The following is a 55,601-nucleotide window of genomic DNA, read 5'->3' as shown; positions in this document are numbered from 1 at the left end:
CAGTTCGCCAATCTCTGCATGGCGCTGGCCAACTGACGGCAAGGTTATCGAGAACTTCTCTTCCTCCGAAGGGGGAAATAAAGGGATCGATATCGCAGGGAGTAAAGGACAGGCTATCATCGCGACCGCAGACGGGCGCGTTGTGTATGCCGGTAACGCTCTGCGCGGTTACGGTAATCTTATTATCATCAAACATAACGATGATTACCTGAGTGCCTACGCCCATAACGACACAATGCTGGTCCGGGAACAACAAGAAGTTAAGGCGGGGCAAAAAATCGCTACCATGGGTAGCACCGGAACCAGTTCTACACGCTTGCATTTTGAAATTCGTTACAAGGGGAAATCCGTAAACCCGCTGCAGTACTTGCCGCAGCGATAATTTGACGGGGCATGCCAGCCGGGGTGTCTCGTTCAGGGATCACGGGTAGGAGCCACCTTATGAGTCAGAATACGCTGAAAGTTCATGATTTAAATGAAGACGCGGAATTTGATGAGAACGGAGTAGAGGCTTTTGACGAAAAAGCCTTAGTAGAAGAGGAACCCAGTGATAACGATTTGGCTGAAGAAGAGCTGTTATCGCAGGGCGCCACACAGCGTGTACTGGACGCGACTCAGCTTTACCTTGGGGAGATTGGTTACTCCCCACTGCTAACGGCCGAAGAAGAAGTCTATTTCGCACGTCGTGCTTTGCGTGGTGATGTTGCCTCGCGTCGTCGCATGATTGAAAGTAACCTGCGACTGGTCGTGAAAATTGCCCGCCGTTACGGCAATCGTGGTCTGGCCCTGCTGGACCTGATTGAAGAGGGTAACTTAGGCCTCATCCGCGCAGTTGAGAAGTTTGACCCGGAACGCGGGTTCCGTTTCTCAACCTACGCGACCTGGTGGATTCGTCAGACCATCGAACGGGCTATTATGAACCAGACCCGTACGATCCGCCTGCCGATCCACATCGTCAAAGAGTTGAACGTGTATCTGCGTACCGCGCGCGAGTTGTCCCATAAGCTGGACCACGAGCCAAGCGCAGAAGAAATTGCCGAACAACTCGATAAACCGGTTGATGACGTAAGCCGTATGCTGCGTCTCAACGAGCGCATTACCTCGGTTGACACCCCGCTGGGTGGCGACTCCGAAAAAGCGCTGCTGGACATCCTGGCCGATGAAAAAGACAACGGCCCGGAAGACACCACGCAGGACGATGATATGAAGCAGAGCATCGTCAAATGGCTGTTCGAACTGAACGCCAAACAGCGTGAAGTGCTGGCGCGTCGTTTCGGTTTACTGGGGTATGAAGCTGCGACACTGGAAGACGTCGGCCGTGAAATTGGCCTGACCCGTGAACGTGTTCGTCAGATTCAGGTAGAAGGTCTACGCCGCCTGCGTGAAATCCTGCAGGGGCAAGGTCTGAATATCGAAGCGCTGTTCCGCGAATAAGCAACCTTTCGTCAAAAAAGGCCCGTCGTGAGACGGGCCTTTTTCTTTTGCGTTACGGCTGTGCCGCCGTTTCGTGCAGCAGACGCCAAACTATCCGATCGCCTTCCTGATTGAGCACCGCGGTTGACCAGCGCACGTTGACGGGCAGCTCTGGTCGGGTTTGCGTCTCCCGGTAGTGAAGCACCGCGCCTCCCTCCCAGCGCTGGATTGTGGATAGTTCATCAATGACGATCTTCAGCCCGGGACGGCTTCCGCGCTGGTTTTCCAGAAAGCTGACCAGGCCGCTAAAGTCGATATGAGCACCGCCCGGCGGGATCATTAGAAAATCTGGACTGAAGCGGGCGAGCAGGGCATCGGGGTCGCCTTCCCCTTTGCCTAACCACTCTTCAAGCGCAATGTGGAGGTCGATAATGTCGTGTTCGAAAGGCGTCATGAATTCTCCTGTCGCAGCTGGCTCAGCACCTGCGTATTGTTAAGACGAAAAGCATACAGTACAGGCAGCAAGGTCACGCCTGCGGCAAAAATAAACATCCCGTGCCAGGCGGCGAGCGGCGTTAGCCAGGCCTGCGCCAGGTTCAGCGCCTGCGCCAGCAGCAGGCCTCCGGCAAAAAAGCTCAGCTGACGATTCAGATTCCACAGCGCGCTGGCATCCGGCATCTCTTCCGGGCGCGTCGTCAGAAACGCGCTGCTCTGAGCCGTACTGCTGCACAGGCTTCCCCCCGCGCCCATCAGGGTAAACGCAACGGCAGGGAGCAGCGTAGCTGAACTGACGTTAACCAAAAGCAGAATACCCGTCGCCTGCAGCAGGCAGCCGAAGACGATCAGCGGCCGGGGGCCGATACGGTTAAAATAGCGTCCCGTTGCCGTGATGGCGACAAAAGATGCCACGGACCACGGCAGCATGAGCATCCCCGTCGCGGCCGGACTCATGTGCGCCACCTGCTGAAGATAAAACATCCCCGTAACGTTCACCCCAATAAACATGCCGGGTACGCAGATATAGACCAGCATAGAGAAGCGCAAAAGCGGGTTCGCAAGCAACGGCAGGTTTAGCAGTCTGGCCGTTTTCATCGCGGGCATTTCGTGTTTAAGCCACAGGCAGGCCAGCACAAAGGTCACGACAGCAACCGGTAGCGTGGCGAAAAATATCCACCGCCAGCCTAGCGCCTGCACCAGCAGGCCCCCGATAGCAGGGGAGCAGGCGGGGGCAAGCAACGCGACCAGCATCACCGCCGAGGAGAGCTTGGCGCGCTCGTGAGGCTTAAACTGTTGCCAGGTCAGCGCCTGTCCGACGGGGATCAATAACCCGCCTCCCACGCCCTGGAGTACGCGCCAGGCGATCAGACCTTCAAGCGTAGCAGACAGGCCCGCCGCCGCAGAGGCTGCGCTGAACAGAAAAAGCGAGAGCAGGATGACGCGCTTTGGTCCAATGCGGCGCGTGAGGATGCTGCTGAACGGGATCACCAGCGTCAGGCCGGCAATGTACCCGTTACTGACCCACGCAAGCGCTGAAGGCGTGGTGTTAAAGGCGTGAGCCATTGCCGGGAAGGCGACGCTGGCAATAAACATGTTGATCAAATCAAGAAAAAAGCCCAGCAGATAAACAGCGGCGACTTTGCTGCGATACGTCATGGTGGATCCTCCGGTGAGGTGGCGTATCGTATCGATCCGGGAAGCACGGATAAACCTGACAAAGCGCGATATACTGTCAAAAATATTTTGACAGTTAAAGGCGTAAGATGATTAACCTCCAGCGGGCGCAGATGTTTGTCGCGGTGGCCGATACCGGCAGTTTCACTGCCGCGGCCGAGGCTATGGGGCTGATGAAAGCCGTGGTCAGCTTCAATATTCGCCAGCTTGAAGATGAGCTGGGCGTTACGCTGCTGCTGCGCTCCACCCGTCGCCTGACGTTAACCGAGGCGGGCGCGCTTTTTCATCAGCGCAGCGTGGCGCTACTGAAGGATGCAGAACGGCTGCAGGATGATGTCCGCGCCAACCATGCGGGGCTCACCGGTGAACTGCGGATCACGACCACGCCCGAATATGGCGCACAGGTGGTGGTGCCGCTGCTGGCCGAGTTCAGGCAGCAGCATCCGGATCTTCGCGTGCGGCATGTTTCGTCATCCCTGCACGCGGACCTTATCTCGGAGCGCTTTGACGTGGCCATCCGGCTAGGGACGCTTGCCGATTCGCGCAACCACGCCGCGCTGATTTCGCACTTCTCGATTCTCCCGGTCGCGACGCCCGGGTGGCTCGCTAACCATCCTGTTGAAACGCTTGCGCAGCTGGCCCACGCGGACTGGATTATTCACGAGCGCCTGGCCTCGCCGCTGCGCTGGCAGGTGAAAGATGCCGGCGGTGCGCCTGAAACGCTGGAGATAAAAAAAGCGCCGCGCCTGTTTGCCGACAGCGCTCAGGCCCTGATGGCCTTTGCGATCGGAGGCGGTGGCGTGGCGTTGCTGCCGGAGTGGCTGGCGCGCGATGCGCTTGATGGGGGAAAACTGGTCCCGGTTTTACCGGAATATACCTTTGCGCGGCAGGGCATCTATGCGGTTTATCCCGATGCCCGGCATGTGTCAGCGAAAGTGCGCACCTTTATCGATTTTATGCGCACCAGGGTGAATTAATCGTGCATCATTTTCTTGATGAGCGCAGAGAACAGCTCCCGCTCGGCCTTGCTAAGACGGCCTAAAAACGCCTCATCCACCTCGTTGCCAACCGGTTGACAGCCTGCAAGCAGGGCTTCCCCTTCAGGCGTCAGGAAGACAAACCGGCGGCGCTTGTCGGCGGGATCGTGCTCGCGTTTGACCAGCCCGCGCGCCTCCATCCGGCTGAGCATCTCCGCCAGGGTCGCTTTGGTGCTGACCGCCACTTCGGTCAATGCCACCTGTTCAATGCCCGGATGCTCGGCAATGGAGCGCATAACCGCATACTGCGGCTTGGTCAGTTCCGGTAAGGCATGTTGCCACTGCGCGGTATGCTGTTGAAAAAGCTGACGTAACAGGTGGAACGCCTCTTGTCTTAGTTCCATGAACACTCCGACAGAAAAAATCTCTCCCTATGATAGCCGCTAACGCGCAGGATGATAACGCGGCATTTTTTAGCCATTCGTGTGATCGTGTGCGAACGATCTTGTCAGAAAATCGATCCGGGAGTAGTTTATCTACAATGTTCGTACGCGAACAAATTAATAGAGGTGATGAATGAGATTGATAGTCGGAATGACGGGGGCAACGGGTGCTCCGCTGGGCGTGGCGCTGCTGCAGGCGCTGCGGGAAATGCCGGAGGTGGAGACGCATCTGGTCATGTCGAAGTGGGCAAAAACCACCATCGAGCTGGAAACGCCCTACACCGCGCAGGACGTTGCCGCGCTGGCTGACGTTGTCCACAGCCCGGCCGATCAGGCCGCCACTATCTCCTCCGGCTCGTTTCGCACCGACGGCATGATCGTCATTCCCTGCAGCATGAAAACGCTGGCGGGGATCCGCGCGGGCTACGCCGAAGGGCTGGTGGGCCGTGCGGCGGATGTGATCCTGAAAGAGGGGCGCAAGCTGGTGTTGGTTCCGCGCGAAACGCCGCTCAGCACCATTCATCTGGAGAACATGCTGGCGCTTTCCCGCATGGGCGTGGGGATGGTGCCGCCCATGCCTGCGTATTACAACCACCCGCAAACCGCCGATGACATTACCCAGCATATCGTGACCCGCGTGCTTGACCAGTTCGGTCTGGAGCATAAAAAAGCGCGCCGCTGGAACGGACTGCGGGAAGCGAAACATTTTTCACAGGAGAATAAAGATGGCATTTGATGATTTGAGAAGCTTCCTGCAGGCGCTCGATGAGCAAGGGCAACTGCTGAAAATTGAGGAAGAGGTCAACGCCGAGCCGGATCTGGCGGCGGCAGCCAACGCTACCGGCCGCATTGGCGACGGCGCGCCCGCGCTGTGGTTCGACAATATTCGTGGCTTTACCGATGCCCGCGTGGTGATGAACACCATCGGCTCCTGGCAGAACCACGCCATTTCGATGGGGCTGCCTGCTAATACGCCGGTGAAAAAGCAGATCGACGAATTTATTCGCCGTTGGGATACATTTCCGATTGCACCGGAGCGCCGCGCCAATCCGGCCTGGGCGCAGAATACGGTCGACGGTGACGACATTAACCTGTTCGATATCCTGCCGCTTTTCCGTCTGAACGACGGCGACGGCGGGTTCTATCTTGATAAAGCGTGCGTCGTCTCGCGCGATCCGCTCGATCCGGAGAATTTCGGCAAGCAGAACGTCGGCATCTACCGTATGGAAGTGAAGGGCAAGCGCAAGCTTGGCCTGCAGCCTGTTCCGATGCACGATATCGCCCTGCACCTGCACAAAGCGGAAGAGCGCGGCGAGGATCTGCCGATTGCGATCACCCTCGGCAACGATCCGATCATCACCCTGATGGGCGCCACGCCGCTGAAGTACGATCAGTCCGAGTATGAAATGGCCGGCGCGCTGCGTGAAAGCCCGTACCCGATTGCCACCGCGCCGCTGACGGGTTTCGACGTGCCGTGGGGTTCAGAAGTGATCCTGGAAGGGGTGATTGAAGGCCGCAAGCGTGAAATCGAGGGGCCGTTCGGCGAGTTTACCGGACACTATTCCGGTGGCCGTAACATGACGGTTGTTCGCATCGACAAGGTTTCCTATCGCACCAAACCGATTTTCGAATCCCTTTATCTCGGCATGCCGTGGACCGAGATTGACTATCTGATGGGGCCAGCCACCTGCGTGCCGCTCTACCAGCAGCTGAAAGCGGAATTCCCGGAAGTGCAGGCGGTGAACGCGATGTACACCCACGGTCTGCTGGCAATTATCTCCACCAAAAAACGCTACGGCGGTTTTGCCCGCGCGGTCGGCTTGCGTGCCATGACCACGCCGCACGGTCTGGGCTACGTGAAGATGGTGATCGTAGTGGACGAGGATGTCGACCCGTTCAACCTCCCGCAGGTGATGTGGGCGCTGTCGTCGAAAGTGAACCCGGCAGGGGATCTGGTGCAGTTGCCGAACATGTCGGTGCTTGAACTCGACCCGGGATCCAGCCCGGCGGGCATTACCGACAAGCTGATTATCGATGCCACTACGCCCGTCGCGCCGGATACCCGGGGCCACTACAGCCAGCCGGTACAGGATCTGCCTGAAACCAAAGCCTGGGCTGAAAAGCTGACCGCGATGCTGGCAGCACGTCAATAAGGAGGAAAAGATGATTTGTCCACGTTGTGCCGATGAGCATATTGAAGTGATGGCGACGTCGCCGGTAAAAGGCGTCTGGACGGTTCACCAGTGCCAGCACTGTTTGTATACCTGGCGCGATACCGAACCGCTGCGCCGTACCAGCCGCGAGCATTACCCGGAAGCGTTCCGTATGACGCAGAAGGATATTGACGAGGCGCCGCAGGTGCCGACGATCCCGCCGCTGTTGTAAAAAATGCCCTGTAGATAATATCGTGCGCTTTGTTTTGCCGGGTGGCGGCTTCGCCTTACCCGGCCTACAAAACCCGTAGGCCCGGTAAGCGCAGCGCCACCGGGCAAAAGACCGCAGAGAACTAAACCAGGCTTTTCAACCGATAAATCCACTCCAGCGCCTGACGCGGCGTCAGGGAGTCCGGGTCGAGGTTCTCCAGCGCTTCCACCGCTGGCGACGTCTCTTCCGCAGGCACCAGCAGCGACATCTGCGTGCCATCAATCTGCGTCGCCGCCGCATTCGGTGACAGGCTTTCCAGCTCACGCAGTTTCTGACGCGCGCGCTTGATCACCTCTTTCGGCACACCTGCCAGCGCCGCAACGGCCAGACCATAGCTCTTGCTCGCCGCGCCATCCTGCACCGTATGCATGAAGGCGATGGTATCGCCGTGCTCCAGCGCATCAAGGTGGACGTTTGCTACCCCCTCCATTTTCTCCGGCAGCTGCGTCAGCTCGAAGTAGTGGGTGGCGAACAGCGTCATGGCCTTGATTTTGTTCGCGAGGCTCTCCGCACACGCCCACGCCAGCGACAGGCCGTCGTAGGTTGACGTGCCGCGCCCGACTTCGTCCATCAGCACCAGGCTGTGCTCCGTCGCGTTATGCAGAATGTTAGCCGTTTCGGTCATTTCGACCATGAAGGTTGAGCGACCGCTCGCCAGATCGTCCGCCGCCCCGACGCGGGTAAAGATGCGGTCGATGGGGCCAATCTCCACGTTTTGCGCCGGAACGTAGCTGCCGATATACGCGAGCAGCGCAATCAGCGCCGTCTGTCGCATATAGGTACTCTTACCGCCCATGTTCGGGCCGGTAATGATCAGCATTCTTCTCTGCGGCGACAGGCTCAGCGGGTTGGCGATGAACGGTTCGTTCAGCACCTGCTCGACCACCGGGTGACGACCTTCAGTGATGCGAATGCCAGGCTTGTCGGTAAAGGTCGGGCAGCTGTAGTTCAGGGTTTCCGCGCGCTCTGCCAGGTTCACCAGCACGTCCAGCTCCGCCAGCGCGCTGGCGCTCAGCTGCAGGTCGGCCAGGTGCGGCATCAGCATGTCGAACAGCTCGTCATAAAGCTGTTTTTCCAGCGCCAGCGCTTTGCCTTTCGAGGTAAGAACTTTGTCCTCGTACTCTTTCAGCTCGGGAATAATATAGCGTTCGGCGTTTTTCAGCGTCTGGCGACGCACGTAGTGAATCGGCGCCAGGTGGCTCTGCCCGCGACTTATCTGAATATAGTAACCGTGTACCGCGTTATACCCCACTTTGAGGGTGTCGAGCCCAAGACGCTCGCGCTCGCGGATCTCCAGCTTATCGAGATAGTCCGTTGCGCCGTCGGCCAGCGCGCGCCATTCGTCCAGCTCCTCATTGTAGCCGGGGGCAATCACGCCGCCGTCGCGCACCAGAACCGGAGGCGCATCGATGATGGCGCGCTCCAGCAGTTCGCGAAGCTCGGTAAACTCGCCCATTGTTTCACGGAGTTTCTGTACCGGCGCGCTGTCAACGTCGCTCAGCTGCGCACGCAGCTCCGGCAGCTGCTGGAAAGCATGGCGCATCCGCGCGAGGTCGCGTGGGCGCGCCGTGCGCAGCGCCAGACGGGCAAGGATACGCTCCAGATCGCCCACCTGACGCAGAACCGGCTGCAGTTCGGTATAGCGATCCTGCAACGCCGCAATTGTCTGCTGACGGCAGACCAGCGTACCGGTATCGCGAATCGGCATATGCAGCCAGCGTTTCAGCATGCGGCTGCCCATTGGCGTCACCGTACTGTCGAGGACCGACGCTAGCGTATTTTCGACGCCGCCCGCCAGGTTCTGCGTAATCTCCAGGTTACGGCGCGTGGCGGCATCCATGATGATGCTGTCCTGCTGGCGCTCCATGGTGATAGAGCGGATATGCGGCAGGGCGGTGCGCTGGGTGTCTTTCACGTACTGCAGGAGACAGCCTGCAGCGCACAGCCCGCGCGGCGCATTTTCGACGCCAAAACCGATCAGGTCGCGGGTGCCAAACTGCAGATTCAGCTGCTGGCGCGCGGTATCAATTTCGAATTCCCACAGCGGGCGGCGGCGCAACCCGCGACGGCCTTCAATCAGCGCCATTTCGGCGAAATCTTCGGCATAGAGCAGCTCGGCCGGGTTGGTGCGCTGCAATTCGGCCGCCATCGTTTCCCGGTCAGCCGGTTCACTCAAGCGAAAACGCCCGGAGCTGATGTCCAGCGTGGCGTAGCCAAACCCTTTGCCGTCCTGCCACAGCGCCGCCAGCAGGTTATCCTGGCGCTCCTGAAGCAGGGCTTCATCACTGATGGTGCCCGGCGTGACGATGCGCACGACTTTGCGTTCCACCGGGCCTTTTGAGGTCGCCGGATCGCCGATCTGCTCGCAGATGGCGACGGACTCACCCTGATTCACCAGTTTCGCCAGGTAGTTCTCTACCGCGTGGTGCGGAATACCTGCCATGGGAATGGGTTCCCCTGCCGATGCGCCACGTTTGGTCAGGGAGATGTCGAGCAGCTGCGATGCACGCCTGGCATCGTCATAGAACAGCTCGTAAAAATCGCCCATACGGTAAAACAGCAGGATCTCCGGATGCTGTGCTTTCAGCTTCAGATACTGCTGCATCATGGGCGTATGGCTGGAGAAGTCCTTATCTATGTCTTCATTCATATTGATTTTACTCGTTTTTTTAACCTTTCAGGTATTCATGCGGCCCCATTTAAACCCCTGTTAAACTCACATGAACCCGCAAATTTGTCGCTCACGTGTAGCGGGAGAATGTAAATGCTCTTCTCATCATTCTCGGGCTACAAACAAAGGTGGTTCGTTGAAAATAACTCTCAGAGAGACTTTTATTATCAATGAGTTAAGCGTAAAGGATTACGTCTGTACGCATTAGCTCTGGAAAAGTTGTTTTCGATGACCACAGGGAAGCTCCAGCGGGTTTCGGGGTCAGGTAAGTTTGACGAAAAAAACAGAGGTAATCCAGCGAAGAGTATCTTCCGGTGAGCTTAGCGTGATTGGGGTTCTAAAACAGGGTGATGTAAAAAGCCCCGGCGTTAATCCACGCGGGGTTCCATCAACTCAATCAATAATTTTCCGTGCTCTACGTGCACGCAAACCTGCGAATGTGTGGTAAACCCGGCCTCTTCGAGCCAGTTGCCCTTGAGGCTAAGCGCGGCGTGCAGGCTATAGCGTTTAGGGACCTTGGTGTTGCGAATTTCGTGACGCTTTCTGAAATAGCCAACTTTTAAATAGCGGTGAGTTTTTGCAGTCGTCATAACGGGCCGTTGCTCCTGGTAATCATGTGAGCAACGTTAATCATGTCATTATCAAATGTCACGGGTGCGAATTAAAAACTGGAAGGAGGGCCGCAAGTTTTTTAATACAACAATGCAGAGAGGTGGTGGCGAATAGAATAAATAATGCGATACATTTGTGGCAGGTATCGCATTGGGTACATAAATACATTTCAGCGTGATGTTTTAGATGAATTTATTGATGATCTTCTTTATGTTTAAGAATGTATTATTTGTTTTGACATTTTTTGCGTGGTAGAAATAAATGTTCAGCGCATTGTTCGGGGTTTCCAGAATTTCAACCCCATCTATTTTATATAAACAGGCTAATTTGCGGGTCATTAATGCACTCCCATGACCAATATGAATATTGTAACACAAGGTTGACAGATCAAAATTATGCGGAATAAACGTAATATCACTATTAGGCTTGTTGATAATCTTCAGGAACTTTTTCTTGGTATAATCTAATAGCGAATCATTCCAGATAAACAGTGGAAAAGAAGACGACGCCAGGTCTATTCCTCTAGGGGACAATAAGACAATGTCGTCTCCTCGCCATTTGTCCGTGGAATCCCACATGCTATTGTTTAGCTCACGTAAAGAAAAAATATAGTTGTCACGACTGCTAAGGAGTTTATTCATATCTTCATAGTTAACGATTTTGCGTTGATGAATAATGTTAACCTTCTCAGCGGACAGGCCCATGATGATGGTTCGATAAAGAAGCTCCGGTACGCTAATATCGAATGTTAATGTATGCACGGGAGAGGGATCTTTACACCGAATTTCAGATTCCATATTAATTAATTCATCATAAATATTTTTACATTTGCTGTAGTATTCAAAGGCGAGCTCTGTTGGTTGTAAGGTGCTGTAGGTTCTTTGAAATAATTTCCCACCAAGGCTTTCTTCCAGCTCACAAATAACTTTACTCAGCGGTGAGCGAGTGATGCACAATTTTTCCGCAGCCTTTGTGAAGTTACGTTCTTCCATTGTAACCATAAAGTAATGCATTTTTTTTGCTAAAAACGTCCCCATTTTTATTCCTTGTAGTCATTCAAAATAAGACATAGCTAAAATTTTACGAATCATTGGCATTGTGGATTTATGTTCACCTCAATGGATTGTGTATGAATATCTCGTGATGTTTAACCTCCTGTTATAAAACGTTAAAACGACAACCCGTCAGGTATCTTTTTTAGCTAACCCTGTATCATTTTATGAATAATGTAAACCCCCTCGCTGTGTATGATTTGCGTTCAATAGGTAAGGGTTAATGTGAGAGAGGACATTATGGCAATGCCTGTTACCGAACATACAGAGAAAACGGCAGCATTGCTGATTGCAGGCATTTTGGGGCTCAGCCATCATGAATCTGGAATTATTATTGGGGCATTTGCTGGCAGCCTGATTTTTGCGGTATCAGCGAGTAATAAAGCGATATGGGCGAGGGTGATTTTATTCACAGCATCGATGCTTACCGGGATTACCTCGGCAGAATTCGCCGCGTCGCTGCTTTCCTCTGTACTCAGTAAACTTCTTCAACATTCAGTAATTACGCCAGCACCGGTAGGGGCAACGCTTGCTGCTGCCGCATCTGTCAGATTATTGAAGTATTTGAGCATCTATCCCGCAAGGACATTAACAGCGCTAAATCGATTTAAAAGAGAAGAGAAGGAGTAACTATGGATAATTTTACGTTTAGTTCACGTAGTGAATCAAACCTTGAAGGCGTCCATCCGGACTTAATTCAGGTTGCACGCCGTGCGCTTGAATTAAGTCCAATGGATTTTGGTATTACTGAGGGGCTGAGAAGCTGTACGCGGCAAGTTCAGCTTTTCAAAAGTGGAAAATCTCAGACTATCAACAGCCGTCACTTAACGGGACATGCGATCGATATTATTGCCTATCCTACGTCAGCAGGTTCATGGGACTTCGCCGACTATGAGCTTATTGCGAGTGCATTCAAGCAGGCGGCCAGGGAACTCAATATTGCTGTTGAGTGGGGAGGTGACTGGAAGCAGTTCAAAGACGGTGTTCATTTTCAGCTTCCTTACGATGTGAATCCTGCGTGAAATAAAGGCCGTTTTAGTACGTTAATTATCCCTTCAATATTTAACCACAAAAATAAGTGAGGAAAAAATAGATAACTGTAGTGCCAAAATGGAACAAGCTCTATTCATGTGAACGTTACTATTACCCGCATCATTTTACCTCTGATAATTATCTCAGTGGAGATGATGAATATTATATTAAACCATTAAGGAAAATATCATGGCTAAAAAATTAACTATTATGGGCGCGCGTACATTTAAAGCCTCCGATCCTGTTTTGAGTTATCCTGCACGTATCGTGGCATTCGATGCAGAGACGATGGATCCGGTTGACGCGACCTGGCAATATGCTGACAGCAGCACGAGCGTTCAGGGTAAGGAGTTTCTCGATCTCTATCCTGCACTTCTGTTGAATGTCTCTGCTGAAGGCTATGACCCCGTTATCATTAATTCAAATAACATCAATTTTATTGGCCAGATCGGTGTGGTGGCTATTAAAGATGATAAAACGGTTGCACAGTGGGGAGACGTCCAGTTCACTAATAAATATTTCCTGGATCCCGCTGATAATCATGATGTTCGCCAGGTTACAACGAGTATTAATTGTGCCTTCGCGCTGCGTACGGATGGCACCCTGCGCGCCTGGGGGGAGGAACAATACGGTGGCGTCTTGCCAGCTGATGTGTATTCCCGCACGGATATTCTTCGGAGTTCAGGATTCCCTTATGCTGGTCTTGCGCAAGGTCAATCCGCGCCTTATTTCGCTTCATGGGGAATGAACAGTCAGGGTCAATATGCGATTCCTGAAAACATTCAGGCCATGGATAACATCGTTCAGGTTCTGGGATCAATGTCCCGGGCGGTATTGAACGCCAATGGCCAGGTTTTTGCCTGGGGTGATGCAGAGGAAGGTGGACTGGTTCCTGCGGACATTGCCGCGCTCTCTGATATTACGATGCTGTTTGGTAACGATTATTCCTTCACGGCTCTGCGGAGTAACGGCCAGCTGGTTGCATGGGGTCTGGCTGAAAATGGCGGCGCGCTTCCGGATGATATTGTGGCATTGACCGATATTGTCAGGGTCTTCCCGGGTGCAACCAACTACGTAGCACAACGTGCAAACGGTAACCTTGTGGCATGGGGGTCAGATGCAGAATCCATCGCTATCCCGGCAGATATCGCGGCGATGACAAATATTGTGGATGTTAAATATGTATCGACGCCATTTGGACAATCTGCTTTCGTGGCGCTGCGTGATGATGGCACGGTTGTTTCCTGGGGCAGTGCGAATACCGGCGTTGTGCCTGTTCCTGAAGGCGTTGATAACGTCGCCGTCATCTGCGTGGCTCCTGAGTATTGTCTGGCACTGAAAAAGGACGGTACGGTGATGGGCTGGGGTAGCAACGATGTATTCAATGACCCCATTGTCGGAAAGTTAACGGATGTTAAAGCGATTTATGCCGAAGCGGACGTTGCTGTTGCGCTGAAAGGTGATAATACGATCGTCGTTTGGGGGAACGCTCTTCACGGTGGCAGTATGTTAGAGGTCCCTGACGGTGTTCAGGGCAATATCTCGTATACCGTTGCTTCAGCATAATGCGTGATGGGGATCTGCGGCCCTGGCCGTGGATCCTTTTTTCCTATAGTTGTATTATTTATGCATCTTATGCTTTGAGAAAATGTCATGTCAGGAAAACGGATTGCGCGCGAGAAGGAGACCCTTCGCAAGATGATTGCGCTGTATGAGGCGAAATGTCCGCTGGCGGTCAGCGAAGAGGGGCATTATCAGGCGCTCAACGCCTATGCCGATAAGCGCCTGGATAAATGTGTTTTTGGTGAGGAAAAGCCTGCCTGTAAACAGTGTCCGGTGCACTGCTACCAGCCCGCAAAGCGTGAAGAGATGAAGCAGATCATGCGCTGGGCGGGGCCGCGCATGCTATGGCGTCACCCCATTCTGACCGTTCGCCACCTGATTGACGACCGCCGCCCGGTGCCTCAATTACCGGAAAAATACCGCCCCAAAAAATAGCGACAGCTAAGCCTCCAGGCTCTCTTTATCAATGCCCAGCCGCTTCATGCGCGACAGCAGGGTGGTGCGTTTTAGACCCAGGCGCTGTGCGGCACCCTTCGGCCCGGCGACCACGCCGTTAGTCTCTTTTAGCACGCGCACGATCAGCTGATACTCATCTTCTCCCTCTTTCGCTATCTCGGCCTGCGCTGCCGGGGTATCTGGCGCGATCGTTTCCGGTAAAGAAAGCTGCAGCACGTTCCCGCGCGTCAGCAGCACCGCGCGTTCGATGACGTTTTCCAGCTCGCGCACGTTGCCGGGCCACTCCATCGACGAGAGGGTGCGCAGCGTCTCGGCAGGAATACTGTCGATATTGCGCCCCATTCGGCGGGCAATCTTCGCGGTAAACGCTTTGACCAGCAGGGGGATATCTTCCGGACGTTCGCGCAGCGGCGGCAGGAAGATCGGGAAGACGTTCAGGCGATAGTAAAGGTCGCTGCGAAACTCGCGGTCGGCGACCATTTTTTTCAGGTCGCGGTTGGTGGCGGCAATCAGCCGCACGTCGGTCTGGATAAGCTTGTTGCTGCCAAGGCGCTCAAACTCCTGCTCCTGCAGGACGCGCAGCAGTTTCGGCTGCAGCTCCAGCGGCATGTCGCCCACTTCGTCGAGGAACAGCGAGCTTTTGTCCGCCAGCTCAAAACGGCCCAGACGCTGGCTGCTGGCGCCGGTAAATGCCCCGCGCTCGTGGCCGAACAGATCGCTTTCCAGCAGACCCGCGGGCATCGCGGCGCAGTTCATTTTCACCATCCGACGGCTGTTGCGGTTGCTCAGGTTGTGAATGGCGCGGGCAATCAGCTCTTTCCCCGTCCCGGTTTCGCCCAGAATCAGGACCGTGCTGTCGCTTTGCGCCACCATTTCCACCTGCTTGAGGACGCTGTACATGGCGTCGCTGCGGCCGATGATTTCACCAAACTCGCTGTCGACGTTGTTGAGCTGTTCGGTCAGGGCCAGGTTCTCATCCACCAGCCGCTCTTTCAGGCGGTGGATCTCCTGATAGGCAAGGGCGTTATCCAGGGCAATGGAGATACGCTCGGCGATCTGGCGCAGCAGCTTCAGGTTGGCGGTGGTAAACACCCCTTCCTCGCACTGGGCCAGCTTCAGCACGCCCAGCATGGTGTTGCCGGACATCAGCGGCAGCAGGCACAGGGTCTGGATCTTGTTGCCCCAGGTGTTGAACAGCATCCGCTCGTACGGCGCAACCGGATCCTGCTCGCTCAGGTTGAGCAGGAGGATCTCTTTGCTTTTGAAGACTCGCTCAGAAAGGGTGCCCGCTTCGTCCACTTCGCTCTGCTCGTGCGCCGGGTTGGCTTCATCGAGATAGTGGGTGGAGTAGATGTTCAGCTTGCCCTTGCGATGGCCGCGCAGCGCGATGCTGATGGCGTCGATTTTGAAATAGTGGTGGATCTCTTTCGAGACTTCGCTGACCAGCTCATCCATGTCGAGCCGTGACAGCACGGCGTTGGTGATGGCGACCAGAATGCGGAAGTTATCGCGCTCGCGGCTCAGCAGATCGTAATCGACATTATTGGTGACGCGGCTTTGGATCTGCTCCGCCACCACGGCCACAATCTGGGTAAAAGTGTGCAGGCGCTCGTATTCCGCCTCGCGCCAGGGCTGGTCGGTGGTGCGGATAAACTCGCATCCGCCAAAAATCTGCCCCTCTGCCGCCAGCGGCAGCATGCAGTAATGCCCGAAAGGCTGATAGAGGTTGCTCTCCGCCAGCCTCGGCCACGCCTGGCGGAATTCCGCAAAGCTGCAGTGCAGCACTTCTGGCCGGGAGAGTATGCGGCGCACCGGGCCATGTGCCAGATAGGTTTCGTCTTCGTATTCAAACGGTTGGCCATTATCCCGCGCGGAGTAGTAGCTCGCGCGATGGGTTCCGCTATGCCAGAGAACAATCGCGGCGCTGTCCGCCAGCGCCGATTGCCTGACCAGCCGCGTCAGGGCATCGCTCAGCGCAGCGAGGTCGGGCTGTTGTAAAAGTGTGCGCGTGATGTCAAACAGGCCCTGCTGTCCAAGATCGCTCATCGGTGTATACGGCATAGTGCTTTCCAGTAGAAACGAGCAAAAAATTCCATGCTGGCCGCTTGTGGCGCGGCCTAGCAAATACGGGGTAACGGTTCAGCGTGCGGCAGATCCAGCGTGCGCTTCACGCCGTAAAGCCCGGTCAGGCGCACCCCTTTGCGCTCAACCACTTCGCCAATCATCGCCGCCTCTTTTCCTGACGGATGCGCCCGCAGCTGTTCCAGAACGGCCTCGGCTGCGGCACGTTCAACGCCAATCACCAGCTTGCCTTCGTTGGCGAAGTTAAGCGGGTCAAGGCCCAGCAGCTCGCACAGCCCGCGAACGGCAGGCTTAACGGGCAGGCCGCGCTCGGTGAGTTCAATCCCGTACCCGCAGCGTGCCGCAAACTCATGAACCACGGCGTTGACGCCGCCCCGGGTGGCGTCCCGCAGGGCCTTCACGCCGGGCACGGCGCGCAGCGTCTGGATCAGCGGGGTGAGCACCGCGCAGTCGCTGCGCAGTTCCCCGTCCAGCCCCAGGCCTTCGCGCAGGTTCAGGATGGTGGCACCGTGGCAGCCCAGCGTGCCGGTCACGATCAGCACGTCGCCCACGCTAAGGCGCTGCGCGCCCCAGTGAATATCGGCGGGGATCGCCCCCATGCCCGCGGTGTTGATGAACAGCTTGTCGGCCGCGCCGCGCTGCACCACCTTGGTATCGCCGGTGACGATCGCGATCCCCGCCTCGCGCGCGGTCTGCGCCATGCTGTTGACCACCGCCGTGAGCGTCGCCATCGGCAACCCCTCTTCAAGTATAAACCCGCAGGAAAGGTAGCGCGGAACGGCGCCGCTGACGGCAACGTCGTTGGCCGTGCCGCAGACGGCGAGCTTGCCGATATCGCCGCCCGGGAAAAACAGCGGGTCAATCACGTAGCTGTCGGTGGAGAAGGCCAGCCTGTCTCCGTGCGCGGTGAGGGTGGCGAGGTCAATGCGCGCCTGGTCTTCCTGCTCGGCGAGCCAGGGGTTGTTGAAGGCTTCCATAAACAGCCGGTTAATCAGCTGCTGCATCGCCTGTCCGCCGCTGCCGTGCGCCATTTCAACCGTATTCATGCTTCACTCTCCTGGTTGCGATACTGATACCACGCGGCACACGCCCCTTCGGAGGAGACCATCAGCGCGCCAAACGCCGTTTGCGGGTTACAGGTGTTGCCAAATAACGGGCATTGATGAGGTTTACACTTACCGGTGAGCACGTCGCCACAGCGAGAGCGGGGGTCGTCGCAAACCTCCTGCGGCTGCGGGCGGAAATGCGCTTCGGCGTCAAACGCGCGATAGGCTGGCGTCAGGCGCACGCCGGATTGAGCAATCAGCCCCAGCCCGCGCCACTCGCTGTCGCCTTCAACGCTAAACGCGTCGGCTATCGCCCGCTGTGCCCGTTCATTTCCCGCATCCGGCACCACGCGGCGGTACTGGTTTTCCACGCTGCTCAGGGCCGCTATTTTCTGCTCAACCAGCATGGCCACACCTTGTAGTAGATCAAGTGGTTCGAAACCAGCGACCACTAACGGACGATTGTACTGTTCAGAGATGAAACCGTAGGCGTCTGTGCCAATCACCATGCTGACGTGGCCCGGCGCCAGAAAGGCGTCAATGCCGTTTCCCGGCTCTTCCAGCAGGCTGCGCAGGGTGGGGATGAGCGTAATGTGCTGGCAAAAGAAGAAAAAGTTACCGACGCCGCGCGCTTTCGCCTGCTGCAGCGTGATGGCGGTGGCGGGCATGGTGGTTTCAAACCCCAGGCCAAAAAATACCACCTTGCGCGCGGGGTTATTCTCCGCGAGCGTCAGGGCATCCATCGGCGAATAGACGATCCGCACGTCCGCGCCGCGCGCTTTCGCCTGCAGCAGCGAGCCGTTTTTCCCCGGCACGCGCATCGCGTCGCCAAAGGTGCAGAAAATGACGTCGGGCCGGCTGGCAATTTCAATACAGCTGTCGATGCGCCCCATTGGCAAGACGCACACCGGGCAGCCGGGGCCGTGAATAAACTCGATGTTCTCCGGCAGCAGCTGGTCGAGGCCAAATTTGAAGATGGCGTGCGTGTGTCCGCCGCACACCTCCATGATCCGCAGGGGGCTCTCTTTCGTGTAGTCCAGCAGCGCCGCGCGCGTTTTCAGGTGTCCGATAAGCTGCAGCACCTGCTCCGGGGCGCGGTATTCATCAACGTAACGCATGTGCTACCGCTCCTCGCCGTACAGCAGGGCGCCGACGTCAGGCTCCACGTCGAACATGTTTTGCAATGCATCCAGCGTGTCGCGGGCTTCCGCTTCGTTAATCACGCTCATGGCAAACCCTACGTGGACCAGCACCCACTGGCCGAGGCGCGACGCGCCCGCCTCATCGGTGCTGCCCACCAGCGTCAGATCCACGTCGCGCAAAATGCCGCAGACCTCAACCCTGGCCTGGTTACCGTCGATAGAGTGAATTTGTCCGGGTACGCCTATGCACATCGTTCGCTCTCCAGCCAGTTTAGCCATGCGTCCATGCCGTCGCCGCGCGTGGCGGAGACCAGCAGGATCTCAATCTCCGGATTCACCTCGCGGGCGTACGCCAGGCACTTGTCCACGTCGAAATGCAGGTACGGCAGCAGGTCCACTTTGTTCAGCAGCATGATCGATGCGGCGGCAAACATGTGCGGGTACTTCAGCGGTTTGTCTTCGCCTTCGGTTACCGACAGCACCGCCACCTTGTGTCGTTCGCCCAGGTCGAAGCTCGCCGGGCAGACCAGGTTGCCGACGTTTTCAATAAACAGGATGCCGCTATCTTCAAGCGGCAGGCGCGGCGCGGCGTCGGCAATCATCTGGGCATCCAGGTGACACCCTTTGCCGGTGTTAACCTGAATCGCCGGGGTGCCGGTTTCACGAATGCGCGCGGCGTCGTTTACGGTCTGCTGATCGCCCTCGACTACCGCGCAGGAGACGCGCCCGTTCAGGCGCTTGAGCGTCTCCGTTAACAGCGTGGTTTTACCGGAGCCGGGGCTGGAGACCAGGTTCAGCACCAGCTGTTTGCGGGCGGCGAAGCGCGCGCGGTTTCGGGCGGCGATCTGGTTATTTTTGTCCAGCACGTTAATTTCCACGTCCAGCATCTGGCGCTGGCTCATGCCCGGCGCGTGGGTGCCCGCCTCGCCGTGGCCGTAATGCAGATCGCCCGCTTCGGAGCGTTGCGGCGCAAAGGTAATGCCGGTCAGGGACGCCGCAGGACGCGGGGCAGGAGAAAAGGGCGCGGAGCGAAACGCGGAGTGGGGGCGATGCTCATCCCCTTCTATATACAGGTTGCCTTCGGCGCAACCGCAGGTACTACACATACTTTACTCCTTCTCGATTTCGAGGCGTTGGATCTGCATGCCGTCATCCGCCACGATGCGAAGGCCGGTGCTCTGACACTGCGGGCAGCGCTGAACCTTTGATGACAGCAGGGTGACGTACTGCTGGCACTGCCCGCACCAGCACTCCGCCTGCTGTTCTTCAATATGGAGCTCGCAGCCTTCCGCCAGCGTGCCGCGGCATACCAGCTCAAAGCAGAAGGTCAGGGCGCTGGTCTCGACGCAGGAAAATGCCCCGACCTTCAGCCAGACGCCGGTGACGCGCTTCGCGTGGTTTTGCACTGCCTGCTGCTCAATCAGTTCCAGAGCCCGCTGGCAGAGGGTGATTTCGTGCATGACGCCTCCTCAATGAATTGCGCCATTGGAATGCAATAACGGTGCCAGCTTGATTTCTGTTAGGGCGTGACGATGTCAACGCTGTCGAAATGACACGTCGACATCGCGGCGTTGACAGCGGTCATGTGATTAAATTCATTTAAAATCATATAGATAAAAACTGGCATGGAATCTGCTTAACAGCCGCTATCTCCATTAACCGGATACCTTTTATGACTATTTGGGAAATCAGCGAAAAAGCGGATTACATCGCGCAGCGTCATCAGCAGCTGCAGGACCAGTGGCACCTCTACTGCAACTCTCTGGTTCAGGGCATTACCCTCTCAAAGGCGCGTCTTCATCACGCGATGAGCTGCGCGGCGCAGGGCGACATGCGCTTTATCCTCTTCGGCCACTTCACCATCAACGTGACCCTGGCGGATAACTTCAACAGCCACACCATTGAGTATCACCTCGAGACAAAAGACGGCGAAAAACAGTGTATTGCGAAGGCGCAGCTGATGGCCGACGGCATGGTCGACGGCCACGTCAGCAACCGCGATCGCCAGCAGGTGCTGGAGCACTACCTGGAAAAAATCGCGCCGGTCTATAACGGCCTCTACGCCGCCGTTGAACACGATCTCCCGGTCAACCTGACGCAGCTGATGGGTGGAAACGCCTCAGCGAACGTGGCCTGACTCCTGCGTGTCGAGAAGTGTCGACAAGACAGTTTTTCGTCAAAAATGACCATCACCAGAGGATAACCCGGTGAACCGTTTTGTAATTGCTGACTCGACGGTCTGCATTGGCTGTCGAACCTGCGAGGCGGCGTGTTCGGAAACGCATCGCCTGCATGGGCTGCAGTCCATGCCGCGCCTGCACGTCATGCGTAATGAAAAAGAGTCTGCCCCGCAGCTCTGCCACCACTGTGAAGATGCCCCCTGCGCGGGTGTTTGCCCGGTGAATGCCATCACCCGCGTGGATGGCGCGGTCCAGCTGAACGAAAGCCTGTGCGTAAGCTGCAAGCTGTGCGGCATCGCCTGCCCGTTCGGCGCGATTGAATTTTCCGGCAGCCGTCCGCTGCACGTTCCGGCGAACGCCAACTCGCCAAAAGCCCCGCCCGCGCCACCGGCGCCAGCACGCGTCAGCACGCTGCTGGACTGGGTACCCGGCATCCGCGCCGTGGCGGTGAAGTGCGATCTGTGCAGCTTCGACGAGCAGGGCCCGGCCTGCGTGCGCACGTGTCCGACGAAAGCGCTCATTCTGGTTAACATTCGCGACATCGCCCGCACCAGCAAGCGTAAACGCGAGCTGACCATCAACAGTGATTTTGGCGACCTTTCCCTGCTACAGGCGCTTAACGAGGGGGCGAAATGAACGCGGCAATGATGATGACCAGCGCGGTAGCCTGTTTTGCGGCCGCCGCCGTTCTGGCGCTTCTCTTCTCATTCCATAAAACCCTGAGCGGCGCGATCGCCGGGATCGGCGGGGCGGCAGGTAGCCTGATGACGCTGGCGGCAGGCGGCGTTGTCCTGCTCGGCGGCCACTCCGTCGAGGCCGTGATGCCGCTGATTCGCCACGGCGTCGCGATGACGCCCCTGAACGCCATCTGGCTGGTGACCTTTGGCCTGTGCGGGCTGTTTATCAGCCTGTTCAATATCGACTGGCACCGCCATCCGCACGCCAACGCTAACGGCATGCTGGTGAACCTGCTGATGGCGACGGCGGTCTGCACCGTTATCGCCAGCAACCTCGGGGCGCTGGTGGTGATGGCGGAGATCATGGCGCTCTGCGGCGTGTTCCTGACGGGCTGTAGCGCCTCCGGCAAGCTGTGGTTTGCGCTGGGACGCTTCGGAACGGTTCTGCTGGCGCTGGCCTGCTGGCGGGTATGGCAACGCTTCGGCACGCTGGACTTCTCCGCGCTCAACGGCCATCCACTGGGGAACGACGTCTGGCTGCTGGGCGTGCTCGGCTTTGGCCTGCTCGCCGGAATCATCCCGCTGCACGGCTGGGTGCCGCAGGCGCATGCGAACGCCTCCGCGCCCGCCGCCGCGCTGTTTTCTGCGGTGGTGATGAAGGTCGGCCTGTTCGGCATTCTGGCGATTACGCTGACCGGCGGGCAGCCGCCGCTGTGGTGGGGCGTCGTGCTGCTGATTGCGGGCACGATCACCGCGTTCGTCGGCGGCCTGTACGCGCTGATGGAGCACAATATCCAGCGCCTGCTGGCGTACCACACGCTGGAAAACATCGGCATCATCCTGCTCGGTATCGGCGCGGGCGTGACCGGGCTGGCGCTGAACCAACCGGCGCTGATTGCCGCCGGGTTTATCGGCGGTCTCTATCACCTCGTCAACCACAGCCTGTTTAAAAGCACCCTGTTCCTCGGGGCGGGAAGCGTCTGGTTCCGCACCGGCCATCGGGATATCGAAAAGCTCGGTGGGATCGGCAAAAAGATGCCGGTGATCTCACTGGCGATGCTGGTCGGGCTAATGGCGATGGCCGCGCTGCCGCCGCTGAACGGCTTTGCCGGGGAGTGGGTGATCTACCAGTCCTTCTTCGCCCTCGGTCAGAGCGACGCCTTTATCGCGCGCCTGCTCGGCCCGCTGCTGGCGGTTGGCCTGGCGATTACCGGCGCGCTGGCGGTGATGTGCATGGCGAAAGTCTACGGCGTGACCTTCCTCGGCGCGCCGCGCACCCGCGAAGCGGAAAACGCCTGCTGTGCGCCGGTCTTAATGGGAGTGAGCGTGGTCGCGCTGGCGCTGTGCTGCATCGCGGGCGGCGTGGCCGCGCCGTGGCTGCTGCCGCTGCTGGGCCACGCCATTCCGCTGCCGCTGACCGTGGCGAACACCACCGTTTCCCAGCCGATGATTGCGCTGCTGCTGATTGGCGCGCCGCTGCTGCCGCTCGTGCTAATGCTGTGCTTTAAACGCGACCGGCTCGCCTCCCGCTCGCGCGGCGCGGCGTGGGCCTGCGGCTACGAACACGAGCAGTCGATGGTCATTACCGCCCACGGCTTCGCCATGCCGGTGAAGGAGAACTTCGCCGCCGTGCTGAAGCTGCGCCACTGGCTCAATCCGGTGGGCTGGGTACCCGGCTGGCAGAGCGCCGCCGCGCCCGCGCTGTTCCGCCGTCTGGCCGTCATCGAGCTGGCGGTGCTGGTGGTCATTGTGATTTCACGAGGAGCCTGACATGAGTCTGATACTGGCAATTCTTCAGGCGCTGGTGCTGTTCGCCGCGGCGCCGCTGCTGTCGGGCATTACGCGCGTGGCGCGCGCCCGGATGCACAACCGTCGCGGGCCTGGCGTACTCCAGGAGTACCGCGATCTCTTCAAGCTGCTCTCTCGCCAGAGCGTCTCGCCGTACGCCGCAGGCTGGGTCTTCCGCCTGACGCCGTTTGTGATGGTGGGCGTGATGCTCACCATCGCCACCGCGCTGCCGGTGGTCACGGTGGGGTCGCCGCTGCCGGTGCTCGGCGATCTGATTACGCTTATCTATCTGTTCGCCATCGCCCGCTTCTTCTTTGCGATTGCGGGTCTCGACACCGGGAGTCCGTTTACCGGGATCGGCGCCAGCCGCGAGGCGATGCTCGGCGTGCTGGTTGAGCCGATCCTGCTGCTGGGGCTGTGGGTCGCCGCGCAGGTCGCAGGCTCCACCCATATCAGCTTTATCACCGATACCGTTTATCACTGGCCGGTTTCCCGCTCCATTCCGCTGGTGCTGGCGCTCTGCGCGTGCGCGTTCGCCACCTTTATTGAGATGGGTAAGCTGCCGTTTGACCTTGCGGAAGCCGAGCAGGAGCTGCAGGAAGGGCCGCTTACCGAATACAGCGGCTACGGCTTTGCGGTGCTGAAGTGGGGCATCAGCCTCAAACAGCTGGTGGTGCTGCAGATGTTTGTCGGCGTCTTCTTCCCGTGGGGCCAGATGACGCACTTCTCCGCGGGCGGTCTGGTGCTGGCCGTCGTGGTTGCCGCCCTCAAGCTGCTGGTCGGCGTTCTGGTGATTGCCCTGTTTGAAAACAGCATGGCGCGCCTGCGTTTTGTCGAAACGTCGCGCATCACCTGGGCCGGTTTTGGTTTTGCATTTTTAGCATTCGTCTCCTTGCTGGTGGCGTGATTAAAGAGAGTATTTATGTCTGAAGAAAAGAAAGGCCAGCAGTATCTCGCCGCGTTGCATCAGGCCTTCCCCGGCGTGGTGCTGGATGAAGGCTGGCAAACCAAAGACCAGATCACGATTACCGTGAAGATGAACTACCTGCCGGAAGTGGTGGAGTTTCTCTATTACCAGCAGGGAGGCTGGCTGTCGGTGCTGTTCGGCAACGACGAGCGCCAGCTGTGCGGCAATTACGCGGTGTACTACGTGATGTCGATGGAGCAGGGCGAAAAGTGCTGGCTCACCGTGCGCGTCGAAGTCGACCCGAACAAGCCGGAATACCCGTCCGTCACGCCGCGCGTGCCCGCTGCCGTCTGGGGCGAGCGCGAAGTGCGGGACATGTACGGCCTGGTGCCGGTCGGCCTGCCGGACGAGCGCCGTCTGGTGCTGCCGGACGACTGGCCGGACGAACTCTATCCGCTGCGTAAAGACAGCATGGACTATCGCCAGCGCCCGGCGCCGACCACCGACAGCGAAACCTACGAGTTCATCAACGAACTCGGCAGCAAGAAGAACAACGTGGTGCCGATCGGCCCGCTGCACGTCACCTCCGACGAGCCGGGCCACTTCCGCCTGTTCGTCGACGGCGAGAACATTATCGACGCCGACTACCGCCTGTTCTACGTCCACCGCGGCATGGAAAAGCTGGCGGAAACCCGCATGGGCTACAACGAAGTGACCTTCCTCTCTGACCGCGTGTGCGGCATCTGCGGCTTCGCCCACAGCACCGCCTACACCACCTCGGTGGAGAACGGCATGGGGATCGTGGTGCCGGAGCGCGCGCAGATGATTCGCGCCATTCTGCTGGAGGTGGAGCGCCTGCACTCGCACCTGCTGAACCTCGGCCTGGCCTGCCACTTCGTCGGCTTTGACTCCGGGTTTATGCAGTTCTTCCGCGTGCGCGAAGCGTCGATGAAGATGGCGGAGATCCTCACCGGGGCGCGCAAAACCTACGGGCTGAACCTGATCGGCGGGATCCGCCGCGACCTGCTGAAGGACGACATGATCCAGACCCGTCAGCTGGCGCAGCAGATGCGCCGGGACGTGCAGGAGCTGGTGGACATGCTGCTCAGCACGCCAAACATCGAGCAGCGCACCGTGGGGATTGGCCGTCTCGATCCGGAAATTGCCCGCGACTTCAGCAACGTCGGCCCGATGGTGCGCGCCAGCGGCCACGCCCGCGACACCCGCGCCGATCACCCGTTCGTCGGCTACGGCCTGCTGCCGATGACCGTGCACAGCGAGCAGGGCTGCGACGTCATCTCGCGCCTGAAGGTGCGCATCAACGAGGTGTTCACCGCCCTGAACATGATCGACTTCGGTCTCGACAACCTGCCGGGCGGCCCGCTGATGGTGGAGGGCTTCACCTACATTCCGAACCGCTTTGCCCTCGGCTTTGCCGAAGCGCCGCGCGGGGACGATATTCACTGGAGCATGACCGGCGACAACCAGAAGCTCTACCGCTGGCGCTGCCGCGCGGCCACCTACGCCAACTGGCCAACCCTGCGCTACATGCTGCGCGGCAACACCGTGTCTGACGCGCCGCTGATTATCGGCAGCCTTGACCCGTGCTACTCCTGCACCGACCGCATGACCGTGGTGGACGTGCGCAAGAAGAAAAGCCAGGTGGTGCCGTACAAAGAGCTTGAGCGCTACAGCATCGAGCGTAAGAACTCGCCGCTGAAATAAGGACTCGCCATGTTTACCTTTATCAAAAAAGCGATCAAAACCGGCACGCCCACCAGCCGCTATCCGCTGGAGCCGATGCCGGTCGACAAAAACTTTCGCGGCAAGCCGGAGCACAACCCGCAGCAGTGCATTGGCTGCGCGGCCTGCGTCAACGCCTGCCCGTCGAACGCCCTGACGGTGGAAACGGATCTCAAAACCGGCGAGCTGGCCTGGCAGTTTAACCTCGGGCGCTGCATCTTCTGCGGCCGCTGCGAGGAGGTCTGCCCGACGGTCGCCATTCGCCTGTCGCAGGAGTACGAGCTGGCGGTGTGGAAGAAAGAAGACTTCCTGCAGCAGTCGCGCTTTGACCTGTGCCACTGCCGCGTCTGCCGGCGTCCGTTCGCCGTGCAAAAAGAGATCGACTACGCCATCGCGCTGCTGCAGCACAACGGCGATGCCCGCGCGGAGCAACACCGTGAAAGCTTTGAAACCTGCCCGGAATGCAAGCGCCAGAAATGCCTGCTGCCGTCCGACCGCATTGATATCACCCGCCATATGAGAGAGGCCAGCTGATGGAAAATTTACTCGGCCCGCGCGACGCTAACGGCATACCGGTGCCGATGACGGTGGAGGAGTCCATCGCCAGCATGAAGGCGTCGCTGCTGAAAAAAATCAAACGCTCGGCCTACGTCTACCGCGTGGACTGCGGCGGCTGCAACGGCTGCGAGATTGAGATCTTCGCTACGCTGTCGCCGCTGTTTGACGCCGAGCGCTTCGGCATCAAGGTGGTGCCGTCCCCGCGTCATGCGGACATCCTGCTGTTCACCGGGGCCGTCACCCGCGCCATGCGCTCGCCCGCGCTGCGTGCCTGGCAGTCCGCGCCGGATCCGAAAATCTGCATCTCGTACGGCGCCTGCGGCAACAGCGGCGGCATCTTCCATGACCTCTACTGCGTCTGGGGCGGTACCGACAAAATCGTGCCGGTCGACGTCTACATTCCGGGCTGTCCGCCAACGCCTGCCGCGACGCTCTACGGTTTTGCCATGGCGCTCGGCCTGCTGGAACAGAAAATCCACGCCCGCGCGCCGGGCGAGCTCGACAACCAGCCAGCCACTATCCTGCACCCGGATATGGTGCAGCCGCTGCGGGTGAAGGTTGACCGCACGGCGCGCAGGCTGGCGGGCTACCGCTACGGTCGCCAGATTGCCGATGACTATCTGCGCCTGCTGAGCCAGGGCGAACATCAGGTGGCGCGCTGGCTGGAGGCGGAAAACGACCCGCGCCTCAATGAGATCGTGGCGAACCTGAACAGCATTGTGGACGAGGCGCGTATCCGATGAGTGAAACGGTGGTGTTCAGCCAGCTGAGCCGTAAGTTTATTGATGAGAACGACGCCACGCCGGATGCGGCGCAGCAGGTGGTCTATTACAGCCTGGCGATTGGGCACCACCTCGGGGTGATTGACTGCCTGGAGGCGGCGCTGAGCTGCCCGTGGCCGGAATACCTGGCGTGGATTGCCACGCTGGAGGAGGGCAGCACGGCGCGGCGCAAGATGGAGGGCGTACCGAAGTACGGTGAGATCGTTATCGACGCCAACCACATTGCGATGCTCGCCAACGCCTTTGACGCGGCGCTCGGCAGGCAAACCCCGGAGCAGCAGGCGTGGAGCAAAACGCTGCTCGGCATGCTGCATGATATTCATCAGGAGAGCGCCATCTACCTGATGGTGAGGAGATTACGTGACTGACGTTTTACTGTGTGTCGGCAACAGCATGATGGGCGACGACGGCGCGGGCCCGCTGCTGGCCGAGATGTGCGCCGCGAAACCGCAGGGCAGCTGGGTGGTGATTGACGGCGGCAGCGCGCCGGAAAATGACGTGGTCGCCATCCGCGAGCTGCGCCCGGAGAGGCTGCTGATTGTCGATGCCACCGATATGGGGCTCAATCCCGGCGAGATCCGCCTGATTGACCCGGACGACATTGCCGAAATGTTTATGATGACCACCCACAATATGCCGCTGAACTACCTGGTCGATCAGATTAAAGACGACGTGGGCGAGGTGCTGTTTTTGGGCATTCAGCCGGATATCGTTGGGTTTTATTACCCCATGACGCCGCCGGTGAAGGAGGCGGTGGAACGGGTGTATTCGCGGCTTGCGGAGTGGGTTGGGGACGGTGGGTTTGAACCCCTCACCCCGGCCCTCTCCCCAGAGGGGAGAGGGTGAAAACCACACCAAACGGTTCCCTCTCCCCTCTGGGGAGAGGGTTAGGGTGAGGGGTAAGGACAGGCTACTCGAGATCCCCTCCGTTACTCGCAATCACCTTCTTATACCATCCGAACGATTTCTTGCGCTTCCGCTCGAGCGTGCCGTTCCCGGCATCGTCGCGGTCCACGTAGACAAACCCGTAGCGCTTGCTCATCTCGCCCGTTGAGGCGGCCACCAGGTCGATGCAGCCCCAGGTGGTGTAGCCCATCAGCGGCACGCCGTCCTCAATCGCGTCGCCCATCGCGCGGATATGCTCGCGCAGGTAGCTGATGCGGTAGTCGTCGTTGATCTCGCCGTTTTCATCAATGACGTCTTTCGCCCCGAGGCCGTTTTCCACCAGGAACAGCGGCTTCTGGTAGCGGTCGTACATCATGTTCATGGTGATGCGCAGGCCGAGCGGGTCAATGCCCCAGCCCCACTCGCTCACCTGAATGTGCGGGTTGCGCAGGGATTTGACGATGTTCGCGGCATTGGTATTGTTCGCGTTCATATCCGCCGACGCGCAGCGCGAGGCGTAATAGCTGAACGAGACAAAGTCGACGGTGTTTTTCAGCAGTTCGTCGTCGCCCGGGTCTTTCACAATCGCGACGCCCTTCTCGCGGAACACGCGGGCAGAGTAGGCCGGGTAGCTGCCTCGCGCCTGCACGTCGATAAAGAACAGGTTTTCGCGGTCTTTCTCCAGCGCCATCCACACGTCTTCCGGCTTGCAGGAGTAAGGGTAGAAGTTACCGCCCGCCAGCATGCAGCCGACCTGGTTTTCCGGGTTTACCTCGTGGGCGATTTTGGTCGCCAGCGCGCTCGCCACCAGCTCGTGGTGCGCGGCCTGGTATTTCACCTGGTCTTCGTTTTCGCCTTCCTCAAACACCAGCCCCGCGCCGGAGAACGGGCTGTGCAGCATGATGTTGATTTCGTTGAAGGTCAGCCAGTACTTCACCAGGCCGTTAAATTCCTCAAAGCAGGTGCGGGCGTAGCGGGCGAAGAAATCGACCATCCTGCGGCTGCGCCACGAGCCATACTCCGTCACCAGATGCATCGGCACGTCGAAGTGGCACAGGGTCACCAGCGGCTCGATGCCGTACTTTTTACACTCCTCAAATACCGCGCGGTAGAAGGCGATACCCTCCTGATTCGGCAGCGGTTCGTCGCCGTTCGGGTAGAGGCGGCTCCAGGCAATCGAGGTGCGGAACACCGTAAAGCCCATCTCCGCCATCAGGGCGATGTCTTCTTTATAGCGATGGTAAAAATCAATTGCCTCATGGCTCGGGTAGAACTCGTCGTCACGCAGCGAAAAACGCTTTTCCTTGCCGAGCTTCACCGCCAGACGGTTCGCGCCGTGGGGGATCATATCGACCGTCGTCAGTCCTTTGCCGCCTTCGCGGTAGGCACCTTCACTCTGGTTGGCGGCAAGCGCGCCACCCCATAAAAATCCTTGTGGAAAAACAGACATGCTTACCTCGCTTTCAATTTATGCTTTTGCTGCGTTGTTTTGTACCGGCGCGGTCTGCAGGGCGCGCGCTTTTTCGGCCTCGTCTTCAACCGGGATATCCTCAAACCCTAACAGCAGGGTCAGAACAAACGACAGCACCACTGCCAGCCCCATCACGCCGAACACCCAGACGATGGTCATCGGGTTGGCCGGATCGAAGAACTGCACGCTGGTGAACAGCCCCGGCGCCGCCATCGAGTGGCTGGCAAGACCCGCCATACCGGCTACCGCGCCGCAGATAAAGCCGCTGATCAGGCTTGCAATCAGCGGGCGCTTCAGGCGCACCGCCACGCCGTAGAGCGCCGGTTCGGAGATCCCCGCCATAATGGCGGAGGCCGCCGCCGCCAGCGCCGTCTGGCGCAGCTCCGGGTTTTTGGTTTTCCACGCCACTGCCAGCGACGAGCCGCCGAGCGACAGGTTGGCGCCGATTTCCGACGGCATCACCATCCCTTCTTTACCCGTTTCGGCAATGGTCTGAATGATGGTTGGCGTAAAGACGCGGTGCATCCCGGTCATGACCAGCAGCGGCCAGAGTGCGCCCATAATGGCGACGGAGAGCCAGCCCAGGTAGCCGTGAATGGTGTAGACCAGCGCGGAGATGGCGCTCCCGATCCAGATGCCCAGCGGGCCAATCAGCACGATGGCGAGCGGGGCGGCAATCAGCACGATCAGCATCGGCTTGAGGAAGTTCTTCGTCACCGACGGGGTAATGCGATCCACCCAGCGTTCGATGTACGACAGGCACCAGGTCATCACCAGCGCGGGGATGACGGTGTAGGTGTATTTCACCGCCGTCACCGGAATAAAGGCGAACTCAACGTGCTCGCCCTGCGCGGCCTTCGCCATCAGCTCGATAAAGCTCGGGTGCACCAGCACGCCCGCAATGGCGATCGCCAGCGACATGTTGGTTTTGAACTTCACCGCCGCCGAGGCCGCCACCATCAGCGGCAGGAAGAAGAACGCCCCGTCGCCAATCACCGTCAGAATGGTGAGCGTCGGCGCGCCCTTTGGCAGCACGCCGGTCATTTCGAGGATCATCGCCAGCAGCTTGACCATCGAGCCGCCGATGATCGCCGGGATCAGCGGGGACATGGTACCGATCAGCGCGTCGAGGATCCCGGCGCCGATGCGGCGTAAGGTCATCTTCTGCGGCCCTTCCGGCACGGCGGGCTGCAGGTCAGTGGGCAGCAGGCTCACCACTTCGCGGTACGCCTGTGAAACGGTGTTGCCAATAACCACCTGGCACTGGTTGTCGTTGCGCACCACGCCGAGCACGCCGCTGATGTTTTTCAGGCGCGCGGCGTCGGTAAGGCTCTCGTCTTTCAGAACGAAGCGTAAACGCGTCATGCAGTGGGTGACGGCGACGATGTTCTCTTTGCCGCCCAGCGCGCTGATAACGTCGTTCGCCAGCGCAGCGTAATTTTTGGCCATCGGATGTGATCCTGTTATCGTTGTGAGAAGTGTAGGAAACCGGTTTCACATAATCATCATGAGTTTTCATGAATGAAACAAGATCGCTTTTTGACCATTTTTTCGTTTCGTGATGCAGATCGCGGTAGGGTGTCGAAAGCGTGATTTCGACGCCAGGACAATTTTTTTGCAGTGCAGTACACTGCGCTTCATCAGATTCAGACGGAATAACAACATGACCACGATGCTTGAAGTGGCGAAGCGGGCAGGCGTTTCGAAGGCCACGGTATCCCGGGTGCTGTCGGGAAATGGCTACGTCAGCCAGGAGACCAAAGACCGGGTGTTTCAGGCCATTGAAGAGAGCGGCTATCGCCCGAATTTGCTGGCGCGCAACCTGGCGACCCGGCGTACCCAGACGCTGGGGCTGGTGGTGACCAACACCCTTTATCACGGGGTCTACTTTAGCGAACTGCTGTTTCACGCCGCGCGCATGACGGAAGAGAAAGGGCGGCAGCTGATCCTTGCGGACGGCAAGCACAGCGCGGATGAGGAGCGCGAGGCGATCCAGTACCTGCTCGATATGCGCTGCGACGCGGTGATCATCTACCCGCGTTTCCTGAGCGTGGAACAGATGGACGAGATCGTCGAGAAGTGCGATCAGCCCATTATGGTGCTCAACCGCCGCCTGCGGAAAAACAGCAGCCACAGCGTCTGGTCCGATCATAAAGCCTCCAGCCTGGAGGCGGTGTCGCAGCTGATTGCCAAAGGGCACCGGGAGATCGCGTTTATTACCGGATCGCTGGATTCTCCCACCGGGGTTGAGCGTCTCTCGGGCTATAAGGACGCACTGGCGCAGCACGGTATTCCGCTGCGCGAGGGGCTGATTGCGCAGGGTAAGTGGAACCCCGCCAGCGGCGCGGCGGCGGTGTCCGAGCTGCTGGCTCGCGGCGAACGCTTTACGGCGCTGGTGGCGAGCAATGACGATATGGCAATCGGGGCTATGAAGCAGCTGCACGACAGCGGCGTCGCCACCCCGGACGCGGTATCGGTGATCGGTTTCGACGACGTGGCCATCGCGCCCTACATCGTGCCGTCGCTCTCCAGCGTGCGTATTCCGGTGACGGAGATGATCAAAGAGACCATCAGCCGCCTGATCTTCATGCTCGACGGCGGTGAGTTCAAATATCAGCAAACCTTCTCCGGCGAGCTGATCCTGCGCGACTCGGTTATTGACGGCCCGCACCGCTGATGTCGACAGCTGTCATCGTCATAAGTGACGATGACAGCGCCGCTGTCATTTTTAAATCCATATAAAATCAATGGCTTAATTATTGGCACGGTTTATGAATATCTCCGCGCATAACTGTAATGCTGGAGAAGCAGATGAACCGTTTTATTATGGCCGATGCCAGTAAGTGTATTGGTTGCCGTACCTGTGAAGTGGCGTGCGTGGTTTCCCATCAGGCGGAACAGGACTGCGCGTCGCTGACCCCCGACACGTTTTTGCCGCGCATCCACGTTATCAAAGGCGTGAATATTTCCACCGCCGCCATCTGTCGCCAGTGCGAAGACGCGCCGTGCGCGAACGTCTGCCCGAACGGGGCGATTAAACGCGAGAAAGGCTTTGTGCACGTGATGCAGGAGCGCTGCATCGGCTGTAAAACCTGCGTGGTCGCCTGCCCGTATGGCGCGATGGAGGTGGTTGTCCGTCCGGTGGTGCGCAACAGCGGCATGGGCCTGAGCGTGCGCGCAGACAAAGCCGAAGCCAACAAATGCGACCTTTGCTACCACCGTGAGGCCGGCCCGGCCTGTATGGAAGCCTGCCCGACGCACGCGCTGGTCTGCGTGGATCGCGACAAGCTGGAGCAGATGAGCGCCGAAAAGCGCCGTCGCGCGGCGTTCGACACGTCGTCATCACTGCTGTTCTGAACCGTCATGAGCAGCAACGGCGTTCAGCTGCGCGTGCGCGGCAAGGTGCAGGGCGTGGGGTTTCGACCCTTCGTCTGGCAGCTTGCGCAGGCGCTTCAGTTGACCGGTGACGTCTGCAATGACGGAGAGGGCGTGCTGGTGCGCCTCGCGGGTAATGGGGGGGCCTTTACCGCGAGGCTGCATCAGGACTGCCCGCCGCTGGCACGCATCGACCGCGTGGAGGCGCAGCCGTTTACCTGGGCGCACGTGCCGGAGGACTTTACCATCCGCCACAGCGTGGGCAGCGCGATGAACACCCAGATTGTGCCGGATGCCGCGACCTGTCCGGCGTGTCTGGCTGAAATGCGCGACCCTGGCGAGCGCCGATACCGCTATCCGTTTATCAACTGCACCCACTGCGGGCCGCGGTTTACCATTATCCGCGCCATGCCCTACGACCGTCCGGCCACCTCAATGGCGCTTTTCCCGCTCTGCGCGCCGTGTCAAGCGGAGTACCGCAATCCTGCCGACCGCCGCTTTCACGCTCAGCCGGTCGCGTGTCCGGACTGCGGGCCCGCGCTGGAGTGGCAGGCGGGCGGGGTCACGGCTGCCCGCGAGGCTGCGCTGGGCGCGGCGGTGGCGATGCTGAAAAGCGGCGGTATCGTCGCGGTCAAAGGGCTGGGCGGTTTTCATCTCGTCTGCGACGCGCGTAATCCGCAGGCGATCGCGACGCTTCGGGCACGCAAGCAGCGTCCCGCGAAGCCGCTGGCGGTGATGATCCCGCATGCGGAGGAGCTGCCGGAGACGATTCAGACGCTGCTGCGCTCGCCCGCCGCACCGATTGTGCTCACGCCAAAAGCCTGGCTGCCCGCGTTCCCGGAAGGTATCGCGCCCGGTCTGGACACCGTGGGCGTCATGCTGCCCGCTAACCCGCTGCAGCACCTTCTGATGATGGACTGCCAGCGCCCGCTGGTGATGACCTCCGGCAACCTCAGCGGCAGGCCGCCTGCCTTGACCAACCCGCAGGCTCTGGACGATCTCCGCGGCATCGCGGACGGCTTCCTGCTGCATAATCGCGACATCCTGCAGCGGATGGACGATTCGGTGATGGACAGGGACGGCGCGATGCTTCGCCGCGCGCGCGGTTTTGTACCTGATGCCGTCACGTTGCCCGCGGGCTTTGAGAATATCCCCGCCATGTTATGCACCGGCGCGGAGATGAAAAATACCTTCTGCATGGTGCGTGGCAGCCAGGCGGTGCTGAGCCAGCATTTTGGCGATCTCGGCGACGAGGGTGTCGACGCGCAGTGGCGCGGCGCGCTCTCGCTGATGCAGGACATCTACGCCTTCCAGCCGGAGCGCGTGGTGTGCGACGCCCATCCGTCGTATCGCGTACACCGCTGGGCGCAGGCGCAGGGGCTGCCCGTTGAAACCGTGCTGCATCATCACGCCCACGCCGCGGCGTGCCTGGCGGAAAACGGCTGGCCGCTCGAGGGGGGAGACGCTATCGCCCTGACGCTGGACGGCATCGGCATGGGCGAAAACGGCGCGCTGTGGGGCGGAGAGTGCCTGCGGGTGAACTACCTGGAGTGCGAGCGTCTGGGCGGGCTGCCTGCCGTTGCGCTGCCGGGAGGCGATCTGGCGGCCCGGCAACCGTGGCGCAATTTGCTCGCCCACTGTCTGGCGTTTATCCCTGACTGGCAGCGCTATCCGGAAACGCGCGCGGTTCAGCGCCAGAACTGGCCGCTGCTGGCAACGGCGATCCGGCGCGGTATCAATGCGCCGCGGGCGTCGTCCTGTGGCCGCCTGTTTGATGCCGTCGCCTGTGCGCTGGGTATCGAAACCCAATCCTGGGAGGGTGAGGCGGCCTGCCGGCTGGAAGCGCTGGCATCGCAGTGCGCGGGTGTCGATCATCCGGTGACGCTGGAAGCGGATAACCTCGCGCTTTTCTGGCAGCAGTGGCTGAGCTGGCAGGCGGAGCCCAGCGCGCGCGCGTGGGCGTTTCACGACGCGCTGGCAAAAGGGCTGGCGGAGCTCGCCGCGCGCCATGCCCGGCGCCTGTCGCTGTCGACAATCTGCCTCAGCGGCGGGGTGCTTCACAACCGTCTGCTGCGCGCGCGCCTGCGTCATTATCTTTCTGACTTTACGCTTCTTTTTCCTTCGCGCCTGCCCGCAGGCGACGGAGCGATCTCCTTCGGGCAGGCGGCGATCGCCGCCGCCCGGTCATGTTTACAAAGGACTTAAAATGTTACGACTCTTATGCAATGAACCTCGCGCCGCGCTTCTGCTGCTGGCTCTGGTAATGGCAAACCTGCTGGCCTGGGGGTGGGCATGGCACACCTTTAGCGGCAGCACGGCGCTGATGGCGGCCAGCCTGCTGGCGTGGTGCTACGGACTGCGTCATGCGGTGGACGCTGACCACATTGCCGCCATTGATACCGTGACGCGTAAGATGATGCAGCAGGGCCAACGCCCGTCCGGCGTGGGGGCGTGGTTCTCGCTGGGACACTCCACCATCGTGGTGCTGGCCTCCATTGCCATCGCCGCCACCGCCACGGCGTTTCAGAAAAACATGGCATGGTTCCACGAAACCGGCAGCCTGATTGGCACCGCCGTTTCGGCCACCTTCCTGCTGGCGATGGCGCTGGTGAATATGGTGATTTTGCGCGGCGTCTGGCGCAGTTTTCAGGCGCTGAAAAGCGGCAGGCCGGTGCAGGGCGATATCACGCTCCCTGCCCAGGGCGGCGTCATGAACTGGCTGTTTGGCAAAACCTTCCGCCTCGTCAATAAAAGCTGGCAGATGTACCTGGTGGGCTTCCTGTTCGGCCTCGGGTTTGATACCGCCACCGAAATCGGCGTGCTGGGGATCTCTGCCGCCAGCGCCTCCAGCGGAATGTCGGTGTGGTCAATCATGATCTTCCCGGCGCTCTTTGCCAGCGGCATGGCGCTGGTGGATACCCTCGACAACCTGCTGATGGTCGGCGCCTACGGCTGGGCGTTTAACAAGCCGCAGCGCAAGCTCTACTACAACATGACCATCACCGGCACCTCCGTGGTGGTGGCGCTGTTTATCGGCGGTCTGGAAGCGCTGGGCCTGCTGATGGATAAATTTGCCCTCAGCGGCGGCGTGTGGGATCGGGTTGGCGCGGTGAACGACAATATGGGCAACGCCGGGTTTGTGGTGGTCGGGCTGTTTGTCGCCTGCTGGCTGATCTCCATGGTCAACTACCGCTGGCGCGGCTACGACGCGCTGGTGGTGCGTTCCTGAATTTTTGCCTTAACTCTCTTTTTGTTGTTTTGTAGGCCGGGTAAGCGCAGCGCCACCCGGCGATACGACGGTTAAGCAGGTAGCGATTTCAGCAGCGCGAACGCCTCCTTCATTCTCTCTTCGCTCACCACAAAGGCGCGCAGTTGGTCATCTGCGTCGATGCCGCGCGCCACCATCCCCTGTGATTCAATGGCGATTTGCCAGCTCAGATCCTGTCGCTGTGTTTCTCCCGCAAGGTGCAGCGGCAGGTCCGGCGTTTTCACCTTCACCAGCATGGCGGGTAATTTCAGCGGCGCGCTGCCGCCGAGCAGGTTTTTCGCCAGATACATCGCGCTTAATTGAATTGGCTGTAAAAAGGGCAGTACCTGACCGTTAATTTCAGCGCAGTCGCCTAACGCGTAAATATCGGGCTGCGTAGTTTGCAGGTAGCTATTTACCTTCACGCCACGACCTGTTTCGGCGCCTGCGCGATGCGCCAGCGCGGTTTCCGGACGCAGGCCCGTCGCGGCCACCACCGCATCCACCTCAACGCTGCGGCTGCGGTCGAGCGTGGCACGAATGCCGCCTTCAGTTTTGCTCAGATTTTGCAGCTGCGATTTTAACAGCAGATGCACCCCCATGTCGGTCAGGCGATGCTGTAAGCGGCTGCTTACTTCTGCGGGCATCAGCGCCGACAGAATGCTCGCCGCGTGGTCAACCAGGGTAACGGTTTTGCCCGCGCGGCAGAAATCCATCGCCAGCTCGGTACCTATCAGCCCGCCGCCGACGATCATCACCCGCTGCGCATCGCGAAGCCCCGTTTCGCTGGCCTGATACTCCTGCTGGCTGTTGAGCGTCATCATCAGCTCGCGGCCTTCAACAGGCGGCACAAACGCAGAGGCTCCCGTGGCCAGCACCAGCCTGTCGTACCGCCAGGTTTTCTCTTTCGACTTCACTACGTGCGCGGCGGCGTCGATATCGGTGACCCAGGTGTAGGGAAAAAGGCGCAGGTTAAACTGCTCCGCGAACTCCCCCGCCGTCTGGCGGGTGAGGTCTTCGGCGCGCTGATTCTGGCTGATGACGTGGCTTAAATCGGGCTTGTTATACTCATCCATGCTGTCGGCGGCGATCGCCGTCACCGGCACGCTGGCGTCCTGCTTGCGGATATTTTTCACCAGCTGGCGGGCGGCAAAGCCCGAGCCGATGATGACGATTCCGTTGCTCATTTTGCCTCCGTACCCAGTTCGTCAAAGACGTCTTTACCGAGTGAACATTCCGGGCAGAGGAAGTTGTCCGGCACGTCCCGCCACGGCGTGCCCGGGGCAACGTCCTGCAGCGGCTCGCCCAGCGCCGGGTCGTAAATCCACTGGCAGACGCTGCACTGCATGCGCGGGCCGAGATCGGCGGCGCAGGCGCAGGCTTCCTGCTGTTCGGTGGGTTTTGCAGACGCCTCAGGAAGCGGAGCGAGTGCCCACTGGCGGGCAATGTCGCGGCCGTGCTGGCGGCAGATTTCCAGCGCGTCGATATCCGGACGCCATTTCGCCTTCAGGCTGAGGGACATCTCAAAACCGGCATCCTGCAGACGGGTAGAGAGGCGATCTACCGCGCCGCCGCTCCAGCCGTGGGAGCCAAAAGCGCTGGCGCGCTTGTTGCGAAAACGCAGGCCGGTCATCTCCTCCACCAGACCGGCAATTTTGGGCATCATCACGTTGTTCATGGTGGAGGTGCCCACCAGCACGCCCTTAGAGCGGAAGACGTTGGTCAATACCTCGTTCTTATCGCTGCGCGCCACGTTGAAGATTTTCACCGCCACGTTCGGATCCACTTCGTTGATGCCCTGGGCAATGGCGTCCGCCATCATGCGGGTGTTGTTGGACATGGTGTCGTAGAAAATCGTGATGCGATCCTCCTGATAATCTGCCGCCCACTTCAGGTACAGCTCAACGATCTGGGTTGGGTTCTCGCGCCACACCACGCCGTGGGAGGTGGCAATCATGTCCACCGGCAGGTTAAAGCCGAGGATTTCGGTAATTTTTGGCGTCACCAGGCGGCTGAACGGCGTCAGGATGTTGGCATAGTAGCGCTGGCACTGTTCGAACAGCTCGGTCTGGTCCACCTCGTCGTTGAACAGGCGTTCGTCGCAGTAGTGCTGGCCGAAGGCGTCGTTGCTGAACAGCACCGCGTCACCGGTCATGTAGGTCATCATGCTGTCCGGCCAGTGCAGCATCGGGGTTTCCACGAAGATCAGCCGTTTGCCGTTGCCGATATCCAGCGAGTCGCCGGTTTTGACGGTATGGAAGTTCCACTCCGGATGGTGGTGGTGGCCATTGATCGAGTCGATGGCGTTGGTGGTGCAGTAGATCGGCGTGTTCGGAATGTACGACATCAGCTCGGTCAGCGCGCCCGCGTGATCCTCTTCCGCGTGGTTAATGATGATGTAGTCGATGGCGTCCAGATCGATTTCACCGCGCAGGTTCTGCACGAACTCGCGGCTGAACTTGCGATCGACGGTATCGATCAGCACGTTTTTACCTTCACGGATGAGATAGCTGTTGTAGCTGCTGCCGCGCAGCGTTTTATATTCCGTCCCGTGGAAATCGCGCACTTCCCAGTCACGTTGACCGACCAAATGAATGTTATTTTTAACCAGAATAGACATAGCAAACCTCAGCGTAATATCGCGTTTTTCAAATAGGATGGTTTGCTTATATCAAGCTGCGTGCCAACTTTTAATCTATTGATTTTAATTGATTAATTTTTTCATGATCCGTAAGAGGTAGTCATAATGACTACCAATAACAGTGTCAATATGACAACATGGGTTGTCAAAATGACAGCGAGGTCATCATGAGTTTTTCCGTAGACGTGCTGGCGAAGATCGCCATTGAGCTGCAGACCGGTATCGGCCATCAGGACCGCTTTCAGCGGCTGATCTCCACGCTGCGCCACGTGCTGGCGTGCGACGCCTCGGCGCTGCTGCGCTACGAAGGACGGCAGTTTATTCCGCTGGCTATCGACGGGCTGGCGAAGGACGTGCTCGGACGGCGTTTTACCCTGGAGGGCCACCCGCGGCTGGAGACTATTGCCCGCGCGGGGGACGTGGTGCGCTTCCCGGCGGACAGCGATCTGCCCGACCCGTACGACGGGCTGATTCCTGGCCAGGAGAGCCTGAAGGTACACGCCTGCATCGGCCTGCCGCTGTTTGCCGGACAAAACCTGATTGGGGCGCTGACCCTCGACGGCATGTCGCCGGACCAGTTCGACACCTTCAGCGATGAAGAGTTAAGGCTGATTGCCGCGCTGGCCGCCGGGGCGCTCAATAACGCGCTGCTGATTGAACAGCTGGAGAGCCAGAACATTCTTCCCGGTAGCCCGGCGGCGTTTGAGCCGGTGGCGCACACGGAGATGATCGGTCTTTCGCCTGGCATAGTGCAGCTCAAAAAAGAGATCGAGATCGTTGCCGCCTCTGATTTGAACGTGCTGATCTTCGGGGAAACCGGCACCGGCAAGGAGCTGGTGGCGAAGGCCATCCACGAAGCCTCACCGCGCGCGGTTAATCCGCTGGTGTACCTCAACTGCGCCGCGCTGCCGGAAAGCGTGGCGGAAAGCGAGCTCTTTGGCCACGTGAAAGGGGCGTTTACCGGGGCCATCAGCAACCGCAGCGGCAAGTTCGAAATGGCCGATAACGGCACGCTGTTTCTCGATGAGATTGGCGAACTCTCCCTGTCGCTACAGGCTAAACTCCTGCGCGTGCTGCAGTACGGCGACATTCAGCGCGTGGGGGACGACCGCAGTCACAGAGTGGACGTTCGCGTGCTGGCGGCAACGAACCGCGACCTGCGTGAAGCGGTGCTGGCCCGGCAGTTCCGCGCCGACCTGTTCCACCGCCTGAGCGTGTTCCCACTTACCGTGCCGCCGCTGCGCGAGCGCGGGGACGACGTGCTGCTGCTGGCGGGCTTTTTCTGCGAGCAGTGCCGACTCAGAATGGGGCTTTCCCGCGTGGTACTCAGCCCGGGGGCGAGGGCGCATCTGCTGGGCTACGGCTGGCCGGGCAACGTGCGCGAGCTGGAGCATGCGATTCATCGCGCGGTGGTGCTGGCGCGGGCGACGCGTTCGGGGGATGAAGTGGTGATCCACGCGCGCCATTTTGCGCTGCAGGATGAAACCGCACCGCCTGTCGTCCAGGCTGCGCCAGAGAGAGTGAATGAAAACCTGCGTGACGCGACAGAGGCATTCCAGCGTCAGATGATTACCCGCGCGCTGGAGCAGAACAGCCGCAGCTGGGCGGCGTGCGCCCGGGCGCTGGAGATGGACGTCGCCAACCTGCACAGGCTGGCGAAGCGTCTGGGGCTGAAGGGTTAGATAATCCCCGCCTGGTAGAAGTCCTGCAGGTTGATGGCGCCGCACAGCCTGCCGGAATCATCCACCACCGGTGCGGCGGTGATTTTGCGCTTCATCAGCACCTCTTTGGCCTCAATGGCGCGGCTCTCGGCGTTGAGCGTCAGCCCGCCCTGAGTCATGGCGTCCGACACGCTTGTTTCCAGCCTGCCGCCGCCCACCAGCCAGCGGCGCAGGTCGCCGTCGGTAAATACGCCTTTGACGTAACCGTCGTCGTCGCAGACCGCCACCAGCCCCAGCCCGGTGCGGCTCAGTTCCAGCATCGCGTCCATCACGCTGGTATCGAGTTTGACCTGCGGAATGGCATCGTCGGTGCGCATCAGGTGGTGAACCTTGTTGAGCAGGCGCGCGCCGAGCGCGCCCGCCGGATGCGAGCGGGCGAAATCTTCTTCGTTAAAGCCGCGCGCCTGCATCACCGCCATCGCCAGCGCGTCGCCCATCATCAGGGTATTAACGGTGCTGGAGGTCGGAGCAAGATGCATAGGGCAGGCTTCACGCTCAACGGAAATATCCAGCGTCGCCTTGGCGGCCAGCGCCAGCGGCGAGCGGGATTTTCCGGTCATTGCCAGCAGGGCGACCGATTTCTCCTGCAGGCGCGGAATGATGAGATCCAGCTCTTTCGCCGAACCGGAGTAGGAGATAAACAGCATTACGTCGCGGCTCTCTATCATCCCCAGATCGCCGTGCAGCGCCTCGGCGGGATGCACGAAGAAGGCCGGGGTGCCGGTGCTCGCCAGCGTCGCGGCAATCTTTTTGCCGATGTGGCCGGATTTACCGATGCCCGCCACGATCACTTTGCCTTCGCAGTGGATAATGGTATTGGCGGCGCGGACAAAATCCTCGCCCAGACGTTCCGGCAGGCGGCTGGCTTCCTGCAGCTCCAGCATCAACGTCTGGCGGCCCGTTTCTAACAGAAAATCACTCATCTCTCTCTCCGGTTACGATCACGTCGATGCCTTTCTCTTCCAGCGCTTTCCTGAACGCCGGATCAATACCCGCGTCGGTAATCAGCTTGTCGACGCTTTCCAGGCTACAGACAATGTTGGGGCTTTTGCGGCCAAACTTCGACGAGTCCGCCATCAAAATCACTTCCCGCGCGGCGTTGCACATGGCTTTACTGACGCTAAACACCTCGTTGAACGTCGTAACGCCCGCGTTCAGGTCGATGCCGTCCGTGCCCATGAATAGCTTATCAAAGCTGAAGTGGTCGAAGGCGTTCTCCGCCAGCTGACCGTGAAACGACGCCGATTTTTTGCGGAAGGTGCCGCCGGGCATCAGGATGGTCTGCTCGCTGTCGAATTCCGACAGGGCGTTAACGATGTGCAGGCTGTTGGTCATCACCGTGATGTTGTTAAAGCGGCTGAGCAGGGGGATCATCTGCAGGACGGTGCTGCCAGCGTCAAGGATAATCGAGTCGCCATCGTGGATAAATTTCACCGCCGCTTCGGCGATAAGCGCCTTCTGGTGGGTGTTGATCAGCGTTTTGTGATCGATAGGCGGGTCCGCTTCGTCCTTATTGAGCACCACGCCGCCGTAGGTTCGAATAACGGCACCCGAGTTCTCGAGCAATACCAGGTCCTTGCGTATCGTCGTGCCGGTGGTGTCAAAGTAGTGGGCCAGATCCTCTACCGAGCATTTTCCCTGCTTTTGCAGATGTTCCAGAATGGCCGCCTGCCGCTGACGAGGTTTCATAGGCGCTTCGTTCCTTAGGTTGCGAAATGATAATTTCGCAAGCCTATAGCTTTCACAACGAAATTATCCATGTTTCAGATTAAGCGCTAATGATAGTGCATTCTGACAGAGCGGATCATGGGGAAAGATCACATCAGGCCGCAATTCCTGCAGCGAAATGCCGTTAATTGCCTGGATTTTCACCGGACGCGCGAAGACGGTCAGGCCGCGCATTATCAGGGAATCGCACACGCGATCGTGTTCATCCAGCGCAACGGCGACCACCACGCGCGGTTTAAAGCGTCCGCCGGAACGTCCGACGCCCACGCGGCCTTTCTGGCACAGGGCATCAAACGCGCGGTTGAACTGGTGGATCTGCCAGCCGCCAAACGCCATCTGGCAGAGCCAGGCGAGTGCGGCGAGGGTGATGAGTGTTGTTACCATGTTGGCTCCTTATTTTTCCCCTCACCCCGTCCCTCTCCCCAAAGGGGCGAGGGGGAAAAGGCTGCACCTGGCCGTCCCCTCTCCCCAAAGGGGCGAGGGGGAAGGCTGCACCTGGCCGTCCCCTCTCCCCTCGGGGAGAGGGTTAGGGTGAGGGGGAACAAACCGCTCGATCAGAACATCACCTGCCCGCCGGTGACGTTAATCGACTGCCCGGTGCAGTACGAGGCTTTCGGGCTGGCGTAAAACAGCAGCATGTTCAGCACGTCCTGATAGTCGCACCCGCGCTTCAGCGGCACTTTGTCGATGTAGTACTGCTCCACTTCCTCCGCCTTGATGCCGAGCTTGGTGGCGTACTGCGGCAGCAGGGACTGGAACATCGGCGATTTCAGCAGGTTGCCCAGCATCAGCGAATGCACGGTAATGCCGTATTCGGCGAGATCCAGCGCCAGAGACTGCGTCAGCCCCACGCCGCCAAACTTCGCCGCGCTGTAGCCGGAGTTGTGCTTGCTGCCCACCTTCCCGGATTTTGAGTTGATCTGAATGATGCGCCCCTGAATGCCGTCGCGGATCATCAGGCGGGAAAACTCGCGGGCGCAGAGGAAATAGCCCACCAGATTCACCTGCAGCGAGCGGTCAAAATCCCCCAGTTCGAAATCGCTGATAAAGGCCGCTTTCGCAATTCCCGCGCTGTAGACCAGCAGGTCGGTACGGCCAAAAATCTCGTCCACCCCCCGGGCCAGCGCCATTACGCTCTGCTCGCTGGTGGCGTCGGCACCAAACCCGTACGCCATCCCTTCACCAAACTCGGTGTTGATGGCGTCCGCCACGCGGGCGGCTTTTTCACTCTGAATATCCACTACCGCGACGCGGTAACCTTCTGCGGCAAGCCCACGGCAGAGGAACTCGCCTAAGGTTTGTCCCCCACCAATGACAACGGCAACCTGACTCATGTCTATCTCCTTAATTACGCAACAAATTTTAACGTGCAGCCTGGGGTGACAGCCTGCGGAACCGGGCCGTCCACGTGAACCGTACCGGGATACTCCGCCTGCGGCCGGCCGTCGAAACGCAGGGTGATATGGCCCAGCTCGCGCAGGTTTTGCTCGGCCACGTCGCCGACGGCGGTCACGGCATAGCGCGTCTCGCCCAGCTCCAGCTGGCTCCCGGCCTTCAGCTCGCCCTTAAGCTCGCCGTGGCAGTGAATAAAGCAAAACTCTTCGATATCCGCCGGGGCCCCTTCGCGGAAGGTAATCAGCATTCGATCGCTCAGCGCATCCGCTGCGCTCTGGCCGATGCGGGTAATGGTGGTCTGATAAATCACGGTCATCGCAGGAACCTCTTATTGATAAATAAAGCCGGAGACAAACCAGGCAATCAGCACCGTCGGCGCGCCCGTCAGGAAGCGGCTCACCAGCACGGACGGCACGCCCACGCGCACGGTGTCCTGGCGCGCTTCGGCCAGCGACAGCCCAACGGGGATGAAGTCGCACGCCGCCTGGGCGTTAATGGCAAACAGGGCGGGCAGGGCGAGGTGCGGAGGAATGTTCCCCAGCCCAATCTGAACGCCAATCAGCACGCCGATGACCTGAGCAATCACCGCCCCCGGGCCGAGGAACGGCGACAGCAGCGGGAAGGAGCAGATCAGCGCCAGCGTCACCAGCCCGAGCGGGTGGCTGGCGAGCGGCGCGAGGCCGTGGGCAATCCAGTCGCCCAGGCCGGACGCCATGATGATGCCGATCAGCGCCGAGACGAACGCCATAAACGGCAGAATGGTCTTCAGCACCGTGTCGATGGTGTCGCGCCCGGACTGGAACAGCACCGCCACGGCGGACCCCATCCCCATCCCGACCTTTGCCAGCAGGCCGTCGCTCTGCTCGGTGATTTTCTTGCTGGTGTCGTACTCGCGCGGGGCCGCTTTTTGCGGCGCGGGAGTCCCATTCACCAGAGTGATGTTGTCCTCCTTCACGCCCGACACATAGATGTCTTCAAGGATGTACTGTGCCAGCGGGCCGGATTTGCCGGTGGAGTGAATATTCACCGTCGGAATGCGGCGCTTCGGATAGATGCCGCAGCGCAGCGTGCCGCCGCAGTCGATTACCGCCACGCCAATTTCCGCTTCCGGCGGTTCGCCTTCCTTGAAGCCGTCGACCGCTTCCCAGCCGGTCAGCTCGCGCAGCCTGTCGACGATTGCCGGGCGCGTGCCCGCGGTGATGTAGACGATCTTTTTGCCTTCGGTGGCGTCGAACTCCAGCGGGCCGCCCCAGCCGCCCGTGCCTTTCTCTATGCGGATCCGGTTCATGCTGTGGCTCCTGAAAGATGGACTTTCTGTTCAAGCTGGATGCCCATTTTTTTCTCAAAAATGGCGGTGGTGAGGTCTGTGACCCAGCCGCGGAAGAAGTTGGTGACCAGGCCGACCAGCAGATAGCTGACCGCCAGCGGACCGAGCGGCAGGCCAAGGGTGGTCAGGCCGCTGGCGATCCCGAGGTAAACAAACAGCTCGCCGGGGTTGATGTGCGGGAACAGGCCGTTCATGGAATGGCAGCTGTAGGAGGCGGCGGCGTAGTAGCTCGGCTTGTACTTTTCCGGCATGAATCGACCGAGGCTTAAGGTCATCGGGTTACAGAACACGAAGGTGCCGATGAACGGCAAAATCAGGTAGCGGGACAGCGGGTTTCCGGCACAGCGCTGGGCGAAGCGTTCAATGCGCTGCTGACCGATAAAGTTAATCAGCGCGTTCATGATCACCAGCAGGCTGATCAGCAGGGGCAGGATCCCGGTCACCATGCCGGTGAACACTTCTCCGCCTTTCTGAAACAGCCCGATGAACCACTCGGCGCCGTGGGTAATGGTTTCTATCATTCTTCTCTCCTGTGGGGCTTTTTGTTTTTGTCTGACTGGGCTAATAATAATCACTTTGAAAGGTTTTAAAGTGTTAGTTAGATCTCACAATGAAAGAAAAATGGATTATTTTGAAAGTTTATTGATGGGATCAATGGTTTTCGGTGGAAAAAAGCGCGGATTTGCGTGGGGGGGGTGCGTACCGCTTCCTTGAGGTGTTGCGGATGCTTTACCATACTGGGTTCTTATCGAACCCGTTAAATGGATGTCTCATGTTCAAGCGTCGTTATGCAGCGCTCTTGCCTGCGCTTATTCTGCTGTCTGCCTGTAGTAGCAAACCTAAGACCGAAGCCGTTCAGCAAACGGCGGGCGCGCCTTCCGGAGGATTCCTGCTGGAGCCGCAGCACAACATGATGCAGATGGGCGGCGACTTCGCGAATAACCCGGCGGCCGAGCAGTTCATCGATAAAATGGTCAGCAAACACGGCTTTGACAGACAGCAGCTGCACGAGATTTTGTCTCAGGCCAAGCGTCTGGACTACGTGCTGCGCCTGATGGACAGACAGGCGCCGACGGCACAGGTCCCTACCGGGCCAAACGGCGCGTGGCTGCGCTATCGCAAACAGTTTATTACCCCGGACAACGTGCAAAACGGCGTGGCGTTCTGGAATCAGTATGAAGATGCGCTCAACCGCGCGTGGCAGGTCTACGGCGTGCCGCCGGAAATCATCGTCGGGATTATCGGCGTAGAAACCCGCTGGGGCCGCGTGATGGGCAAAACCCGCATCCTCGACGCGCTGGCGACGCTCTCCTTTAACTACCCGCGCCGCGCCGAGTATTTTTCGTCTGAGCTGGAAACCTTCCTGCTGATGGCCCGTAATGAACAGGACGATCCGCTCGATCTGAAAGGGTCGTTTGCCGGTGCGATGGGATACGGCCAGTTTATGCCGTCCTCCTATAAACAGTATGCCGTCGACTTTAACGGGGACGGCCATATCAACCTGTGGGATCCGGTGGATGCCATCGGCAGCGTGGCGAACTACTTCAAAGCCCACGGCTGGACGCCGGGTGGCCAGGTGGCGGTGCAGGCAAACGGCGAGGCGTTTGGCCTGGAAAACGGCTTTAAAACCAAATACAGCGTCGCGCAGCTGACGGCGGCGGGCTTAACGCCAACCCAGCCGCTGGGCAACGTTGACCAGGTAAGCCTGCTGCGTCTGGACGTGGGAACCGGCTATCAGTACTGGTACGGTCTGCCGAACTTCTACACCATCACCCGCTATAACCACAGCACGCACTATGCGATGGCCGTGTGGCAGCTGGGGCTGGCGGTCTCGCAGGCCCGCGTGACGGCGGCGTCACCGTTTAGTCAGTAAGTCGTCTTATTCCTCCCTCTCCCTTTGGGAGAGGGCTGGGGTGAGGGCACCCCGCGCCCATCCAGGTTCTTGCAGAAACATTTCGCCACACTCCCTTTCCAAACCCGCCATTTACATCTTAATCATCTTTCATTATTGTTATGTTATAACATTTAATGTGGTATCAACATGTCTACTACCCTTTTCTCTCTGTCTGCGCCGATCCGGGTTTTGCTGGCGCTGGCGCTGATTATTTTTATCGCGCTGGCCGTGCGCTGGGCGGTGGCGCTGCCATGATCCTGATGAACGAACTGGTCGCAGGCTATGAACGCCAGCCCGTGACGCGGCCTCTCTCGGGCACCATTGAACGCGGAAGCATGACCGCCATCATCGGCGCTAACGGCTGCGGGAAATCCACGCTGCTGAAAACGCTCGCCGGGTTTATTCCTCCCGTGAGCGGCGGCTTCCGCTGGCAGGGGAAGCGCCCGGTCATCGGCTGGCTGGCACAGCGTCACGCGCTGGAGGCGCAGTTTCCGCTGACCGTACAGGACGTGGTAGGCATGGGCTGCTGGCCGGGCATTTCGCTTTTTTCCGGGTTTCGTCGCGAAACGCGGTCGCGCATTGCCAGCGCGCTGGAGCGCGTCGGGCTTGAGTCCATGGCGCTATCCACCATCGATGAACTCTCCGGCGGCCAGTTTCAGCGCATGCTGTTTGCCCGCGTCCTGGTGCAGCAGGCGCCGCTGGTGATGCTCGATGAGCCCTTTACCGGGGTCGATGAAGCCACCTGCAACGTGCTGATGGATCTGATGCTGGAGATGTATATGCAGGGACAAACGCTGCTCGCGGTACTGCACGACAGCGAGCGCGTATCGCGCCACTTCCCGCAGACCTTACGCCTGGATGCTGACGTACCCCAGTGGAAAACCGAACGGGTGAGGGTGGCATGATCTGGCACATATTCTTCCAGCCGTTTATTGAGTACGGCTTTATGCGTCGGGCGCTGGTGGTTTGCCTGGCGCTCTCCGTCAGCACCACCGCGCTCGGCGTGTTTCTTCAGCTGCGTCGGATGAGCCTGATGGGCGACGCGCTTTCTCACGCCATTTTACCGGGCGTCGCCGTGGGGTATTTGCTTAGCGGCATGTCGCTGCTGGCAATGAGCGTTGGTGGTTTTATCGCGGGCATTACCGTGGCGCTGCTCGCCGGTCTGGTCAGTCGACGCACGCCGCTGAAAGAAGATGCCAGCTTTGCCGGGTTTTATCTTGGCTCGCTGGCGCTGGGGGTCACGCTGGTGTCGCTGCGCGGGTCGAATGTCGACCTGCTGCACCTGCTGTTTGGCTCCATCCTCGCCGTGGACAACGACGCCGCGCTGTTTGTCACGGGCGTGTGTATGTTCACCCTTATCACGCTGGCGCTGTTCTATCGCGGTCTGGTCACTGAAGCGTTTGATACCGCCTGGCTACAGGTGAACGCCCGCTGGCTGCCTGGCGTGCTGCACGGACTGTTTCTGGCGCTGCTGGTGCTTAACCTGGTGGCCGGTTTTCAGGTGCTCGGCACGCTGATGGCCGTCGGGCTGATGATGCTTCCGGCCGTGGCGGCACGCTGCTGGGTGCGCACGTTACCGGCGTTACTCCTGATGGCGGGCATCAGCGGCATTCTCTGCGCATGGCTGGGGCTGAGCCTCTCCTGGGCGATGAGTCTCCCGGCCGGGCCATCCATCGTGCTGACCGCCAGCGCGCTGTTCTTTATTTCCATTTTATTGGGTACGCGAAGCAGGCTCGCTGGCAGTCTGCGGGCGTATTTTTAACGCAAGGGGAAACGATGAAACGTACAGGATTAGCAGTGGCGCTCGCGCTGGGGATGATGTCGTACGGCGTGATGGCGAAAACGCTGAATGTGGTCACCAGCTTTTCGATACTGGGGGACATCACGCAGGAGGTAGGCGGTGACCATGTGAAGGTGACGACGCTGGTCGGGCCGGACGGCGATCCGCATACCTTCGAACCGTCGCCGAAAGACAGCGCAGCGCTGAGCAAGGCTGACGTGGTGGTGGTCAACGGCCTGGGGCTGGAAGGGTGGCTTGACCGTCTGGTGAACGCTTCCGGATTTAAGGGGCAGCTGGTTGTGGCCTCAGCCGGGGTGAAAACCCACACGCTTGAGGAAGATGGCAAGACCGTGACCGACCCGCACGCCTGGAACAGCGCGGCGAACGGGGCGCTGTATGCGCAAAATATTCTGAACGGGCTGGTGAAAGCGGACCCGGAGGACAAAGCGGCGCTGGAGGCGTCAGGCAAACCGTATATCGCGCAGCTGACGCAGCTGGACGGCTGGGCCAAAAACCGCTTTAGCCAGATCCCGCAGGAAAAGCGTAACGTGCTGACCAGCCATGACGCGTTCGGCTATTTCAGCCGCGCCTACGGCGTGACGTTTATGGCGCCACAGGGGCTCTCGTCAGAGAGCGAGGCGAGCGCGGCGCAGGTGGCGGAGATTATCAATCAGATCAAAGCCGACGGCGTGAAAACCTGGTTTATGGAAAACCAGCTCGATCCGCGTCTGGTGAAACAGATTGCGTCGGCGACAGGCGCACAGCCTGGGGGGGAACTTTACCCTGAAGCCCTGTCGGCAAAGGGTGGGGTGGCCGACACCTACGTTAAGGCGTTCCGTCACAATGTGAATACGCTTGCCAGCAGCATGAAATAACCCTCCGCAGCCGGTGCATCCGTACCGGCTTTTTTCTGAAGCCCCCTCGTAAAACCTGAAGCGCATCCCCACATCTGACGAGAAAGTGCTATCTTGTGCAGCACGTTTTTCTGATGCCTGGAGCGAGAATGACTGACCATGAATTGATGCAGCTTAGCGAGATCGTTGGCCTTGCCCTGAAGCAGCGCGGCGCGACAATCACCACCGCGGAGTCCTGCACCGGCGGCTGGGTGGCGAAGGCGATTACCGATATTGCCGGCAGCTCCGCCTGGTTTGAGCGCGGCTTTGTCACCTACAGTAACGAAGCTAAAGCGCAGATGATTGGCGTGCGCGAATCCACGCTGGAACAGCACGGCGCGGTCAGCGAGCCGGTGGTGATCGAGATGGCCATTGGCGCGCTCAAAGAGGCGCGCGCAGATTACGCGATTTCCATTAGCGGTATTGCGGGCCCGGACGGCGGCAGTGACGTGAAGCCCGTAGGCACCGTCTGGTTTGGCTTCGCCACGTCCAAAGGGGAGGGGATCACCCGCCGGGAATGCTTCAGCGGCGATCGCGAAAGCGTGCGCCGTCAGGCAACGGAATATGCGTTAAAAACGCTCTGGCAACAATTTCTACAAAACACTTGATACTGTATGACTATACAGTATAATTGCACCAACAGAACAGAAATCCACGGTGAAGCACAGTCGCTTCTCCCGGCATGACAGGAGTAATAATGGCTATCGACGAAAACAAACAGAAAGCGTTGGCGGCAGCACTGGGCCAGATCGAAAAGCAATTCGGTAAAGGCTCCATCATGCGCCTGGGTGAAGACCGTACCATGGATGTGGAAACGATCTCCACCGGTTCGCTTTCTCTGGATATCGCGCTGGGCGCGGGCGGTCTGCCAATGGGCCGTATCGTAGAGATCTACGGGCCAGAGTCCTCCGGTAAAACCACCCTGACGCTGCAGGTGATTGCTGCGGCTCAGCGCGAAGGTAAAACCTGTGCGTTTATCGATGCCGAGCACGCGCTGGACCCTGTTTATGCGCGTAAACTGGGCGTGGACATCGACAATCTGCTGTGTTCTCAGCCGGACACCGGTGAGCAGGCGCTGGAAATTTGTGACGCGCTGGCGCGCTCGGGTGCCGTTGACGTTATCGTGGTCGACTCCGTTGCCGCACTGACGCCAAAAGCGGAAATCGAAGGCGAAATCGGCGACTCTCACATGGGCCTCGCGGCACGTATGATGAGCCAGGCGATGCGTAAGCTGGCGGGTAACCTGAAGCAGTCCAACACGCTGCTGATCTTCATCAACCAGATCCGTATGAAAATTGGTGTGATGTTCGGTAACCCGGAAACCACGACCGGTGGCAACGCACTGAAATTCTACGCCTCTGTCCGTCTGGATATCCGCCGTATCGGTGCGGTAAAAGAGGGTGAGAACGTGGTGGGTAGCGAGACCCGCGTGAAGGTTGTGAAGAACAAAATTGCCGCACCGTTCAAACAGGCTGAATTCCAGATCCTCTACGGCGAAGGGATTAACTTCTACGGCGAGCTGGTTGACCTGGGCGTGAAAGAGAAGCTGATTGAAAAAGCGGGTGCCTGGTACAGCTACAACGGTGACAAAATTGGTCAGGGTAAAGCGAATGCGATTTCCTGGCTGAAAGAGAATCCGGGTGCGGCGAAAGAGATTGAGAAGAAGGTGCGTGAGCTTCTGCTGAACAACCAGGACTCCAAACCTGATTTCGTGGTCGATGCCGCGGATGCTGAAGAAACCAACGAAGACTTTTAAATCTCTCGTTTAAAAATGAAGGGCTGCTGATGCGGCCCTTTTTGCATTTCTGAATCTGCAGGTTTTTTATGAGTGAACCGACAACACGTCGACCCGCGTTTGCGCGCTTGCTGGACCGCGCGGTGCGCATCCTGGCCGTTCGTGACCATAGCGAACAGGAGCTGCGGCGAAAACTGTCGGCTCCGGTAATGAGCAAAAACGGGCCGGAAGAGATTGATGCCACCGCGGAAGATTATGACCGCGTGATTGCCTGGTGCTATGAACATCGTTACCTTGATGACGAACGTTTTGCCGCCCGCTTTCTTGCCAGCCGCGGCCGTAAAGGCTACGGGCCTGCGCGCATCCGCCAGGAGCTGAACCAGAAAGGCGTGGCCAGAGAGTCTATTGAAAAAGCGATGCGTGAATGCGATGTTGACTGGTGCGAACGGGCGAAAGAGCAGGCGATTCGTAAGTACGGCGAACCGCTGCCGCGCGATTTTTCAGATAAAGTCAAAATACAGCGCTTTTTGCTCTACCGCGGCTTCCTGATGGAAGATATTCAGGATATCTGGCGCAATTTTGCCGATTGAACGCATGCGGGATTTTACTTCCCTCCAAAGAAAACTTATCTTATTCCCACTTTTTCAGTAGCTGGTCTGTCCAACGGTTTACCGAGACAGGCTGGCTGCGACATTTCGTTAGCTTGATTTCAGGATAATTATGAGCAAGAGCACCGCTGAGATCCGTCAGGCGTTTCTCGATTTTTTCCATAGTAAGGGACACCAGGTTGTTGCCAGCAGCTCCCTGGTACCGAACAACGACCCGACTCTGCTGTTTACCAACGCCGGGATGAACCAGTTCAAGGATGTGTTCCTTGGTCTCGACAAGCGTAATTATTCCCGCGCCACAACCTCACAGCGTTGCGTGCGTGCGGGCGGTAAACACAACGACCTGGAAAACGTCGGTTACACCGCGCGTCACCACACCTTCTTCGAAATGCTGGGTAACTTCAGCTTCGGCGACTACTTCAAACACGATGCCATTCAATATGCGTGGGAACTGCTGACCGGTGAAAACTGGTTCAACCTGCCGAAAGAGCGTCTGTGGGTTACCGTCTATGAAACCGATGACGAAGCCTACGAAATCTGGGAAAAAGAAGTCGGGATCCCGCGCGAGCGCATTATTCGCATCGGTGATAACAAAGGCGCGCCATACGCGTCTGACAACTTCTGGCAGATGGGTGACACCGGTCCTTGCGGTCCGTGCACCGAGATCTTCTACGATCACGGCGACCACATCTGGGGCGGTCCTCCAGGCAGCCCGGAAGAAGACGGCGATCGCTACATTGAGATCTGGAACATCGTCTTCATGCAGTTCAACCGTCAGGCCGACGGTACGATGGAGCCGCTGCCGAAGCCTTCCGTCGATACCGGTATGGGTCTGGAGCGTATTGCCGCGGTACTGCAGCACGTTAACTCCAACTATGAGATTGACCTGTTCAGCACCCTGATCAAAGCCGTTGCCGACGTGACCGGCGCGACCGATCTGAACAACAAATCGCTGCGCGTTATCGCGGACCACATTCGTTCCTGTGCGTTCCTGATTGCCGACGGCGTTATCCCGTCGAATGAAAACCGTGGCTACGTGCTGCGTCGTATCATTCGCCGTGCCATCCGTCACGGCAACATGCTGGGCGCGAAGGACACCTTCTTCTATAAGCTCGTTGGGCCACTGATTGGCGTAATGGGTGCTGCCGGTGATGAGCTGAAACGCCAGCAGGCGCAGGTCGAGCAGGTGCTGAAAACCGAAGAAGAGCAGTTTGCCCGTACGCTGGAGCGCGGTCTGGCGCTGCTGGACGAAGAGCTGGCAAAACTTAAGGGCGACACGCTGGATGGCGAAACCGCTTTCCGCCTGTACGACACCTACGGCTTCCCGGTTGACCTGACGGCGGACGTTTGCCGCGAGCGCAACATTAAAGTTGACGAGGCGGGCTTCGAAGCCGCGATGGAAGAGCAGCGCCGTCGTGCGCGTGAATCCAGCGGTTTCGGTGCGGACTACAACGCGATGATCCGCGTTGATAGCGCGTCTGAATTCAAAGGCTATGAGGCGCTGGAGCTGACCGGCAAAGTGACCGCCCTGTTTGTTGACGGTAAAGCCGTAGACAGCATCAGCGCGGGTCAGGATGCGGTAGTCATTCTGGACAAAACGCCGTTCTATGCGGAATCCGGCGGCCAGGTTGGCGATAAAGGCGAACTGAAAGGCAATGGCTTTAGCTTCAGCGTCAGCGACACTCAGAAATTCGGTCAGGCGATTGGCCACCAGGGCAAACTGGTTTCCGGTTCGCTGAAAGTGGGCGAGGGCGTGCAGGCGAACGTGGATGAAGCTCGCCGCGCGCGCATTCGTCTGAACCACTCTGCAACCCACCTGATGCACGCTGCCCTGCGCGACGTGCTGGGCACCCACGTTGCACAGAAAGGTTCTCTGGTTAACGACAAAGTGCTGCGCTTCGACTTCTCGCATTTTGAAGCGATGAAGCCGTCGGAAATCCGTGCGGTGGAGGATCTGGTGAACGCTCAGATCCGTCGCAACCTGCCAATCGAGACCCATATCATGGATCTCGAGGACGCGAAGAAAAAAGGTGCGATGGCGCTGTTCGGCGAGAAATATGACGAACGTGTTCGCGTACTGAGCATGGGCGACTTCTCCACCGAGCTGTGCGGCGGTACGCACGCCTCGCGCACCGGTGATATCGGCCTGTTCCGCATCGTTTCCGAGTCGGGAACGGCGGCTGGCGTGCGCCGTATTGAAGCAGTAACCGGCGAAGGCGCAATTGCCAGCCTGCATGCGCAGAGCGATCAGCTGCACGACATCGCGCAGCTGCTGAAGGGCGATAGCCAGAACCTGGGCGAGAAAGTGCGCGTTGCGCTGGATCGCACCCGTCAGCTGGAAAAAGAGCTGCAGCAGCTGAAAGAGCAGGCTGCGGCGCAGGAGAGTGCAAACCTCTCCAGCAAAGCGGTAGACATTAAGGGCGTCAAACTGCTGGTCAGCGATCTGGCGGGCGTGGAGCCTAAGATGCTGCGTACTATGGTCGACGATCTCAAGAACCAGCTTGGTTCTACCGTTATCGTGCTGGCAACGGTGGCAGAAGGTAAGGTTTCTCTGATTGCGGGCGTCTCTAAGGATGTGACCGACCGCGTAAAAGCAGGGGAACTGATTGGTATGGTCGCCCAGCAGGTGGGCGGCAAGGGTGGCGGCCGTCCGGACATGGCGCAAGCCGGTGGTACGGATGCGGCGGCACTTCCTGCGGCATTGGCCAGCGTTGAAAGCTGGGTAAGCGCGAAACTGTAATAACTACAAAGCACAAGCAGACGCCATAGCGGTAACGTTATGGCGTCTTGTTCACTGCGCTATCGATAACGATAAAGTCAGGTTGAGTTTGTGTATATCGGCTAAACTTACGTTTAACAGAATGTGATGCCGTGACTGCTTACACATTACGTGTTTGTCATCGCTTACTTTTTGGCGTTATATGATGGATAATGCCGGGATACAAGAGACCCGACTCTTTTAATCTTTCAAGGAGCAAAGAATGCTGATTCTGACTCGTCGAGTTGGTGAGACCCTCATGATTGGGGATGAGGTCACCGTGACAGTTTTAGGGGTAAAGGGTAACCAGGTACGTATTGGTGTTAACGCTCCTAAAGAAGTATCTGTCCACCGTGAAGAGATCTACCAGCGTATCCAGGCTGAAAAATCCCAGCAGTCCAGTTACTGATATTGTCGCGTGTCGCTGTCGGGCGAGACGCAACCCTCCTGTCATTTTTCCTGCTCAACGTTACCGTTTCATTTCAATTGCTCTCTTTTTGACCAGTCCCACACCCTTAACTCGTCCCAACCCCTTCTTTTCTGCATACGTTTTTTGAGAAGAACGCTGCAAAATCCGCTTATAAAACACCCTCTTTGCGGCTTTTACATGCGAATTGCGTGTGATTTGTGCAAACGATAAAAGCTTTTGGAAAATTGTTTGACTTATAAGTCCCAGAAAGTAATATATGCGCCACGCAGCGACGAGAAGCTCTTAACGAGTTACTCAAAGCACTCGAAAGAGGCGTTGTGTGGTGAGGTGGCCGAGAGGCTGAAGGCGCTCCCCTGCTAAGGGAGTATGCGGTCAAAAGCTGCATCCGGGGTTCGAATCCCCGCCTCACCGCCATTTTGCATCCGTAGCTCAGCTGGATAGAGTACTCGGCTACGAACCGAGCGGTCGGAGGTTCGAATCCTCCCGGATGCACC

General features: G+C 58.9%; 56 protein-coding genes and 2 tRNA genes (1 of these 58 running past the window's edge). 35 read left to right on the top strand and 23 right to left on the bottom strand.

What is annotated here, in order from left to right; all coding sequences use genetic code 11:
- A protein-coding gene (gene nlpD / locus L6R44_RS06390) for a murein hydrolase activator NlpD (protein WP_237423615.1) crosses the window boundary here: on the top strand, positions 1–382 show its 3' portion. Its footprint begins 743 nt before the window's first position; only the last 382 of its 1,125 coding nucleotides appear in the window; the start codon falls outside the window, past its left edge; it ends in the stop codon at positions 380–382.
- 59 nt (positions 383–441) lie between these two features.
- The gene (gene rpoS / locus L6R44_RS06385) at positions 442–1,434 is read left to right on the top strand and encodes an RNA polymerase sigma factor RpoS (RefSeq protein ID WP_008499600.1); all 993 of its coding nucleotides are present in this window, start codon (positions 442–444) and stop codon (positions 1,432–1,434) included.
- A gap of 52 nt (positions 1,435–1,486) precedes the next feature.
- Here the strand turns inward: rpoS and L6R44_RS06380 are convergent, their stop codons facing one another.
- Positions 1,487–1,867, bottom strand: coding sequence for a DUF4440 domain-containing protein (locus tag L6R44_RS06380; protein ID WP_237423614.1), 381 nt, complete (start codon positions 1,865–1,867; stop codon positions 1,487–1,489).
- The gene (locus tag L6R44_RS06375; RefSeq protein WP_237423613.1) at positions 1,864–3,066 is read right to left on the bottom strand and encodes an MFS transporter; all 1,203 of its coding nucleotides are present in this window, start codon (positions 3,064–3,066) and stop codon (positions 1,864–1,866) included. Before L6R44_RS06375 ends, L6R44_RS06380 begins: the two co-directional genes overlap by 4 nt.
- A gap of 107 nt (positions 3,067–3,173) precedes the next feature.
- Between L6R44_RS06375 and L6R44_RS06370 the strand changes: the two genes are divergently transcribed.
- Positions 3,174–4,061 (top strand): LysR family transcriptional regulator, encoded by an 888-nt coding sequence (locus L6R44_RS06370; RefSeq protein WP_237423612.1) that lies wholly within the window; start codon positions 3,174–3,176, stop codon positions 4,059–4,061.
- On the opposite strand, the gene L6R44_RS06365 is transcribed toward L6R44_RS06370, so the two are convergent.
- Positions 4,058–4,465 carry a MarR family winged helix-turn-helix transcriptional regulator gene (locus L6R44_RS06365; RefSeq protein ID WP_237423611.1) on the bottom strand — a complete coding sequence of 136 codons (408 nt, stop codon included), beginning with the start codon at positions 4,463–4,465 and terminating at the stop codon, positions 4,058–4,060. The genes L6R44_RS06370 and L6R44_RS06365 overlap by 4 nt on opposite strands.
- A gap of 172 nt (positions 4,466–4,637) precedes the next feature.
- Between L6R44_RS06365 and L6R44_RS06360 the strand changes: the two genes are divergently transcribed.
- The 3 genes from L6R44_RS06360 to L6R44_RS06350 are packed head-to-tail and all read left to right on the top strand — an operon-like array spanning position 4,638 to position 6,889.
- Positions 4,638–5,240, top strand: coding sequence for a non-oxidative hydroxyarylic acid decarboxylases subunit B (locus tag L6R44_RS06360; protein ID WP_237423610.1), 603 nt, complete (start codon positions 4,638–4,640; stop codon positions 5,238–5,240).
- Complete coding sequence (locus L6R44_RS06355; RefSeq protein ID WP_032643075.1) at positions 5,230–6,657, top strand: non-oxidative hydroxyarylic acid decarboxylases subunit C; 1,428 nt, start codon at positions 5,230–5,232, stop codon at positions 6,655–6,657. Before L6R44_RS06360 ends, L6R44_RS06355 begins: the two co-directional genes overlap by 11 nt.
- 10 nt (positions 6,658–6,667) lie before the next feature.
- Positions 6,668–6,889: a non-oxidative hydroxyarylic acid decarboxylases subunit D gene (locus L6R44_RS06350; RefSeq protein WP_237423609.1), complete on the top strand. Its 222-nt coding sequence runs from the start codon at positions 6,668–6,670 to the stop codon at positions 6,887–6,889.
- 121 nt (positions 6,890–7,010) lie between these two features.
- Here L6R44_RS06350 and mutS read toward each other — a convergent pair whose 3' ends face one another.
- From mutS to L6R44_RS06335, 3 genes are all read right to left on the bottom strand, one after another.
- On the bottom strand, positions 7,011–9,578 hold the full coding sequence (gene mutS / locus L6R44_RS06345; protein WP_237423608.1) for a DNA mismatch repair protein MutS: 2,568 nt from the start codon (positions 9,576–9,578) through the stop codon (positions 7,011–7,013).
- A gap of 389 nt (positions 9,579–9,967) precedes the next feature.
- Entirely contained in the window at positions 9,968–10,189 is a 222-nt protein-coding gene (locus L6R44_RS06340) for a SymE family type I addiction module toxin (RefSeq protein WP_077064215.1), read from the bottom strand.
- 204 nt (positions 10,190–10,393) lie between these two features.
- The gene (locus tag L6R44_RS06335) at positions 10,394–11,248 is read right to left on the bottom strand and encodes a LysR family transcriptional regulator (protein WP_237423607.1); all 855 of its coding nucleotides are present in this window, start codon (positions 11,246–11,248) and stop codon (positions 10,394–10,396) included.
- Between the two features lie 255 nt (positions 11,249–11,503).
- Between L6R44_RS06335 and L6R44_RS06330 the strand changes: the two genes are divergently transcribed.
- The 4 genes from L6R44_RS06330 (at position 11,504) to L6R44_RS06315 (ending at position 14,293) form a co-directional block, all read left to right on the top strand.
- Positions 11,504–11,893 (top strand): putative holin, encoded by a 390-nt coding sequence (locus L6R44_RS06330; protein WP_125371957.1) that lies wholly within the window; start codon positions 11,504–11,506, stop codon positions 11,891–11,893.
- Positions 11,894–11,895: 2 nt separating this feature from the next.
- The gene (locus tag L6R44_RS06325; RefSeq protein WP_237423606.1) at positions 11,896–12,285 is read left to right on the top strand and encodes a M15 family metallopeptidase; all 390 of its coding nucleotides are present in this window, start codon (positions 11,896–11,898) and stop codon (positions 12,283–12,285) included.
- 199 nt (positions 12,286–12,484) lie between these two features.
- Positions 12,485–13,861: an RCC1 domain-containing protein gene (locus L6R44_RS06320; protein WP_237423605.1), complete on the top strand. Its 1,377-nt coding sequence runs from the start codon at positions 12,485–12,487 to the stop codon at positions 13,859–13,861.
- Between the two features lie 87 nt (positions 13,862–13,948).
- On the top strand, positions 13,949–14,293 hold the full coding sequence (locus L6R44_RS06315; protein WP_237423604.1) for a nitrous oxide-stimulated promoter family protein: 345 nt from the start codon (positions 13,949–13,951) through the stop codon (positions 14,291–14,293).
- A 6-nt stretch (positions 14,294–14,299) separates the two neighbouring features.
- On the opposite strand, the gene flhA is transcribed toward L6R44_RS06315, so the two are convergent.
- From flhA to hypA, 6 genes are read right to left on the bottom strand one after another with little or no spacing between them, the layout of a single operon-like run.
- Positions 14,300–16,375, bottom strand: coding sequence for a formate hydrogenlyase transcriptional activator FlhA (gene flhA / locus L6R44_RS06310; protein ID WP_237423603.1), 2,076 nt, complete (start codon positions 16,373–16,375; stop codon positions 14,300–14,302).
- 56 nt (positions 16,376–16,431) lie between these two features.
- Positions 16,432–17,442 (bottom strand): hydrogenase expression/formation protein HypE, encoded by a 1,011-nt coding sequence (gene hypE, locus L6R44_RS06305; protein WP_237423602.1) that lies wholly within the window; start codon positions 17,440–17,442, stop codon positions 16,432–16,434.
- Positions 17,439–18,560 (bottom strand): hydrogenase formation protein HypD, encoded by a 1,122-nt coding sequence (gene hypD, locus L6R44_RS06300; protein WP_237423601.1) that lies wholly within the window; start codon positions 18,558–18,560, stop codon positions 17,439–17,441. The genes hypE and hypD overlap by 4 nt, the downstream gene beginning before the upstream one ends.
- Positions 18,561–18,563: 3 nt before the next feature.
- Positions 18,564–18,836, bottom strand: a complete 273-nt coding sequence (locus L6R44_RS06295) for a HypC/HybG/HupF family hydrogenase formation chaperone (RefSeq protein WP_237423600.1) — start codon at positions 18,834–18,836, stop codon at positions 18,564–18,566.
- Positions 18,827–19,690, bottom strand: a complete 864-nt coding sequence (hypB, locus tag L6R44_RS06290; protein WP_237423599.1) for a hydrogenase nickel incorporation protein HypB — start codon at positions 19,688–19,690, stop codon at positions 18,827–18,829. Before hypB ends, L6R44_RS06295 begins: the two co-directional genes overlap by 10 nt.
- 3 nt (positions 19,691–19,693) lie before the next feature.
- A complete protein-coding gene (gene hypA / locus L6R44_RS06285) occupies positions 19,694–20,044 on the bottom strand; it encodes a hydrogenase maturation nickel metallochaperone HypA (RefSeq protein ID WP_237423598.1) in 351 nt (116 codons plus the stop codon).
- A 212-nt stretch (positions 20,045–20,256) separates the two neighbouring features.
- On the opposite strand from hypA, the gene hycA reads away from it, so the two are divergent.
- The 9 genes from hycA (at position 20,257) to hycI (ending at position 28,065) form a co-directional block, all read left to right on the top strand.
- A complete protein-coding gene (gene hycA, locus L6R44_RS06280) occupies positions 20,257–20,721 on the top strand; it encodes a formate hydrogenlyase regulator HycA (RefSeq protein WP_032643056.1) in 465 nt (154 codons plus the stop codon).
- A gap of 70 nt (positions 20,722–20,791) precedes the next feature.
- On the top strand, positions 20,792–21,400 hold the full coding sequence (locus tag L6R44_RS06275) for a 4Fe-4S dicluster domain-containing protein (protein ID WP_032643053.1): 609 nt from the start codon (positions 20,792–20,794) through the stop codon (positions 21,398–21,400).
- Positions 21,397–23,211 (top strand): formate hydrogenlyase subunit 3, encoded by a 1,815-nt coding sequence (gene hycC / locus L6R44_RS06270; protein ID WP_237423597.1) that lies wholly within the window; start codon positions 21,397–21,399, stop codon positions 23,209–23,211. Before L6R44_RS06275 ends, hycC begins: the two co-directional genes overlap by 4 nt.
- Position 23,212: 1 nt before the next feature.
- Positions 23,213–24,136 (top strand): respiratory chain complex I subunit 1 family protein, encoded by a 924-nt coding sequence (locus L6R44_RS06265; RefSeq protein WP_237423596.1) that lies wholly within the window; start codon positions 23,213–23,215, stop codon positions 24,134–24,136.
- 15 nt (positions 24,137–24,151) lie between these two features.
- Positions 24,152–25,861, top strand: coding sequence for a formate hydrogenlyase subunit HycE (gene hycE, locus L6R44_RS06260; protein WP_237423595.1), 1,710 nt, complete (start codon positions 24,152–24,154; stop codon positions 25,859–25,861).
- A gap of 9 nt (positions 25,862–25,870) precedes the next feature.
- Positions 25,871–26,413 (top strand): formate hydrogenlyase complex iron-sulfur subunit, encoded by a 543-nt coding sequence (locus tag L6R44_RS06255; RefSeq protein ID WP_032643045.1) that lies wholly within the window; start codon positions 25,871–25,873, stop codon positions 26,411–26,413.
- On the top strand, positions 26,413–27,180 hold the full coding sequence (locus L6R44_RS06250) for an NADH-quinone oxidoreductase subunit B family protein (RefSeq protein WP_032643043.1): 768 nt from the start codon (positions 26,413–26,415) through the stop codon (positions 27,178–27,180). Before L6R44_RS06255 ends, L6R44_RS06250 begins: the two co-directional genes overlap by 1 nt.
- Positions 27,177–27,587: a formate hydrogenlyase maturation HycH family protein gene (locus tag L6R44_RS06245; RefSeq protein WP_023294422.1), complete on the top strand. Its 411-nt coding sequence runs from the start codon at positions 27,177–27,179 to the stop codon at positions 27,585–27,587. Before L6R44_RS06250 ends, L6R44_RS06245 begins: the two co-directional genes overlap by 4 nt.
- Positions 27,580–28,065, top strand: a complete 486-nt coding sequence (gene hycI, locus L6R44_RS06240; RefSeq protein WP_237423594.1) for a hydrogenase maturation peptidase HycI — start codon at positions 27,580–27,582, stop codon at positions 28,063–28,065. Before L6R44_RS06245 ends, hycI begins: the two co-directional genes overlap by 8 nt.
- 64 nt (positions 28,066–28,129) lie before the next feature.
- On the opposite strand, the gene L6R44_RS06235 is transcribed toward hycI, so the two are convergent.
- Both L6R44_RS06235 and ascF read right to left on the bottom strand, forming a co-directional pair.
- The gene (locus L6R44_RS06235) at positions 28,130–29,554 is read right to left on the bottom strand and encodes a 6-phospho-beta-glucosidase (protein ID WP_237423593.1); all 1,425 of its coding nucleotides are present in this window, start codon (positions 29,552–29,554) and stop codon (positions 28,130–28,132) included.
- A gap of 18 nt (positions 29,555–29,572) precedes the next feature.
- Positions 29,573–31,024: a PTS cellobiose/arbutin/salicin transporter subunit IIBC gene (gene ascF / locus L6R44_RS06230; protein WP_237423592.1), complete on the bottom strand. Its 1,452-nt coding sequence runs from the start codon at positions 31,022–31,024 to the stop codon at positions 29,573–29,575.
- 214 nt (positions 31,025–31,238) lie between these two features.
- Between ascF and L6R44_RS06225 the strand changes: the two genes are divergently transcribed.
- The 4 genes from L6R44_RS06225 (at position 31,239) to L6R44_RS06210 (ending at position 36,179) form a co-directional block, all read left to right on the top strand.
- Positions 31,239–32,252 (top strand): LacI family DNA-binding transcriptional regulator, encoded by a 1,014-nt coding sequence (locus L6R44_RS06225; protein ID WP_237423591.1) that lies wholly within the window; start codon positions 31,239–31,241, stop codon positions 32,250–32,252.
- A 134-nt stretch (positions 32,253–32,386) separates the two neighbouring features.
- Positions 32,387–32,932: an electron transport protein HydN gene (hydN, locus tag L6R44_RS06220; protein WP_032643033.1), complete on the top strand. Its 546-nt coding sequence runs from the start codon at positions 32,387–32,389 to the stop codon at positions 32,930–32,932.
- Positions 32,933–32,938: 6 nt separating this feature from the next.
- Positions 32,939–35,155, top strand: coding sequence for a carbamoyltransferase HypF (hypF, locus tag L6R44_RS06215; RefSeq protein WP_237423590.1), 2,217 nt, complete (start codon positions 32,939–32,941; stop codon positions 35,153–35,155).
- Between the two features lies 1 nt (position 35,156).
- Positions 35,157–36,179: a HoxN/HupN/NixA family nickel/cobalt transporter gene (locus tag L6R44_RS06210; protein WP_237423589.1), complete on the top strand. Its 1,023-nt coding sequence runs from the start codon at positions 35,157–35,159 to the stop codon at positions 36,177–36,179.
- 71 nt (positions 36,180–36,250) lie between these two features.
- On the opposite strand, the gene norW is transcribed toward L6R44_RS06210, so the two are convergent.
- Together norW and norV are read right to left on the bottom strand one after the other, a co-directional pair.
- Positions 36,251–37,384 (bottom strand): NADH:flavorubredoxin reductase NorW, encoded by a 1,134-nt coding sequence (gene norW, locus L6R44_RS06205; protein ID WP_237423588.1) that lies wholly within the window; start codon positions 37,382–37,384, stop codon positions 36,251–36,253.
- Entirely contained in the window at positions 37,381–38,817 is a 1,437-nt protein-coding gene (norV, locus tag L6R44_RS06200; protein ID WP_237423587.1) for an anaerobic nitric oxide reductase flavorubredoxin, read from the bottom strand. The genes norW and norV overlap by 4 nt, the downstream gene beginning before the upstream one ends.
- 188 nt (positions 38,818–39,005) lie before the next feature.
- On the opposite strand from norV, the gene norR reads away from it, so the two are divergent.
- Positions 39,006–40,520 (top strand): nitric oxide reductase transcriptional regulator NorR, encoded by a 1,515-nt coding sequence (gene norR / locus L6R44_RS06195; protein WP_237423586.1) that lies wholly within the window; start codon positions 39,006–39,008, stop codon positions 40,518–40,520.
- Here the strand turns inward: norR and gutQ are convergent.
- From gutQ to srlA, 7 genes are all read right to left on the bottom strand, one after another.
- Complete coding sequence (gene gutQ / locus L6R44_RS06190; RefSeq protein ID WP_237423585.1) at positions 40,517–41,482, bottom strand: arabinose-5-phosphate isomerase GutQ; 966 nt, start codon at positions 41,480–41,482, stop codon at positions 40,517–40,519. The genes norR and gutQ overlap by 4 nt on opposite strands.
- Positions 41,475–42,248 carry a glucitol operon DNA-binding transcriptional repressor SrlR gene (gene srlR / locus L6R44_RS06185; RefSeq protein ID WP_021241949.1) on the bottom strand — a complete coding sequence of 258 codons (774 nt, stop codon included), beginning with the start codon at positions 42,246–42,248 and terminating at the stop codon, positions 41,475–41,477. Before srlR ends, gutQ begins: the two co-directional genes overlap by 8 nt.
- A gap of 63 nt (positions 42,249–42,311) precedes the next feature.
- Positions 42,312–42,671 (bottom strand): transcriptional regulator GutM, encoded by a 360-nt coding sequence (gene gutM / locus L6R44_RS06180; RefSeq protein ID WP_032643020.1) that lies wholly within the window; start codon positions 42,669–42,671, stop codon positions 42,312–42,314.
- Positions 42,672–42,841: 170 nt separating this feature from the next.
- Positions 42,842–43,621, bottom strand: coding sequence for a sorbitol-6-phosphate dehydrogenase (gene srlD, locus L6R44_RS06175; protein WP_032643018.1), 780 nt, complete (start codon positions 43,619–43,621; stop codon positions 42,842–42,844).
- A gap of 14 nt (positions 43,622–43,635) precedes the next feature.
- On the bottom strand, positions 43,636–43,998 hold the full coding sequence (gene srlB / locus L6R44_RS06170; RefSeq protein WP_032643016.1) for a PTS glucitol/sorbitol transporter subunit IIA: 363 nt from the start codon (positions 43,996–43,998) through the stop codon (positions 43,636–43,638).
- Positions 43,999–44,010: 12 nt separating this feature from the next.
- Complete coding sequence (gene srlE, locus L6R44_RS06165; RefSeq protein ID WP_063144185.1) at positions 44,011–44,970, bottom strand: PTS glucitol/sorbitol transporter subunit IIB; 960 nt, start codon at positions 44,968–44,970, stop codon at positions 44,011–44,013.
- Complete coding sequence (gene srlA, locus L6R44_RS06160; protein ID WP_003862164.1) at positions 44,967–45,530, bottom strand: PTS glucitol/sorbitol transporter subunit IIC; 564 nt, start codon at positions 45,528–45,530, stop codon at positions 44,967–44,969. The genes srlE and srlA overlap by 4 nt, the downstream gene beginning before the upstream one ends.
- Positions 45,531–45,781: 251 nt before the next feature.
- Here srlA and mltB point away from each other — a divergent pair, with 251 nt between their 5' ends.
- The 11 genes from mltB to L6R44_RS06105 all read left to right on the top strand — a co-directional run bounded on the left by mltB (position 45,782) and on the right by L6R44_RS06105 (position 55,599).
- A complete protein-coding gene (gene mltB / locus L6R44_RS06155; protein WP_237423584.1) occupies positions 45,782–46,882 on the top strand; it encodes a lytic murein transglycosylase B in 1,101 nt (366 codons plus the stop codon).
- A gap of 272 nt (positions 46,883–47,154) precedes the next feature.
- Positions 47,155–47,808 carry a metal ABC transporter ATP-binding protein gene (locus tag L6R44_RS06150; protein ID WP_237423583.1) on the top strand — a complete coding sequence of 218 codons (654 nt, stop codon included), beginning with the start codon at positions 47,155–47,157 and terminating at the stop codon, positions 47,806–47,808.
- The gene (locus L6R44_RS06145; protein ID WP_237423582.1) at positions 47,805–48,665 is read left to right on the top strand and encodes a metal ABC transporter permease; all 861 of its coding nucleotides are present in this window, start codon (positions 47,805–47,807) and stop codon (positions 48,663–48,665) included. Before L6R44_RS06150 ends, L6R44_RS06145 begins: the two co-directional genes overlap by 4 nt.
- Before the next feature lie 14 nt (positions 48,666–48,679).
- A complete protein-coding gene (locus L6R44_RS06140) occupies positions 48,680–49,558 on the top strand; it encodes a metal ABC transporter substrate-binding protein (RefSeq protein WP_237423581.1) in 879 nt (292 codons plus the stop codon).
- A gap of 128 nt (positions 49,559–49,686) precedes the next feature.
- The gene (pncC, locus tag L6R44_RS06135; protein ID WP_032643004.1) at positions 49,687–50,184 is read left to right on the top strand and encodes a nicotinamide-nucleotide amidase; all 498 of its coding nucleotides are present in this window, start codon (positions 49,687–49,689) and stop codon (positions 50,182–50,184) included.
- 89 nt (positions 50,185–50,273) lie between these two features.
- Positions 50,274–51,332 (top strand): recombinase RecA, encoded by a 1,059-nt coding sequence (gene recA, locus L6R44_RS06130; protein WP_032643002.1) that lies wholly within the window; start codon positions 50,274–50,276, stop codon positions 51,330–51,332.
- Between the two features lie 68 nt (positions 51,333–51,400).
- On the top strand, positions 51,401–51,901 hold the full coding sequence (gene recX, locus L6R44_RS06125; protein ID WP_237423580.1) for a recombination regulator RecX: 501 nt from the start codon (positions 51,401–51,403) through the stop codon (positions 51,899–51,901).
- Positions 51,902–52,031: 130 nt separating this feature from the next.
- Complete coding sequence (alaS, locus tag L6R44_RS06120) at positions 52,032–54,659, top strand: alanine--tRNA ligase (RefSeq protein WP_237423579.1); 2,628 nt, start codon at positions 52,032–52,034, stop codon at positions 54,657–54,659.
- Positions 54,660–54,900: 241 nt separating this feature from the next.
- On the top strand, positions 54,901–55,086 hold the full coding sequence (csrA, locus tag L6R44_RS06115; RefSeq protein ID WP_000906486.1) for a carbon storage regulator CsrA: 186 nt from the start codon (positions 54,901–54,903) through the stop codon (positions 55,084–55,086).
- A gap of 342 nt (positions 55,087–55,428) precedes the next feature.
- Positions 55,429–55,521 (top strand) — tRNA-Ser (locus tag L6R44_RS06110).
- A gap of 4 nt (positions 55,522–55,525) precedes the next feature.
- Positions 55,526–55,599: transfer RNA gene (locus L6R44_RS06105), tRNA-Arg, on the top strand.
- The last annotated feature ends 2 nt before the right edge of the window (positions 55,600–55,601 follow it).

The organism is Enterobacter cloacae complex sp. ECC445 (assembly GCF_021892025.1).
Taxonomy (GTDB): domain Bacteria; phylum Pseudomonadota; class Gammaproteobacteria; order Enterobacterales; family Enterobacteriaceae; genus Enterobacter; species Enterobacter chengduensis.
The sequence above is the reverse complement of the archived record's forward strand: the minus strand, read 5'-3'. Positions and strand labels throughout refer to the sequence as shown.

Coding starts and splice junctions, on each gene's coding strand:
- rpoS (WP_008499600.1), top strand. CDS start 442: ATGAGTCAGAATACGCTGAAAGTTCATGATTTAAATGAAGACGCGGAA.
- L6R44_RS06380 (WP_237423614.1), bottom strand. CDS start 1,867: ATGACGCCTTTCGAACACGACATTATCGACCTCCACATTGCGCTTGAA.
- L6R44_RS06375 (WP_237423613.1), bottom strand. CDS start 3,066: ATGACGTATCGCAGCAAAGTCGCCGCTGTTTATCTGCTGGGCTTTTTT.
- L6R44_RS06370 (WP_237423612.1), top strand. CDS start 3,174: ATGATTAACCTCCAGCGGGCGCAGATGTTTGTCGCGGTGGCCGATACC.
- L6R44_RS06365 (WP_237423611.1), bottom strand. CDS start 4,465: ATGGAACTAAGACAAGAGGCGTTCCACCTGTTACGTCAGCTTTTTCAA.
- L6R44_RS06360 (WP_237423610.1), top strand. CDS start 4,638: ATGAGATTGATAGTCGGAATGACGGGGGCAACGGGTGCTCCGCTGGGC.
- L6R44_RS06355 (WP_032643075.1), top strand. CDS start 5,230: ATGGCATTTGATGATTTGAGAAGCTTCCTGCAGGCGCTCGATGAGCAA.
- L6R44_RS06350 (WP_237423609.1), top strand. CDS start 6,668: ATGATTTGTCCACGTTGTGCCGATGAGCATATTGAAGTGATGGCGACG.
- mutS (WP_237423608.1), bottom strand. CDS start 9,578: ATGAATGAAGACATAGATAAGGACTTCTCCAGCCATACGCCCATGATG.
- L6R44_RS06340 (WP_077064215.1), bottom strand. CDS start 10,189: ATGACGACTGCAAAAACTCACCGCTATTTAAAAGTTGGCTATTTCAGA.
- L6R44_RS06335 (WP_237423607.1), bottom strand. CDS start 11,248: ATGGGGACGTTTTTAGCAAAAAAAATGCATTACTTTATGGTTACAATG.
- L6R44_RS06330 (WP_125371957.1), top strand. CDS start 11,504: ATGGCAATGCCTGTTACCGAACATACAGAGAAAACGGCAGCATTGCTG.
- L6R44_RS06325 (WP_237423606.1), top strand. CDS start 11,896: ATGGATAATTTTACGTTTAGTTCACGTAGTGAATCAAACCTTGAAGGC.
- L6R44_RS06320 (WP_237423605.1), top strand. CDS start 12,485: ATGGCTAAAAAATTAACTATTATGGGCGCGCGTACATTTAAAGCCTCC.
- L6R44_RS06315 (WP_237423604.1), top strand. CDS start 13,949: ATGTCAGGAAAACGGATTGCGCGCGAGAAGGAGACCCTTCGCAAGATG.
- flhA (WP_237423603.1), bottom strand. CDS start 16,375: ATGCCGTATACACCGATGAGCGATCTTGGACAGCAGGGCCTGTTTGAC.
- hypE (WP_237423602.1), bottom strand. CDS start 17,442: ATGAATACGGTTGAAATGGCGCACGGCAGCGGCGGACAGGCGATGCAG.
- hypD (WP_237423601.1), bottom strand. CDS start 18,560: ATGCGTTACGTTGATGAATACCGCGCCCCGGAGCAGGTGCTGCAGCTT.
- L6R44_RS06295 (WP_237423600.1), bottom strand. CDS start 18,836: ATGTGCATAGGCGTACCCGGACAAATTCACTCTATCGACGGTAACCAG.
- hypB (WP_237423599.1), bottom strand. CDS start 19,690: ATGTGTAGTACCTGCGGTTGCGCCGAAGGCAACCTGTATATAGAAGGG.
- hypA (WP_237423598.1), bottom strand. CDS start 20,044: ATGCACGAAATCACCCTCTGCCAGCGGGCTCTGGAACTGATTGAGCAG.
- hycA (WP_032643056.1), top strand. CDS start 20,257: ATGACTATTTGGGAAATCAGCGAAAAAGCGGATTACATCGCGCAGCGT.
- hycC (WP_237423597.1), top strand. CDS start 21,397: ATGAACGCGGCAATGATGATGACCAGCGCGGTAGCCTGTTTTGCGGCC.
- L6R44_RS06265 (WP_237423596.1), top strand. CDS start 23,213: ATGAGTCTGATACTGGCAATTCTTCAGGCGCTGGTGCTGTTCGCCGCG.
- hycE (WP_237423595.1), top strand. CDS start 24,152: ATGTCTGAAGAAAAGAAAGGCCAGCAGTATCTCGCCGCGTTGCATCAG.
- L6R44_RS06255 (WP_032643045.1), top strand. CDS start 25,871: ATGTTTACCTTTATCAAAAAAGCGATCAAAACCGGCACGCCCACCAGC.
- L6R44_RS06250 (WP_032643043.1), top strand. CDS start 26,413: ATGGAAAATTTACTCGGCCCGCGCGACGCTAACGGCATACCGGTGCCG.
- L6R44_RS06245 (WP_023294422.1), top strand. CDS start 27,177: ATGAGTGAAACGGTGGTGTTCAGCCAGCTGAGCCGTAAGTTTATTGAT.
- L6R44_RS06235 (WP_237423593.1), bottom strand. CDS start 29,554: ATGTCTGTTTTTCCACAAGGATTTTTATGGGGTGGCGCGCTTGCCGCC.
- ascF (WP_237423592.1), bottom strand. CDS start 31,024: ATGGCCAAAAATTACGCTGCGCTGGCGAACGACGTTATCAGCGCGCTG.
- L6R44_RS06225 (WP_237423591.1), top strand. CDS start 31,239: ATGACCACGATGCTTGAAGTGGCGAAGCGGGCAGGCGTTTCGAAGGCC.
- hydN (WP_032643033.1), top strand. CDS start 32,387: ATGAACCGTTTTATTATGGCCGATGCCAGTAAGTGTATTGGTTGCCGT.
- hypF (WP_237423590.1), top strand. CDS start 32,939: ATGAGCAGCAACGGCGTTCAGCTGCGCGTGCGCGGCAAGGTGCAGGGC.
- L6R44_RS06210 (WP_237423589.1), top strand. CDS start 35,157: ATGTTACGACTCTTATGCAATGAACCTCGCGCCGCGCTTCTGCTGCTG.
- norW (WP_237423588.1), bottom strand. CDS start 37,384: ATGAGCAACGGAATCGTCATCATCGGCTCGGGCTTTGCCGCCCGCCAG.
- norV (WP_237423587.1), bottom strand. CDS start 38,817: ATGTCTATTCTGGTTAAAAATAACATTCATTTGGTCGGTCAACGTGAC.
- norR (WP_237423586.1), top strand. CDS start 39,006: ATGAGTTTTTCCGTAGACGTGCTGGCGAAGATCGCCATTGAGCTGCAG.
- gutQ (WP_237423585.1), bottom strand. CDS start 41,482: ATGAGTGATTTTCTGTTAGAAACGGGCCGCCAGACGTTGATGCTGGAG.
- srlR (WP_021241949.1), bottom strand. CDS start 42,248: ATGAAACCTCGTCAGCGGCAGGCGGCCATTCTGGAACATCTGCAAAAG.
- gutM (WP_032643020.1), bottom strand. CDS start 42,671: ATGGTAACAACACTCATCACCCTCGCCGCACTCGCCTGGCTCTGCCAG.
- srlD (WP_032643018.1), bottom strand. CDS start 43,621: ATGAGTCAGGTTGCCGTTGTCATTGGTGGGGGACAAACCTTAGGCGAG.
- srlB (WP_032643016.1), bottom strand. CDS start 43,998: ATGACCGTGATTTATCAGACCACCATTACCCGCATCGGCCAGAGCGCA.
- srlE (WP_063144185.1), bottom strand. CDS start 44,970: ATGAACCGGATCCGCATAGAGAAAGGCACGGGCGGCTGGGGCGGCCCG.
- srlA (WP_003862164.1), bottom strand. CDS start 45,530: ATGATAGAAACCATTACCCACGGCGCCGAGTGGTTCATCGGGCTGTTT.
- mltB (WP_237423584.1), top strand. CDS start 45,782: ATGTTCAAGCGTCGTTATGCAGCGCTCTTGCCTGCGCTTATTCTGCTG.
- L6R44_RS06150 (WP_237423583.1), top strand. CDS start 47,155: ATGATCCTGATGAACGAACTGGTCGCAGGCTATGAACGCCAGCCCGTG.
- L6R44_RS06145 (WP_237423582.1), top strand. CDS start 47,805: ATGATCTGGCACATATTCTTCCAGCCGTTTATTGAGTACGGCTTTATG.
- L6R44_RS06140 (WP_237423581.1), top strand. CDS start 48,680: ATGAAACGTACAGGATTAGCAGTGGCGCTCGCGCTGGGGATGATGTCG.
- pncC (WP_032643004.1), top strand. CDS start 49,687: ATGACTGACCATGAATTGATGCAGCTTAGCGAGATCGTTGGCCTTGCC.
- recA (WP_032643002.1), top strand. CDS start 50,274: ATGGCTATCGACGAAAACAAACAGAAAGCGTTGGCGGCAGCACTGGGC.
- recX (WP_237423580.1), top strand. CDS start 51,401: ATGAGTGAACCGACAACACGTCGACCCGCGTTTGCGCGCTTGCTGGAC.
- alaS (WP_237423579.1), top strand. CDS start 52,032: ATGAGCAAGAGCACCGCTGAGATCCGTCAGGCGTTTCTCGATTTTTTC.
- csrA (WP_000906486.1), top strand. CDS start 54,901: ATGCTGATTCTGACTCGTCGAGTTGGTGAGACCCTCATGATTGGGGAT.